The sequence below is a fragment of the Glutamicibacter sp. AGC84 genome, from assembly GCF_053543575.1.
The window spans coordinates 82,400-130,143 of sequence record NZ_JBLVOC010000016.1 but is presented as its reverse complement, the minus strand read 5'-3'; the positions used below and the strand labels follow the sequence as shown (position 1 = coordinate 130,143).

Sequence of the window (47,744 nt, the reverse complement as noted above, 5' to 3'; positions counted from 1 at the left end):
GAAGAATCGCGTTGGCCCCCCCAAGGCCTGTCCAAGGGCAGGAAAGAACAACCCTTCACCGCGCGGAGAATCGTCAGCGCTATCGGTAGTATCGCGCAATTGCAGATTGACTCGGTGAACGTCGTTCGCAGGGCCCATTACATGCCGATGTTCGCCCGGCTCGGCGCCTATGACACCAAGGTGCTGGACCAGCTTCTGGCCAAACCGCTCAGCCCTATCACCGAATATTGGGCCCATGAGGCCTCGGTGGTCAGCTCCGAACTCATTCAAGACCTGCGGGTATGGCAGCGCCGAACCTGGATCGATAAATCAGATGGGTTCTCCGCCGAACAGCATGACCTCTCGGATCGCGTCCTTGAATACCTGTCCAATAACCCAGGCTCCAGCGCCCGGCAAATCAGCCAGGCTTTGGATGTCGCCCCGGACGGGGAGAAAAAGCACTGGGGGTGGAATTGGAATGACACCAAGTTCGTCACCGAGTCCCTTTTCGCCCAAGCCAAGATCTTGACGCTGGGACGCAACTCCCAGTTTGAACGCCGTTACGCACTAGCCGCGGATGTGGTGGGCACGCAACAGGAACTCGATGCGGCGCAGCGGCACGAGGCCCTCGCCCGGCTGGTTGTCCGGGCCATGGATGCCCTTGGCATCGCCACCGCTCACTGCGTCGCAGAGTATTTCCGTCTTCCGGTGCGCGCGGCCAAAGAAGAGCTCGCCCAGCAAGCACGTGCAGGTCTCATCGAAGAAGTACAGGTTGCCGGCATTGCCGAGCCTTGCTATTTGCAGGCCGGCACCAAGATTCCGCGCAGGATCGATCCTGACCTGCGTTTGCTGTCACCTTTTGATTCGATGGTTTTCAACCGCCGCCGGCTGGAGAAGTTCTTCGGGTTCGAATACCGTATCGAAATCTACGTGCCGGCAAATCAGCGCCGCTACGGCTACTACGTTTTCCCGATGCTTTTCGGCGAAGAGTTCGTGGGCCGAGTGGACCTGAAAGCTGACCGGGCCAGGTCGGTGCTGCACGCAAAGCAGGTGCATTACGAGCCGGGTGTCGACGCCAGTGTCGAGGCTGGATTGCGAGCCGAGCTGGAGCGCATGGCGCGCTGGCTGGAACTTGAACGAGTGGAAATCGGGCTGTGAAGGGCCTGTTGATCAAATCGCTGTTCGCTATAAGAACAGCGCAAATGGGATTGAAATAGCCAGATGTGCTGTTTTCCTCACGTAGACTGAAGACGCCAGAAATTACTGTGCTTGAGATATTGGGAGCTACCACGTGGCATCATTGCTAGAACGTATTTTGCGTACCGGCGACAAGAAGATTCTGAAGACTCTTCGTAAGTACGCCGACACGATCAATACGTTGGAAGTCGAAATTCGCGAACTTTCGGACGAAGAGCTCAAGGGTGAAACCGACAAGTTCCGCGAACGTTTGGCTAACGGTGAGACGTTGGATGACTTGCTCCCAGAAGCTTTTGCGGTGGTCCGCGAAGCCTCGGACCGGGTCCTTGGCATGCGCCACTTCGACGTCCAGCTCATGGGCGGTGCTGCCCTGCATCTGGGAAACATCGCTGAAATGCGTACCGGTGAAGGCAAGACCCTGGTCGCTACCGCACCGGCTTACCTGAACGCGTTGACCGGTGACGGCGTGCACGTGGTGACAACCAACGACTTCCTCGCCCAGTACCAGTCGGATCTGATGGGTCGCGTCTTCCGCTTCCTCGGTCTGACCTGCGGCTGCATTCTCTCCAGCCAGAAGCCTGCCGAGCGGCGCAAGCAGTATGAAGCCGATATCACCTACGGCACGAACAACGAGTTCGGATTCGACTACCTGCGCGACAACATGGCGTGGAGCAAGGACGAGCTGGTCCAGCGCGGACACAACTTCGTCATCGTCGATGAGGTCGACTCGATCCTGATCGATGAGGCGCGTACCCCGCTGATCATTTCCGGACAGGCTTCGGGCGATGTGAACCGCTGGTACACCGAATTCTCCAAGATCGTCTCGCGACTGAAGCGCGAAGACGATTACGAGGTCGACGAAAAGAAGCGCACCATTGGCGTGCTGGAGTCGGGCATCGAAAAGGTCGAGGACTACCTGGGCATCGATAACCTCTACGAAGCGAACAACACCCCGCTGATCGGCTTCCTGAACAGCGCCATCAAGGCCAAGGAACTGTTCAAGAAGGACAAGGACTACGTCGTTGTCAACGGCGAAGTCATGATCGTTGACGAGCATACTGGCCGTGCACTGGCAGGCCGCCGCTACTCCGAGGGCATGCACCAGGCCATCGAAGCCAAGGAAAACGTTGAGATCAAGGCCGAGAACCAGACTCTGGCCACCGTGACCTTGCAGAACTACTTCCGCATGTACGCCAAGATCTCGGGCATGACCGGTACGGCGCAGACCGAGGCCGCGGAATTCATGGGTACCTACAAGCTGGGCGTGGTGGAGATTCCTACCAATAAGCCAGCAATCCGCATGGACCAGTCGGACTACATCTACAAGAATGAAGTCGCCAAGTTCAATGCTGTGGTTGAGGACATTGCCGAGCGCCATGCGACGGGCCAGCCGATCCTGGTGGGCACCACCAGCGTGGAAAAGAGCGAATACCTCTCCCGGCTGCTCTCCAAGAAGGGCATCCGCCACGAGGTGCTCAACGCCAAGCAGCACGCTCGCGAAGCTGCCGTGGTCGCGATGGCCGGCCGCAAGAACGCGGTGACCGTTTCTACCAACATGGCCGGCCGCGGTACCGACATCATGCTCGGCGGCAACGCTGAGTTCCTGGCCGTGGCCGAGATGGAGCGCCGTGGCCTGGATGCGGAGAACAACCCGGAAGAGTACAACACGGTCTGGGACGAAGTCTTCGACAAGGCGAAGGAAACCGTCGCCAACGAATCGAAGGAAGTTGCATCGCTCGGCGGCCTGTACGTGCTGGGCACCGAACGGCACGAATCACGCCGCATCGATAATCAGCTGCGTGGTCGCTCCGGCCGCCAGGGCGACCCGGGCGAATCGCGTTTCTACCTGTCGATGACCGATGACCTGATGCGCCGGTTCAACTCCGGGATGGCCGAGCGCATCATGAACAACCCGTCGATGCCAGATGACGTGGCGCTGGAATCCAAGATGGTTTCGCGCGCCATTGAGTCCGCCCAGGCACAGGTGGAAGGCGTCAACGCCGAGCAGCGCAAGAATGTGCTGAAATACGATGACGTGATGAACCGCCAGCGTGAAGCGATCTACGCTGACCGCCGTTCCATCCTTGAAGGCGACGACCTCGAAGAGAAGGTCGGCCACTTCCTGGAAGATGTCGTCAAGGCAATGGTCCTGGAAGCGACCCAGGTCGGCGATCCGGACGATTGGGAGCTCAAGTCGTTGTGGACCAACCTCAAGCAGCTGTACCCGATCGGCATCACCATCGATGAAGTTCTCGAAGAGGCCGGCGGAGTGGGGCACCTCTCCGCGCAGTTCCTGGAACGCGAAATCCTCTCGGATGCCCAGTACCAGTACGAAGAGCGGGAAAAGCTTGTTGGTTCTTCCACCATGCGCGATCTGGAGCGCCGTGTAGTGCTCTCGACCATCGGTCGCAAGTGGCAGGAGCACCTGTACGAGATGGATTACCTCAAGGAAGGAATCGGACTCCGTGCCATGGCCCAGCGCGACCCGCTAGTGGAATACCAGCGTGAAGGCTACACCATGTTCCAGACCATGATGGAGGGCATCCGCGAGGAAAGTATCGGAACCCTCTTCAACTTGGAGATCCCCACCGGAGCTGAAGCAGTTGCCGCGCCAGCGGTCGACGAATCGGCGAAGCCGAAGAACCTGCAGTTCACCGGCCCGGATGAAGATGGCGAAGCCAGCACCACTCGCGCCCAGGCAACGTCGAGCAAGAAGAAGAACAAGAAGGCCAAGCGCAGCTAGATTAGCTCCACATCGGTCACCTGCCACCGTCCGTGCCAGGGCTCAATTTTCAGAGCCACGGCACGGACGCGGTATTTAAAGCCCAAGATGACGGTGCATTCCCAAGAACCTGATATGCACCGGTCCAGGTGCAATGAGATGATCTGCCCGTGTGCCGTGCCCGGCAGCGGCTCGAGCGTGTAGCACTGGGTCTCCAGGAGGGCCCGGCGCCGGAGCTTGGCAATGCAAGAGGGCTCCATCACGAATGCCAGCTGATTCACGGTGCGGTACCCAGCCACGATTTCGAAGACCGCGCGGGCTACTGCATGCGAAATCTCAACGATGGCCCGGTGCTCGCTGCGGTAGACAGCAGAGCGATGGAAGATATTGTCCATTGCCCGACGCAGGTGAGCCGGAGCCTGGCATGGATCGGCAGCCGAGGTGGCGCCAGCCGGGTTCGGGTCTGGGAGGTTGGCTGCGTAGATATCCGGTTGATAGTAGCCGGTGTTGGCGCTACGGGGGCTGATGGCGATGGTGCTCATGATGACTCCTAGTTGGGCGTGGGGAAGTTCTTGAATGCGCTTAGCTGGCTGGTGGTAGTTCAAGTACCGTTCCAACTCGCAGCAGGTCCGGGTCGGTGCCGATGGACTTCTTGTTGCGTTGATAGATCTTTGGCCAATAGGCAGAAATTTCTTCCACGGTGGCCTGGGCACCTAGATGCTCTGCCGCTATGGTCCACAGATTCTGCCCTTCTGCGACGACAACTTCTGTGCGTTGCACCGAACGTTGGCCTGGATTCCTGGTCCCGGGGGATACCAGCGGGCTCAGGGGAACGCTCATGGATTCGGGGAACCATTGCGGGCTCGGTACGGAGTTTTGCTGCGGGCCTGCATAGCTGGCTAGTTCTTGGCTGGCGTTTTCCGCCGGGACGTGTGCCAGGGAAACCGCCAGCGGTTCACCCGCATAGGACGCAGCGACTGAAGAGAGGGCAATCGAGGTTCCAAGCATTGAGCCTAGAATTCTCCTGCTCAGTGCGGGGGCGATCCGTTCGAAGAACCGCGCTAGCTTCGGCTTGCGGTGGGTGAAGGCCCAGCGGATCATCTGGGCCAAGCCCACGCGCAGCAAGTACAGCGTAAGCAACGCCAGGAACGAAAGGCTGACGAGAAGCCTTATGTGGTCCGCTGTGGCGCGCCCATCGACTGGGGACCGGAAGTAATCAGATATCCACTGGATTCCCACATAGATAATGACCAATGACGCTGCGGAAAAGAGCAGCAGCACGAATATTTGCCGTTGGCGAGACATCCGAATCACTTCCTTGAATGAATTTTGATGTGATTTGATATTGTTTGATGTTCATAGTGGCACTTAGAGATCGTTTTGTGAATAGGGTTACGCAAAAATGTTTATTCTCGTACAGTGGGCGCATGCGGTGGGATTCTCTCTTCGACGACTTGGAAGCTCAGCTAGCAGAACAGAGCCGGGCGCAGCTGCGTGAAGAAATTGCCGAAAACATCAGGGTTGAACGGGCAACTGCCGAACTGCTGCCCACTCTGATGCGGTTCTACGGACACGAATTGAGCCTCCGGCTGGCCGGGGGAACCGAACTCCGCGCGAAACTCGGCCCTTGCGCGACCGATTACATCTGCCTGGAAACAGAGCAGGCCCAATGGGTGATCCGCAGTGGAGCGGTTGAATCCTTCGCCCTTCCGCCGGGGCGCGCACCTGCGGTGGAACGGCGGGCGCCGGGCCGCTCGGTGAAGTTCTCCACGGTTCTGCGGGGATTGCTCCGGGACCGCGCACGATGCCATGTTTTTGGCCGTGCGGGCAGCTCCATGGCTGAAGGAACGCTGACTCAGGTAGCCAAGGACTTTTTGATAATTCTGGTGCATCCTCGCGATGAATTCGCCAGAGCACAGCAGGCCTCAACGCAATTGCTGATTCCCCTGGATGCCATCGGATGGGTCGAAGCGATCACTCTTTCGTGATCCACAAGTGCACGCAAGGTCTTTCCAGCAGGACCAAGTTGTCGTAGGCTCACCATCCATAAGCACCTATGCTGGCGGAAGGTCAGAGCCTTGATCACAGAACAGATCGCCCAGGACGCGCGGACAACCTCGGCCTCGCGTGTGCGACGGCCGAGTTGGAAGGACCCACGCCTGGCTCTCGGTGCGGTGCTCGTAGTCGCTTCGGTCGCGGGAACCGTGTACCTGGTCGGCGAATTGCATCAGACGTCCACGGTGTATGTCGCCAGCACTAATATCACCCTCGGAGAAAAGCTGACCAGCGAGAACATGAAAACTCAAGAAGTCCAGCTTGGCGAAACTCTCGAGAACTACCTGCACACAGATGCGCAGCTCGGCCAGGACGCCCGAGCGAACACCTTTATCAGCGAAGGGCAGCTGATTCCAGTCACCTCGATAATACACAGTGAAGTGGGATCGCGCAGGCCGGTCAATGTCGATCTTCCGGCAGACCTTTCTTCGTCGATTACCCCCGGTAGCTTTGTTGACGTATGGATTGCCAAACGCGAAACCAGCGGCAGCACCTACGGAGTCCCGGAAAAGCTCTCCTCCATGGTCGAAGTCGCCGCACGCGTTGAAAGCGGTGGGGGACTGGTGGGAACCCAAGGCACCAACCTGGAACTGCTGGTGGAACCGAATCAGCTTGAACCGCTGCTTCAAGCGCTGGCCAACGAATCGAGAATTATCGTCGTCTACAACCCGGCCGGGACCGAACAATGAGTATTTCGGTCGTAGTGCTCGGCGACCAGGAGAAAATCGTCCGGCAAATCGAAGGGTACCGCGGGGAACTGATGGTCACCCGCGTCTGCTCCGGCATAGCCGAAGCCATTGCCGCTTGCGATACCGGAATGGCTGATGTGCTGATCGTTGCCGACGCCCAGCTGGTGCCGCCCATGGAACAACTTGATGCGTTGCTGATGCGCCAGACAGCGGTTGTCCTGTTCTTTGACCGGCCCGAAGACTGGAAGCCATTGCCTGATGTCCTTCATCTGCCTGCGGATTCCGGCATGGCCGAGCTGGAAGGACGCATCAGGGGCGTAGTTCAGTCATTGAATCGTTCTGGAACCGACGGAACGCTCGCGGTTCCCGAACCGGAGGACGACTCTACGGGCCGGAACGGAAGAATCGTCAGCTTCTGGAGCGCCCCTGGATCTCCCGGGCGCAGTACCGTCGCGCTGAATTATGCGGTGGAAACGGCGGCAGCAGGAAAAACCGTGGTGCTTCTGGACGCAGATACCTACGCCGCCAGCATCGCCATTCAATTGGGGCTCATGGACGAATCGGCATCCATCGCGCAGTTGTGCCGTGCCATCGACGCCGGCTCGTTGGATGTTGCCCGACTCAACGCTGCATGTTCCTTGGTCCAGGTCGGGGAGGCGACCATGCGCGTGGCGACCGGAATCCCGCGTGCTAGCCGGTGGCCCGAGGTCCGGGCCTCGGCGCTGCGGCGAGCGGCCATGCTGCTCAAAGTTCACTACGACCTGGTCGTATTGGATTTGGCTCCGTACATTGAATTGGACGAACAGCTCAGTTTCGATACCCAAGCACCACAGCGAAACGCTGTCACCGTCGAGATGCTCCAGTGCTCCGATGAGCTTTTCATGATCGTGCGTGCCGACAGCTTGGGAATTCCGCGTGCACTTCGCGCCATCGACGAATTGGAGGATGCACTGCCCGGGCTGAATCCGAAAATCGTCTTCAACCGCGTGGGAGCCAGCAGTACCGGGCGCAGCCCGAAGCGCAGGTTGATTGAAGCGTGGGACCGGTTTGGGCCGACGCACCAAATCGCAGGGTATCTGCCCGAGGACAGCGCCGCGTGCAACGCGGCAGTGCTGGGAGGAAGCCCATTGCTCGAAATCGCACCTCGGTGCCTATTGCGTATGGAAATACGGTCTTTGGCCGGCATAAATTCCACGGATTCACCCAAGAAATGGAATAGTCGTCGATTTCGCTCCGAAGCTTGAACCCCAGAGGTGAAAACCGAGTAATGTGGGTAAAACTAGAGATCCGCAAAGGCGCGGATTGATCGAACTTTGTTCTTGGAGGCGTTCTTTTGAACTCGTCGGAATCCAGCATGTCAGAATCATTCATGGATGAGACACTCACCTCGAAATTGGTGAGCGAGTACTATGGCCAAATTGCGACCGAAGACGTGGCGGCCTACCGGCCAGACGAACTCGAAGCTCGCGTGGCAGCACATCTGGAAATCGGGTATCAGCGTGATGCTGAAAACGCTAATGTCGCCATTACCCGCAACAACGGAATTTCAGTGGTCCACATCGTCACCGATGACATGCCATTCCTTGTTGATTCGGTAACTGCCGCACTAGTGCAGCTGAATTCACCAATTCAGCTGGTAGTGCATCCGACGTTCGTTGTCTCCCGCAAGACCGAGACCGGCGAAATTTCAAAGATCAGCCATGCTGGTCTGCAGCATGTTGCCAGCGGTGACACCGCTGCGCTCTCGGATTTGAGCACCCTGATTTCGGCCGGTGCAGAAACCCGCATCGAATCGTGGATTTCAGTCGAGCTCGCTCGCGAGCTCAGCGATGAGCAGGCCAAGGAATTTGTTGAGCGCCTCTATAGCGTTCTGGCAGATGTGCGTGTTGCAGTGAAGGACTGGCCGGCCATGCTGGACCGGGCCAAGGATATCGCGCAGAGCCTTCCGCAGACTCCGAAGGCTGAGGAAATCGCCGAGGTGCAGCAGGCATCGGAGCTGCTGGACTGGTTAGCTGACGGAAAGTTCACGTTCCTGGGCTACCGCGACTACTCGCTGGAAACCATCAACGGCGAAGACGTCCTGGTCGCCCGCCCAGGCAGCGGCTTGGGACTGATGCGCGATCTGGCGGACCAAGGTCCACAGCACCTGACCAAGCGCGGCCGCATCACCGCTCGCGACAAGCGTGCGCTGATCGTGACCAAGGCGAACTCCCGTTCCACCGTTCACCGTGGCGTGTACCTGGACTATGTCGGAGTCAAGAGCTTCGATGCCAATGGCGAAGTCAACGGCGAACGCCGTTTCATCGGCCTCTTCTCCTCCAGTGTTTACACCTCGAGCGTGAAGACCGTCCCGCTGGTACGCGAAAAGGTTGAAGCGGTGCTGAAGCGCACCGGCTTCGCGCCTGATTCCCACTCGGGCAAGGACATCACCACTATTCTGGAAAGCTACCCACGCGATGAGATGTTCCAAATCTCCGTCGACGAGTTGACCAAGATTGCCCTCGGTATCCTGCGCCTGCAGGAACGCCGCCGCACCTCGGTCTTCCTTCGCAAGGACGACTACGGCCGCTTCGTCACTGCCATGGTGTTCCTGCCACGTGATCGTTTCTCCACCGCAGTGCGCCTGCGGGTGGAGCAGGAGCTGCAGCGCAGCTTCAACGCAGAATCCGTTGAATATGAAGCGCAGCTGGGTGCGGGCGCGCTCGTTCGCTTGTTCTACCGACTGCGCCTGCAACGCCACGGACTGGCCCCCGTGGTTGACCGTAAGGCACTGGAGAATCGTATTGCCAAGGCCGTGCGCTCCTGGTCTGACGCCATCGTTGACACCGCCCGCGCGCGCCTGGAACTGGGCGATGCCAACACGCTGTCCAACGCTTGGGCCGAAGCTTTCCCGGCTTCCTACAAGGTGCAGTTCGAAATCGAAGATGCGCTGAAGGATATTGACCTGCTCACCGAGTTGAGCAGTCCAGAAGTCGATGGCCCGGTTGTCTCCTTCTACGATGACGAGAAGCAGGATGAGGATTCTGCTGTTTCCAAGCGCATGAAGATCTATGTGACCAAGCCGCTGCTGCTCTCGCGCATACTGCCAGTTCTGCAGCATCTGGGTCTGGAAGTCGTCGATGAACGCCCCTACGAGCTGAATCCAGAAGGAATCGGCGAACGCTACATCTACGACATGGGCCTGAAGATCGATGAGGAGATCAACTTCCAGGCCGTGGAAGCCAAGCTGGCTGAGGCCTACTGCGCAGTGGTCCGCAACCTCGCCGAATCCGACAGCCTTAACGCACTGGTGCTGCACGAGGGACTCACGTGGGAGGAAGTCTCGATGCTTCGTGCCTACGCCCACTACCTGCTGCAGCTCGGGGTTCCGAACTCCACTGGCTTCATCGCCAGCACCTTGGTTGGCAACCCGTCAGTCACCCACGCCATTGTGGAGCTGTTCCAGGCCACCTTCGACCCGCAGCTGAGCTCCGTGGCTTCGGAAGCTGCTCGGCAGAAGGCGCACGCAAAGGTCACCGAAGCGCTGGAATCCGTGCCAACGTTGGATGCCGACACCTTGCTGCGCCGTTTCGTGAAGGTGATCGAAGCGACCAAACGCACCAACTACTTCACCACCCACCAGGCACTGGCATTCAAGCTGGCCCCGGAAGAGATCGATTTCGCGCCATTCCCGCGTCCGAAGCACGAACTGTGGGTCTACTCGCCGCGTGTTGAGGGTACCCACTTCCGCTTCGGCGCCGTGGCCCGTGGTGGCCTGCGCTGGTCCGATCGCCGAGAAGATTTCCGTACGGAAGTTCTGGGTCTGGTCAAGGCCCAGATGGTCAAGAACTCCGTCATCGTGCCAACTGGTGCCAAGGGCGGTTTCTATGCAAAGCAGCTTCCCAATCCAGCTCTCGACCGCGGCGCATGGATGGAAGAAGGCAAGGGCGCGTACAAGGTCTTCATCCGCACCCTGCTGGAGCTGACCGACAACATGGTTACCGACGAAAACGGTGAGCACATCGAAGCCCCTGCCAACGTGGTTCGTCGCGATGGCGATGATTCCTACCTGGTGGTCGCTGCCGACAAGGGCACCGCGAGCTTCTCCGATATCGCCAACTCGATCTCGGCCGACAAGGGCCACTGGCTGGGCGATGCCTTTGCTTCGGGCGGCTCGGTGGGCTACGACCACAAGGGCATGGGCATCACCGCACGCGGCGCCTGGGAATCGGTGAAGCGCCACTTCTTCGAGCTGGGCATCGACACCCAGAAGGACGAATTCACCGCCGTCGGCGTGGGCGACATGTCCGGAGACGTGTTCGGCAACGGTTTGCGCCGTACCCCCACCGTGAAGCTGGTGGCGGCCTTCGACCACCGTGATATCTTCCTGGATCCGAACCCGGATCCCCAGGTCGCCTTTGACGAGCGCCAGCGCCTGTATGATCTGCCACGCTCCAGCTGGGCAGACTACAACAAGGAGCTGCTCTCGGCCGGAGGCGGCGTGTACTCGCGCAGCCTCAAGTCCGTGCCGGTTAGCGCCGAGGTCCGCGAGGTCCTGGGCTTGGACGCCGGCACCACCAAGCTGAGCCCTAACGAACTGCTCAAGGCCATCCTCTCAGCGCCAGTGGACCTGCTCTACAACGGCGGTATTGGTACCTACGTGAAGTCAGCGGCTGAAACCCACGGCCAGGTCGGCGACCGAGCCAACGACGCCATCCGCGTCGACGGCGCAGATCTGCGCGTGAAAGTTGTTGGCGAAGGCGGCAACTTGGGCATGACCCAGCTGGGCCGTATTGAGGCAGCCCGCAAGGGCGTCCTGCTGAACACCGATGCCATTGACAACTCTGCTGGCGTGGACACTTCTGACCGCGAAGTGAACATCAAGATCTTCGTGGACCGCCAGATCAAGGCGGGCAATCTCACCGAGGCTGAACGCACGGAGTTCCTGCTCTCGATGACCGATAACATCGGTGATCTGGTGCTGACGACCAACTTCGAACAGAACGTGTTGCTGCTCAATGAGAAGCATGCGGCACTGACCTGGACACCAGCGTACGAGCGCCTGATGCAGTGGCTGGAAGCCCATGCTGACTTGAACCGTGGCTTGGAGTTCTTGCCAAACGCGGATCAGCTGGAAGAGCGCCGCGCCGCTGGCGAGGCGATGACCACCCCAGAGCTCTCGGTGCTGGCCGCATACGCGAAGATCCAGCTGGCGAACGCGCTGACCGAATCCGATCTCGCCGATGATCCGTACTTCACCCGGACCCTGCGCCGCTACTTCCCAACCAAGTTGGTAGAGCGTTTCGGGGATCAGCTCGAAAGCCATCCGTTGCGCCGAGAAATCATCGCGACCGTGATCGCCAACGACATCGTGAACATGGGCGGCATCACCTACGTCTTCCGTGCCATGGAAGAAACCAGTGCCAGCGAAGTCCAGATTGCCAAGGTCTTCTGCGCGCTGCGTGAGATCTACGGGTTCGACCGCCAGTTCGATGCGATCAATGCACAGCCTGCCGGAACCGATCTGGAACACTGGGGCCGCCAGCACCACGACATGCGCCGCCTGCTGGACCGTGCCACCCGCTGGTTCATCAACCGCGTCGATCAGGAACTGCTGGTCACCGAAGCGGTCAAACGCTACGAAGCGACGGTTACCGAACTGCGTGAGGCCCTGCCAACCTTGGTTCGGGGCACTGACCTCCAGAGATTCCAGGAGTGGCGTGAAGAGGCCATGGACCAGGGGATCCCGGAGCGTCGTGCCAGCATGTGGGCGACTCAGTTCGAATCCTACGCGCTGCTGGACGTGGCAGAATATGTGCACCGCACCGGGACCGCTCCGGTCAAGGTCGCAGAAACCTACTACGTGCTCTACGACTTGTTCGATGTGGACAGCCTGCTGAACCGCATCACCAACCTTCCTCGCTCGGATCGTTGGCAGGCGCTGGCTCGTGCCGCAATGCGCGATGACCTGTACACCACGATCATCGACCTGACCGGCAACATCCTGGATGCCCACGGCGATATTGCTGACCCGGCAGAGCGTGTTGCTGCATGGGAAGAGGCAAACGCGGCTAACCTTGATCGTGCGAAGACTATGTTCGCGGAAGTGAACAGCCTGGAACGAGACGACATGGCTTCACTTTCCGTGGCACTTCGCCTCTTGCGTTCCATCGTCCGAAGGTAAATACCGCCAATGGCCCTCATCACCGAAGAATTACGTCAACGTGCTGCACTAGCGCCCGGTGATGAGGATTGGCTCCACCTCCTGGTGGGGGACTGGCAACTGGTCTCGGATCTAGCATTCGCAGACCTGGTGCTCTGGTTCCCCACCGGGGACGGTTCCTATACGGCTTTGGCACACGTGCGCCCTTCCACCTCGCATACCGCCTTCCATAGCGACTTCGTGGGAGAACGGATCCGCAAGGATCTGCGCATCATGGTGGACCGCGCTTGGGAAACCAAGCAAGTGCAACGCTCGGCCGAACAAGCCGGCAAAGATATCATCATGGGGTTGACCACGGTGCAGGCGATTCCGCTAGTGCGCCAGAACCAACCGGTTGCGGTCATCACTTCCCACTTCGATCCGAACCAGTCCCGCACACCCAGCAATCTGGAATTGGTCTACCGGCAAAGCGCTGATGACCTGTTGCAGATGGGTACCCAAGGGCTGTGGCCGGACTTCGCCAGCCCTACCGGCTCCCGCCGTGGCGCGCCGCGCGTCGGTGATGGTTTCATCCGGCTCAACGTTGATGGAGCCGTCGAATTCGCCAGCCCGAACGCTGTTTCAGCTTTCCGCCGATTAGGCGCAGCTGATGTCCTCCAGGGCCAGCCACTGGCTGATCTGACGATGGCACTGGTCAGCGACCGTCGTGTAGTCGACGAAACTCTTCCGCTGGTGCTCCAGGGCAAGATGCCATGGCGTACCGAGGTGGAACATCGCGGAGTCACCCTCTCCCTGCGTGCCATTCCGCTGCGCAACGAATCAAAGCGCTGGGGCGCACTGGTGCTGTGCCGCGATGTGTCCGAACTGCGCCGTCGCGAAAAAGAACTGGTCACCAAGGACGCTACGATCCGTGAAATCCATCATCGCGTGAAGAACAACTTGCAGACTGTCGCGGCGCTGTTGCGCATGCAATCGCGCAGGATGAGCTCAGAGGACGGCAAGCAGGGCCTGGAGCAGGCAATGCGACGAGTCTCCACTATCGCTTCGGTCCACGACTTCCTGTCCAAGGGCCTGAACGAAACCGTCAAATTTGATGATCTGATGGATCGCCAGTTCCGTCTGATCGTGGAAATCGCTTCTCCGGAGCAAAGGGTCTCCACGCGTCGTGAAGGCGAATTCGGCATGCTTGACGCTGATTTGGCGACACCGTTGTCACTGGTGATCAATGAGCTGGTGACTAATGCCGTGGAACATGGACTAGCGCATCGCAACGGTGAAGTCGCGCTGGTTGCCGAACGCTACAAGGGTGCCGATAGCAAGGATTGGCTACGGGTTGTCATTGAAGATGACGGCCACGGGTTGCCAGAAGAGCCACGCCGCGAGGGACTTGGGCTGCAAATTGTCCGCACTCTGGTTACCAGCGAACTATCGGGTGAAATCCGTTGGGTACAGAGCGAGAAGGGCGGGACCAAGGTGGTAATCGACATGCCATTGGATCTTGACCACCGTACAGGCTAGGAGCAGCCTGATCAGCTGCAACAAAAAAAGAGGCACTTCCAACACACCGTGTTGGAAGCGCCTCTCCTTTTGGCTATTTAGCGGTAATTCTTCATGTGAGCCTTGATGCTGGCTACATAATGCTTGGTGTCTTCGTACATGCCGTTGTTACGAACACCGGCCAGGCCCTGGTAGTACGATGCGATTGCGTTGTCCAGGTTGTCGGTGTTGTCCAAATTGTAGGCAATTACTGCGACACCAGCTACAACGTTATCCCGTGGGTTCAGGACGTTCAGGTCCTGGCCAATGACCGATGCGATCCAGTCACCGGTGCTTGGCAGTACCTGCATGGCGCCAACGGCGTTAGCAGGGGAGACCGCACGCATGTTGAAGCCAGACTCCTGGTACGCGTGAGCCAACGCCAGAGCCGGGTCAACGCCCATGCTCTTTGCAGTGGAACGGATCAGGTCCTGCATCTCGCCGCGGCTCGGGACGCTGATCGAGTCAAGGTAGTCCTTGTTCGAGTTAGCATCTCGCACAACGTGATCTGCGTAGGTACGACCAGCGAAGCTATTGCCGATCTTCTGCTTCTTGACCTGACCCGACGGTGCAACCGAGGAGCCCGAAACCTTCAGCTTGGCGCCGATCTTCAATGGCGTGCTCGAGCTGTACTCGGGGTTCAAGTCCAGCAAGGTGGCCAGCTTCATGTCGTGGCTGGTCGCGATGCCACTGAGAGTATCGCCGGACTTCACGGAGTAGGTCGACGTCTTGGCCTTGGCCTTGGGCGCAGCAGTGCTCTTCGGCGAGGAGCTCGAAGACGACGTGCCACCCGAGACCTTGATCTTGCTGCCTGGGAAGATCGGCTTGCTGGCAGAGATGTCATTGGTCTTCAACAGATCGGACAAGCTCATGCCGTGCTTGGCCGCAATGCCGCTGAGCGTGTCACCGGACTTGACGGTGTAGCTTGAAGAACCGGAGGAGGAGGACTTCTTCTGGGAGGACTTCGACGAAGAGCCAGAGGACGAAGAACCCTTGACCTTGATCTTGTCGCCAGGGAAGATCACCTTGCTGGCCGAGATATCGTTCTTGCTAAGGAGCGAAGACAAGCTCATATTGTGCTTGATGGCGATGCTTCCGAGGGTGTCACCGTTCTTCACAGTGTAGGTTGAAGAACCCGACGAAGAAGAAGTTTTCTTCGTCTGCGTCGTATTGCTGGAGCTCGACGCCGAACCCTTGACCTTCAGCTTATTGCCGGGGAAGATTACCTTGCTTGCAGAGATGTCATTCTTCTTCAACAGATCAGACAAGCTCATGTCGTGCTTGCTCGCAATGCCGCTGAGGGTGTCACCGTTCTTGACGGTGTAAGTGGCGGTACTTGAAGATGACGAGCTCGAAGACTTGCCCTTGGAGCTGTTCTTCAAAGCATGACCGGAGACCTTGAGTGTCTTGCCGGCGACGATTGAATCATTCTTAAGATTATTGAGCTTCTTCAGCTCTGACACGGTTGTGTCATATTCCCGAGCGATGCTCCATAGGGACGCACCTGCCGGGATCTTGATTTCGGAAACATCTCGTTTAGCTGGCAATCCCAGCGTAGATACTCGCGAAGCGATCAGGTGGGCCTTGATCTGGTCTTCAGCGACCTTGATGGTCTCCGGAGTTACCGACTTGGCAAAGCTTCCTGAGGTGTTGGGAACAGTCATCGGTGCTGCCTGCGCTGCGGGAGCTAAGGCGAGGCTGCCAATGACCGCAGCGGGAATGGCCGCGCCTGCTACAACGCCTAACGCATGCTTGGAAGCATGTTTGGATTCGTGGGGCATGGAGTCAATCCTCATTTATACGGTGAAAATAACGGGCTTTGCTCCGCAGGTAACAGAGGGGAAGTGGTTCCCCATGTTGACTGTGATGCAATTGTTATCAAAGTGATACAAGAAAATTTACACTACTCCTGTGACTCATGGGAACTGCTGAGGTGAGTTTCATCCAAATTTCTGCGCGGATCAGGAATTTGTGGGAACCTTAAGGGGTGAAGGAAACCGTAGATCTCGTCGGCCAGTGGCTGACCCTGCCCGATGTGGCTGAAGAATTAGATGTAGATATTCGCCGCGTGCACCGACTGCTGGATGAGCGTGCCATTGTTTCGTTGAGAATTGGCGCTCGCAATGTCCGTTCGATCCCTGCAGATTTTCTCCAAGACGGAGTAGTGGTGGAAAGCCTGAAGGGCACTCTTTCGGTACTCTTGGATGCCGGCTTCTCCGATGAGGAATCGGTTATTTGGCTGTTCACCGAGGATGAATCGCTGCCCGGCACTCCAATGAATGCTCTGCGCACCGGACGTAAAACTGAAATCCGTCGGCGGGCGCAGGCCATGGGCTGGTGATGGCCCGGACGAACTAGCCTCAGTAATAACAAAAGGTCTCAACCGTATTCCATATCGCATGGATGGTTGAGACCTTTCGTTATGTCTTAGTAACGAATCGCTATTTACTTCTCTTTGTCACTGCATCACTGAGCTGCTGCATTCCCGCTAAGGCGAGGGGCGTGACGTGCAATGCGTTCAGGGCGAGATCTGATTGGGTGGTCAACTCACTAATGCTCTGCTCGGTGGCCGCCAGGGCGCCGCTATCGCGCAGAATACCGCTTAGTCTCAACACTTCTTCTTCGCTGAGATCCACTGCGCCGAGGCGACTCTGAATGAAGTCCTGTTCGTCAGAAGTTGATAGCAAGAGGGCGTGGGCAATCAATTCCGTGCGCTTGCCTTCTTGCAAATCGCCGCCGGTCGGCTTCCCTGTGACTGCTGGATCGCCAAACACGCCCAGAACATCGTCACGTAGCTGGAATGCCTCACCCAGCGGAAGCGCGAATGCGGAGTAGCGCTCCATAAGAGCCTCGCTGGCGCCGGCCAACGCGCCGCCAAGCAAGAAAGGGTTTTCAGTGGAGTATTTGGCTGACTTGAAGCGCACGATAGTGCGAGCTCGCTTGACCGCTTCCTTCGGATCGTAGGCGGGGCCCGCAGACTCTTCTAGAACATCAAGATACTGCCCGGCCATCACCTGGGTGCGCATCTGATTGAAGATGGTACGCGCCCGAGCGTTGAGGGAAGCAATACCTGAGAAAACTTCCTCGCTCAACGACAGGCATAGGTCGCCGGTAAGGATTGCGCTGGCCATGCCGTAGCTCGTTGCGCTCCCCGCAAGCCCAAGTTCTCGGTGCTGGGCCTCGAAGCGCTTGTGAACGCTCGGCTGACCGCGTCGTGTATCGGAATTGTCGATGATGTCGTCATGAATCAGCGCGGCTCCTTGGAAGAGTTCCAAGGCCACCCCGAGTTGGACGATGTCGCGTTCATCGGGCCGACCACCTGCACCGAGGTAACCCCAGAAAGCGAACAGGGCGCGAAGCCGCTTGCCGCCACGGGTCAGTGACGTGATCGCATTGACGATTTCGACGGCGCTGCTAGTAATCTGACCAACTTCAACGCTTTTCGCAGCCAGGAATTCTTCCAATAACTGAGCAACGTCAGAAGTGTAGGTACGGCTCAAGCTCTGGGCTTCAGTGTTGAGGTCCGGCACAGAATCAGGCATCGACATGCAAAATCATTTCTACGGGTAAACAACTAGTGGTTAGCAACAACTCTACCGGTGATTCCCGCCCGGCGAAGAAGGCACCCAAAGTACGCGGGGTGGGAACGGAATCCGAATATACATTCGAGTAAGCTGGTGGTGCAACCGAACGAGGGGAGAGGAATTGAAATGGTGGATCGTGCAATCCTCCATGTCGATATGGACGCCTTCTTTGTTTCAGTGGAACTGCGGGACCGCCCTGACCTAGTAGGCAAGCCAGTTATTGTAGGCCACCGTTCAGGCCGGAGCGTGGTGCTCTCTGCGTCTTATGACTGCCGAGCTCGCGGGATCCATTCGGCCATGCCGATGAGCCAAGCCATCCCGCTGCTACCGCAAGCTACCGTGATCGAGCCGAGCCATCACAAGTACACGCAAGCCTCGGCCCAGATCATGGCGTACTTCCGCACATTGACGCCTCTGGTTGAGCAAGTCAGTGTCGACGAAGCGTTCCTAGACGTTACTGGAAGCATGCGCATGCTTGGCGGGCCAGTGCAGATCGCTCAGCAGATCCGCGAATATATACGCAAAGAAATGGGACTGCCGGCCAGCGTGGGCATTGCAAGGAATAAATTCGTTGCGAAACTCGCTTCGACGTACGCCAAGCCTGACGGCATGGCGGTAGTTGCGCCCGAGCGAACCGAAGAATTCCTGCACGAATTACCCGTGTCGAAAATGTGGGGCGTGGGAAAACGAACCGCTAGTCAGCTTCACTCCTTGGGGATTGAGACCGTGGGGCAACTCGCTGGCGAGCCAGAAGCAAGATTGATTAGCCGGTTGGGGGAACACGGCCGCGCCCTTTATTTGCTCTCGCGGGGGATCGATAACCGTCCGGTGGAGGTTAGCCGGGATGAGAAGAGCATTTCATCGGAACATACCTTTGCGGTGGATATCACCGATCCCCAGGTGCTTGAGGGCGAACTTTTGCGGCTGAGCCATAAGGTCGGTCAACGGCTGCGGCAGCACGGCAAATCAGCCAACGGTGTTGGGCTCAAGATCAAGTACAAGGACTTTTCTGGAATTACGCGTTCGAAGGCGCTCGCAGCTGCGACAGATTCTTCAACGAAAATTAGCGAGTCCGCGCTGGCCCTTCTGCGAAAATTGACCCCTATGCCGCAACCGGTCCGGCTGATCGGGGTGAAAGCTGAACGGTTGCAAGATTACGAGTTGGGTCTGCAATTTAGCTTGGACCCCCGCGAAGAGAAAGCCCGAGAAGCGGAACGCATCGCTGACCAGATCGGACAGAGATTCCCGCAGTCCATCGTGACCCCAGCACGTTTTCTGCGCCCCAAGGAATAAACACATTCTGTGTAGAACGTATGGATATCTGGACAGTGGGGAAGATCAACTAGCAGGGCGGGTGCAAAAGAGACTATCCTTGAATTAAGTTCGATCGAATCCAGGGAACTTTTCCCTTCGACCCGACGTTGAACTTGAAGACGGTGGACGACCGTCGAGATTGCCTTTGGAAGGAGAAGACGATGCCGCTATCGGAACACGAGCAGCGTTTGTTGGAGCAGTTGGAAAAGCAGCTGCATGAAGACCGTCGCTTCGCTTCGAGCATGAAAGGCCCATCGGGCACGGGACGTTTGTCGACCCGCAATATTGCTCTGGGTATCTTGCTGGTAATCGTCGGCCTAGCGGGACTCATCTTTGGAATCTCGCAGCACATCATCATCGTAGGCGTTCTCGGCTTTGCGGTGATGTTCGCGGGTGTACTGCTTGCCCTGACTAAATCGGCTACTGGAAAAATTGGTCCGTCCAACGGAACGGGATCAAAATCTGCAGCCAAGAACAATTCGCAGTTCCTTTCCGGCCTGGAAGAAAAATGGAACCAGCGAAAGCGTGATCAGTCCGATAGCTGATCTGCATTGATATTGAGGTGTGACCCCTAGGGTTGCACCTCTTTTCTGTTTAAGCCCCGCTTCTCACATCCCTACGGTCACCGTGCACCTCATGCCGGGGCGCATGGGTTTCGTTCAATTCGGGAAGTTGGATGTCCTGGATATTCGGTGCGCCTATCTGAAGGTCGCGCGACTTTGCAAGTGATCTTGAATTCTCTGCAGATTCCAAGGTTCACGTCCACCTCGCCGGTCAGGCAGGCCCCCACTTCCCTCCCCAGGTTCCTCCACTTCCCACCACCGCGCCTAAAAATAGCTATATTCCGCGGATTTTGCGTGTGGAATCTCTGAAAAATACTGGATCATGCAGCTGGACGATTCCCATCCCTCCACCTGAACATAGGCTGAGCATCCGCTAGATTCAGGTGTTTTTTAACTCCAGACCCTCGCGAAACCACTGAAATTGCATTGACAGTGGAGGGTTGTGGAGTAAAGTGGAGGCAAGTAGAGAAGAATGGGGCTTCTGGCCACTTCACGGGAAAGGTGGTGTGCATGTTCCTTGGAACTTACACACCGCGTCTTGATGAAAAAGGTCGGTTGATTCTTCCAGCTAAATATCGAGATGAGCTGTCCTATGGGCTGGTTCTCACTCGCGGCCAAGAGCGTTGCATATACGTTTTCAGCCAGCGGGAATTTGAGAAGCAGCACGAGCAGCTGGCGCAGGCATCCTTGACCTCCCGGCGAGCACGCGACTATGCGCGTGTGTTCCTCTCAGGGGCCTCGGATGAAGTTCCAGATAAGCAGGGGCGCGTAACGATTCCGCAAGTGCTGCGCACTTATGGAGGCCTTGATCGGGAGGTCACAGTTATCGGTGCGGGCAACCGTATTGAAATCTGGGATTCGACCGCATGGCAGCAGTACTTGGATGAACAAGAAGACGTGTTCTCCGATACTGACGAAGATTAGGGCTTTGTGCCCTACACCGACAAAACACCACGTTTGTTGAGATGAGATCTCCAGCCACCTTGGGGTAGAAAATCGTCTGGCTTCACTTCCCCGGAGCCAGAAGGTTGGATCGCCACTTGGTTGGAGGGGGATCTGATCTCAACAGCAGATCGAAAGCGAAAGGGGGCGCAGTGCCAAATCAGGATTCCCAGCGACCAGCATCCGAACGCCACGTTCCAGTACTTCTGGACCGATGCGTTAATTTGCTAGCTCCAGGTATTGAGCGAGCCAATGCTGAAGGCCGTCGGGCAATTGTGGTTGACTGCACCCTCGGGATGGGTGGGCACTCCGAAGCCATCCTCAAGCGGTTCGACAACTTGCACCTGATCGGTCTAGACCGTGACGAGCAGGCTCACGAACTTGCCGGTGCACGACTCGCCCCGTTCCAGGACCGCATCGACCTCGTGCACGCGGTGTATGACGAAATTGCGGATGTCGTGGAAGATCTTGGGTTCCCGGGGGTCGACGGCGTTCTGTTCGACCTTGGCGTTTCCTCGCTGCAGCTCGATGAGCGTGAACGGGGTTTCGCCTATTCGTATGATGCACCGCTGGATATGCGCATGGACACCTCTGTTGGCCCAACTGCCGAGGACCTGGTCAACGACTTGGAACGCGACGAACTGCTTCGAATTATTCGACAGTGGGGCGAAGAGAAGTTTGCTGGACGCATCTCGACGGCAATCGTCGAGGCACGCGCCAAGAGCCGCATCACTACCACTGCTGAACTAGTTGAAGTGATCCGCAGCGTTGTGCCCGCGGCGGCTGCTCGAAACCATGGACACCCGGCCAAGAGGACCTTCCAAGCATTGCGTATTGCAGTGAATGAGGAACTTGACGTCTTGGAACGTGCGATCCCGGCGGCAATGGGAGCTTTGAACGTCGGCGGAAGAGTCGTCGTGATGAGTTACCACTCCTTGGAAGACAAAATCACCAAGCGGCACTTCGTCCATGGATCTACCTCGTCGGCCCCTCCGGGATTCCCGGTGGAGCTGGACGAACACAAAGCTGAATACAAGGTGCTCACCAAGGGCACTGAGAAGCCAAGCGACCACGAAATAGCAGAAAATTCACGTGCAGCCTCAGCCCGCTTGCGAGCTGTGGAACGAGTGTTGAAGAGGAGCTAGCATGAGCCAACGAGCCCAGCGCCGCGTGCAGAAGACCGCAGCCGTGAACAACCAGCCTGTTGTCGACGGTAATACTGCGCGTGCAATGCGACCCGAGCCCGTCCCAGCTAGCAACCTGCCTAAAGGCGATTCGCGTCAGCGCGTAACTCTTTCGTTGGTTCCTAAGATGAACGAAACCAGCAAGCGCTCCATGTTCACCATGTCTGCGGTGCTCGTTGTCTTGGCATTCAGCGTGATTGTTACGCTGGTGCTGCTCAATACTTCTGTAGCTCAGCGGCAGTACGACATCGTGAACTTGCGTTCGCAAGAGCGTGCGCTTTCCCAAGAGAATCAGGCACTGCTGAAGGAGGCCCAGTCGTTGGCGGCGCCACAGGCACTGGCCGCCAAGGCAAAGGACCTCGGTTTGGTTTCGCCAGGTGCTCCAGGGCTGATCAGCCTGTCTGAGGGCAAGGTTGCCCAAGACGCTGAGAAGGCGGTCAAGGCAAAGAACAGCAAGCAGGAATACGGAACTATTCCGCTGCCGGGCGACAGCATCCGCAAGGGTGAAAGCAAAACTGAAGCCAACGCATCAAACACGCCGAAGACCACTGTGGGTAAAGCCTCAGCAGATTCACAGAAGGAGTCCGGTGCCACTGAAGGTTCCAAGGAACCAGAGGTGAAGCCGGAGAAAGCTGAACGTGAAGTTGCCAGTGATGGCCGCCCAGTGTTCAATGACGCTGAGCTTAACGGGGGCACGATCCCTGCACCAAGCATCAAATCCCCAGCAGAGTAGTTAGCCCTTTCTAAGCTAGATACAGGTGGCCTACGCTGCTGGAAAACCACGCTGAGGGAAAGTTAGGTTCTTTTGTGAGCTCGACGGCAATCGACACTGCGAAAAAGCGAATGCGCTTTGTGTTGCTCCTCTCCGTGGTTTTGCTGCTGGTGATCCTGGGCCGGCTGGTCTGGGTCCAGGGCATCAACTCGGCAACCATTGCCAACGCTGCACAGGAAAACCGCGAACGCGTTGAAAACATTGCGCCAAATCGAGGATCCATCGAAGACCGCAATGGCACCACCCTCGCCGTCTCAGTAGACCGCTATGATCTGGTCATCGACCAGCGCGAGCAGGGTGAGAACATTCGCCGTGCGAAGCGGGATGGAACCAATGGCCAGGAACGCATCACGTGGGACCAAGCCATTGACGAACTAGCCGATACCCTCGACCAGGACCGTGAGGAACTTGCCACGAAGGTTCGCCCGCAGGGCGAAGCCAAGCCCAAAGGGTACGTCATGCTCGCCAAGAGCGTGACCCCGGAAGTACGCAACGAAGTCCTCGAAATCGGTATTCCGCGACTTGCCTCATTGCTGCGCAGCGAACGCCAGTACCCGCAAGGCGTAATCGCAGGACCACTGCTGGGGTTCGTGCGCAACTCCGAAGACCAAACAGCCGTGGTGGGAGCCGAAGGCCTGGAACTGAGCCAGGAGGAACACCTGGCCGGTACGGCCGGCAGCCGCAAGTTCGAGATCAGCGCCGATGGCGTGCGCATTCCCGTCACCGAGGTCGAAGAAACCCCTGCAGTCGATGGCCAGGACGTCATCCTGACCATCGACTCCGACATCAACTACGTTGCCCAGCGTGCAGCAGAAAAGAAGCAAGCTCAGTTCAACGCTGAGTGGGTTTCCGTGGTCGTCATGAAAGCGGATACCGGCAAGATCCTCGCCATCGGCGACTCCGCTGAATTGGACCCGAATGATCCAGGCGCTACCAAGCCGGAGTTCCGCCGCTCCACCTCCATCACCCGTGCTTTCGAGCCAGGTTCCACCGGCAAGGCCGCGATCTTCGCGGCGGCCATCGACCAGGGCGGAGTGGATCCGCTGACCGAGATGCGTGTGCCGAATAAGAAGACGTTCACCAAGGAAACCATCAATGACTCGTTGGAACACCCAACGTACGACATGACGGTCTCGGGCATCTTCGCCCGTTCCTACAACACCGGCACCGTGATGGTCGGAAATACCATGAGCAAGCAGACCCGTTACGACTACATGCGTGCCTTCGGATTGGGTTCGCCCATCCGCGTCGGCTTGAACGGCGCTAGCGCTGGCCAATTGGCGCATCCCGATAATTGGGACCGCCGCCAGCAGTACACCACCATGTTCGGCCAGGGCTATTCGCAGACCGTGCTGCACACCGCTTCAATTTTCCAGTCCTTGGCCAACGGCGGCGTTCGCCTTTCGCCAAGCCTGATTGAGGGCTACCGCAACGAAGACGGTACCATCACCAAGATCCCCGCACCGGAAAAGAAGCGCGTGGTCAAGAAAAGCACCGCTGACGAAATGCTCAAGCTCATGGAATCGGTCGTTGACGACGGTACCGGCTACAAGGAGCGCATTCCCGGGTACCGCGTGGGCGGCAAGACCGGTACAGGCCAGGCGGCAAGCGCCAAGGGCTATGACGGATATACTTATTCCTTTGCAGGTGTCGCTCCCTTGGAAGATCCGCAGTTCGTCGTCGTGGCAACCATGTACAGGCCAAAGGGCAACTGGAAAGACTTCTCGGTAGCTGACACGTTTACCGATGTTATGAGCCATACTCTCAACACATTTAATGTGCCACCGAGCACGACAAAGTCAGAGGCGTATGACGTCTTTGTAGGTGAGGATCAGAAGAAATCTTGGTAGTCCAGAACCCCGACACTCCGCGTGAGCTAGAACGGTACCTACGCCCAGAGAGCATCGCCGGTCTTGGCTTCGACCAGCTCTGCGGCACAGCTGGCGCGGTGCGAACTGGAGCGCTGCTCAATGCCGCTCCGCAAATCCTCGGCGTCAGCCTCAACCCGCAGATCGTACAGAGCGGTGACGTCTTCCTGGGTATTTCCGGCGCCAAGCGCCACGGTGCCGAATTCGTGGAAACCGCCATCGGCAACGGTGCTGTCGCACTGATCACCGATACTGCAGGACTCGAATTCCTCAGCGATGACCTCTCGATCCCGGTGGCCGTCGTTGCAGATGTACGCAAATCCGCAGCCTTGATCGCGCAGAGCGTCTACGGAACCGACCAGCGCAGCCCGAAGCTGTTCGCTGTCACCGGCACCAACGGCAAGACCACCACAACCTTCATGATCCGCGCAATCCTGGATGCGCTGGGTGAAGAAACCGGCCTGATCGGCACGATTGAGATGTCCGCCCGCGGGCAGATCATCCCCAGCGTGCTGACCACCCCGGAGTCCACCCAGCTGCACGGCGTGCTCTCGCGCATGGCGCAGCAGGAAGTCACGTCGGTGGCCATGGAGGTATCCAGCCACTCGCTGAGCTATGGCCGCGTTGATGCCCTGCGCTTTGCCGTTTCCGGTTACACCAACCTGACCCAGGACCACTTGGACCTGCACGGCACGATGGACGAGTACTTCGAAACCAAGGCCGAACTATTCACCGCGGAACGCTCCGAGCGCGCAGTGGTCATGGTAGACGATGAATACGGCCAGCGCCTGGCCGAGCGCGCCCTGGTGCCTACCGAGACCCTGAGCCTCGACGGCGAACACCCTTCGGCGCACTGGAGGGTTGCCGAACTGGCGCACTGCGGATTGGGCCACAGTTTCACCCTGGTGCACCGGGATGGACGCCAGCTGCGGACCCGGACCCTGCTTCCAGGCATGTTCAACGTCGCCAACGGAGCACTGGCGGCCTTGATGGTGCTGGCCGGCGGTGCGGACCTCGAAGCCCTGCAGCAGGCCTTGGACTCCAAGGATCCGCTGTCGGTCGCCGTTCCAGGGCGGATGCAGGTCGTAGCCGAATCTCCGGTAGCCGTAGTCGATTTCGCCCATAATTCGGATGCACTGGCAAAGGCTTTGGATTCCATCCGTCCGGGGGAGCAGGGACGCCGGATCGTCGTCTTCGGCGCCACCGGAGAGCGCGATAAGACCAAGCGCCCGGATATGGGAGCGGTGGCAGCCCGCCACGCGGATATCGTCATTGTGACCGACGACGACCCGCACAGCGAAGACCCGGCTCCGATCCGCGCCCAGGTTGCCGCCGGAGCACAGCAAGTTCTCGATTCCGAGCGTCCGCAGGTGCAGCTTCACAACATCGCGCCACGCGCCAAAGCCGTAGAGTTCGCTGTGAGTTTGGCCGAAGCCAACGACGCGATTCTCGTGGCCGGGCGGGGACATGAAGTCAGCCAAGACGTCGCGGGAATTGACGTGGAACTGGATGATCGAGTGGAACTAGCGAAAGCACTGAATCTTCATGGATTTGTGACCAATTCCTAGAACGTACAAGTCCACTATCGCCACCGCTCAAGTGTAAAGTCCTTATTGCCATGATTGAACTGTCTCTGACCGACCTGCTGGAAATCACCGGCGGAAAAGCGACTGCTACAGCCGCCTCCGACACGGTGATCACTTCCGTGACCACTGACTCGCGCGAAGTCGTCCCGGGTGCCTTATTCGTCGCCAAGCCCGGAGAATTCTCCGACGGGCACGCCTTTATCGACCGTGCACGCGCCGCCGGCGCAGTGCTGGCCCTAGCCGAACGCATTACCCACGATGAAGACCGCAGGGAACACCCGGCGATCATCATTGAAGACGCGGTAGAAGCGATGGGCAAAATTGCCGCGCACATCGTTGCCCTTCTCAAGGAAAAGAACGACGCCAAGGTCGTGGGAATCACCGGTTCGGCCGGCAAGACCACCACCAAGGACCTGCTCGCCGGTATTCTGTCGCAAGTGGCGCCGACCGTGTCGCCAATCGGCTCATACAATGGCGAAGTCGGCGTCCCGCTAACGGTATTCAGCGCCACCGAAGAGACCAAGTACTTTGTCATCGAGATGGGGGCCACCGGCCTTGGCCACCTGACGTACCTGACAGATATGGTGCACCCGCAGGTCGGTGTCGTGTTGTGCGTCGGTACCGCCCACGCCGGCGAATTCGGCGGGGTGGAGAACATCGAGAAGGCCAAGGGCGAACTCGTTGAAGCCCTGCCAGCCGATGGCACGGCCATCTTGAATGCTGAAGACCCCCGCGTGGCACGCATGGACTTGCGTTCCGGGGGAGCCGTGCGCTTCTTCGGCACCGGAAAGAACAAGCCGGAAAACGCTGGGGTCTGGGCCACCGACGTTGTTGTGAATTCCCACGGGCAGCCAGAACTCACTCTTGAATTCCCTGGCGGCTACAGCAAGCGCATCACCTCGGGCCTCCTGGGACGCCATCACGTCTCGAATATCCTCGCCGCGGCCAACGCTGCACTGGCCCTGGATATCGCCCCGGAAGTGATCGCCGCAGGCCTGGAAGGCCGCGCTGCCGGCAGCCGCTGGCGCATGGAGCGCATCGAGCGCGCCGACGGCGTGAGCATCATCAACGACGCGTACAACGCGAACCCTGAATCAATGCGCGCTGCGCTGGTGACCCTGGCCGAATTGGGCCTGGGCGCCGACGGCGCACCGGGCCGACGCACCTGGGCAGTCCTGGGCGAAATGCTGGAACTGGGCGATGACAGCATCCACCAGCACGACCTGCTGGGCCGCATGGCAGTTCGCATGAACATCAAGAAACTTGTAGTGGTAGGCCGTGGCGCAAAGCCCGCCTACAACTCCGCTGTGCTCGAAGGCAGCTGGGGCGACGAGGCCTTCTACGTTGAAGACGTAGATGAGGCTCGCGCGCTGCTGCAAGAGCAGCTTCAGCCAGGCGACATCGCCTTGTTCAAGTCCTCTAACGGGGTCGGTCTACGCTTCCTCGGCGACGACATTGCAGCATTCGCGAAGGAAGGCGACAACGCATGATCGCATTGATTCTGGGGGCCGGCATTGCCCTCGTGCTGACCATGGTGGCCATGCCGCTGTACATCCGCCTGCTCACCAAGAAGCAATACGGCCAGGTCGTGCGCGACGATGGGCCGAACTCGCACGCCATCAAGTCCGGCACCCCGACCATGGGCGGAGTGGTCTTCGTCCTGGCCGTGTTCGTGGCGTACTTCGCCACCCATGGCATCCTTTCGCTCATGGGACGCACTTCTTCGGGAATTACCGCCAGCGGAATGCTGGTCCTGATGCTCTTCGGCGGCATGGGGCTGGTCGGATTCCTCGATGACTTCATCAAGATCTTCAAGAAGCGCTCATTGGGCTTGCGCGCCTGGCAGAAGATTGTCCTGCAGGCATTCTTCGGCATCAGCTTCGCCGTGCTGGCCTTGCAGTTCCCCAATGACCAGGGCCTGACTCCGGGCTCTACCGCGATCTCCTTCCTGCGCGACACCAACATCGACCTGGCCTTCGCAGGCCCGATGCTGGGCATGATCCTGTTCGTGCTCTGGGCGAACTTCATCGTTACCGGTGCTACCAACGGCGTGAACTTGACCGATGGCCTGGACGGACTGGCTACCGGTGCCTCGATCATGGTCTTCGGCGCCTACACCCTGATGGGAATCTGGCAGCAGAACCAGGCCTGCAGCAACATGGACTCGCTGGACGTCTGCTACTCGGTACGCGACCCGCAGGACCTGGCCCTGCTGGGGGCCACCCTCTCCGGTGCGCTGATCGCCTTCCTCTGGTTCAACGCCAAGCCGGCGAAGATCTTCATGGGCGACACCGGATCGCTGGCCATCGGCGGCGCCGTGGCTGCCTTCGCGATCCTCTCGCGCACCCAGCTGCTGCTGGTGGTAATTGCCGGCCTGTTCGTGATCATCTCCCTGTCGGTGATCATCCAGGTGGGCTACTTCAAGCTCTCGGGCGGCAAGCGCGTGTTCAAGATGGCGCCGCTGCAGCACCACTTCGAGCTTTCGGGCTGGTCCGAAGAAAACGTTGTTATCCGATTCTGGATCCTTGCCGGCCTGTTCGTGGCCGCGGGCCTGGGTCTCTTCTACTCTGAATGGGTTGTCGCACTGTGAGCGTAGACGCTGGCAAATCTCTTGACTCGCTAACCAGCTGGGATGCTGATTGGAAAGGCCTGCGCGTAGTCGTCGCCGGATTGGGACTCTCCGGATTCTCTGCGGCCGACACCCTCATCGAGCTGGGTGCCATCGTCACCGTCATCGACGGCCGCGATGACCAGCTGAACCAGCAACGCGCCGAGACGCTGAAGATCGTCGGGGCCCATGAGGTGCTGCTGGGCGACGGGAACGTCCAGGCCCTGCCGTTGGTCAATGGCAAGCCGGCCCAGCTGGTCATGGTTTCCCCAGGCTGGAATCCCCGTAATCCGGTCATCGCAGAGGCCGAGTCCAAGGGCATCGAGATCTGGAGCGATATCGAGCTGGCTTGGCGCGTGCAGAACCGTGCCGGCCACACAGCACCACAGTGGCTGGCGATTACCGGCACCAACGGCAAGACCACCACTGTGGGCATGACCGAGGCGATCCTGCGCGCCGATGGGCTGAAGGCCATCGCCGTCGGCAACGTCGGCACCCCGATCCTGGATGCCGTACGCGAACCGGTGGACTATGACGTATTCGCAGTCGAGCTCTCCAGCTTCCAGCTGCACTACACGCATAGCATTTCTCCGCTTGCCTCGGTGGTCTTGAACCTGGCCGAAGACCACGTGGACTGGCATGGCGGCTTCGGCAACTACAAGGCCGCCAAGGCCAAGATCTACGAACGCACCCAGGTAGCGGCGATCTTCAACGCCGCCGATGAGCGCACCATCACCATGGTGGAAAACGCTGAAGTCATCGAAGGCTGCCGTGCTATCGGCTTCACCACCGATACCCCAGCAGTATCGATGGTGGGTGTTGTCGAAGGCCTGCTGGTGGACCGCGCCTTCATCGAAGAGCGCAAGACCAGTGCCGTGGAACTGATCGCCCTGAAGGACATCGGCGAGATTGTTCCGCGCCACACCGCCGCGAACGCGGCTGCCGCGGCGGCGCTGACCCGCGCGTACGGAGTGAATGCAGAAGCTGTCGCTGCGGGTTTGGCGAACTTCGACTCCGGCGATCACCGGATCCAGGCCGTCGCCCGCAAGAACGACATCCTGTGGATCAATGATTCCAAGGCCACTAATCCGCATGCGGCCGATGCTTCGTTGGCCGCATTCACCCGTGTGGTCTGGATTGCCGGTGGCTTGTCCAAGGGCGTGGAATACGGCGACTTGATCGCCAAGCACGCGCAGCGCCTGGCCAAGGTCTTGCTCATCGGCACCGACACCGCAAGTTTGCGCCAAGCACTCGCTGCCCACGCGCCAGAGGTTGAAGTCATCGACATCACCGGGGCAGCGCAGGGCGGTGACGGTTCGGTTCCAAGCGGCGCCCAGGTCATGACGCGTGCGGTCTCCAAGGCTGCCGAAGTAGCCGAAGCAGGGGATACCGTGCTCATGGCTCCCGCCGCGGCCTCGATGGACCAATTCAGTTCCTACGCCCAGCGTGGCAACGCATTTATCGCTGCCGTCAGTGATCTGATGGATAAAACTGGCGAAGACCAGTAATCGAAAGCTGACCGAATAAACGACACCGAGGCAGGAGGCACCGATGGCGATGAAAATGAACAAGAAGCCAGCAGGTTCCAAAGCCGAATTCCCTTGGTACGTGAGATTCGGCAGGATGCTCGGAACCGTCGAGAACTCCAGCGGCCGCATGGCCTCCACGGACTACTGGCTGGTGCTCGTGGGCTCCATCGTGCTGGCCGTTTTCGGTGTGGTCATGGTCCAGTCATCGGCGTCGGTTGAAGCGATCGCGAAGGGCAGGGACGGTTTCACCGTGGCGCTGTCCCAGGGTGGCTTTGCCGCCTTGGGTATTCTCTGCATGCTGGTCATGCAGCGGATCAAGCCGGAAACGTTGAAGCGGCTGGCCTGGCCTTCCGTTATTGCGGCAGTGGTCCTGTTGTTCCTCGTGGCGTTCACGCCATTGGGCCATACGGTGCTCGGCAACCGAAACTGGATCCGCATCGGCGGCTTCGGCCTGCAGCCCAGCGAGTTCGCCAAACTGGCGTTGTCTGTTTTTGCCGCGTTCATGCTGGAAAAGAAGCAGCATCTGCTGCACGACATCAAGCATTTGGTCGTCCCAGTGGTTGCCCCGGTGGGGGTCTTCATTGTTGGCCTCATCGTGGTCGGCAAGGACGTAGGTACAGCGCTGGTCTTGTTGATGATCATTGCCTCGGCGATGTTCTTGGGCGGCATCCGGATGAAGTGGCTGGCGGCGTTTTCGGTGGTCGGTGTCCTGGGCCTGTCCGTGGCGATCTTCGCTTCCTCCAACCGCCGCCAGCGCATCCTCGCTTGGCTTGATACCGATTGCGGCCCGAGCAGCGACCTTTGCTACCAGGCCAGCATGGGCCTTCACGCCTTCGCCTCCGGCGGCTGGTTCGGTGTGGGCGCAGGCCAGTCCCGCATGAAGTGGTCCTATGTGCCTGAGGCGCAGAACGACTTCATCTTCTCCATCCTGGGTGAAGAGTTCGGCCTGATCGGCGTGCTGTTCGTCCTGGTCATGTTCATGCTGCTGGCCTTGGCGATGTATCGCATTGCAGCACGCGCCAAGGACTTGTACACCAAGGTGCTCATGGGTTGCCTGATGTCCTGGGTCATCGGCCAGACCTTCGTGAATCTGGGTACCGTCACCGGCGTACTTCCCGTGATCGGTGTTCCGCTGCCGTTCATTTCCTCCGGCGGCTCGGCGATGCTCGCCATCATGCTGGCAATGGGCTATGTCCTCTCCTCGGCCCGGGCACAAAAACTTGAATTCGAAGCAACGCTGGAAAAGAAACCGGCAAAGAGCAAGAAAACCAAATAGTGCGCCGCTAGCGGCCGCTATCAGAAGCAGAGGCCCATCGCTGAATCTGCGGTGGACGTTGATCCTGCCCATTGGCAGGACGAAGGAGTACAGCAACAGATGAGCGAAGCACTTCGTCTAGTCGTCGCCGGCGGCGGAACTGCCGGCCATATCTCGCCCATGCTGGCCATAGCTGATGCCGTGAAGGCCGAGCATCCCGAAGCAATGGTCACAGCACTGGGTTCTCCCGGTGGCCTGGAAACCAAGCTGGTGCCGGAAGCTGGCTACCCGCTCGAACTCATCCCCAAGGCCCCGATGCCACGCAGCATCAACATGGATCTGCTCAAGTTCCCTTTCCGTTTCATCAAGGCCATTAACAACGCCAAGAACGTTCTGCGCACCACCAAGGCCGAGGCCGTCCTGGGCGTCGGCGGTTATGTCTGCACCCCGGCATATCTTGCCGCGAAGCAGCTGAAGCTGCCGATCTTCGTGCATGAGGCCAACTCCGTTGCCGGCATGGCCAACAAGCTCGGGGCAAAGAACGCGGCATTCGTCGGAACCACTTTCGCCAACACCGGGCTGCCCGGTGAGATGCAGGTGGGCATGCCGATGCGCTCCAACGTTGCCACCATGGACAAAGCCGCGCTGCGAGGCGAAGCACGCGGGTACTTCGGTATCACCGGGCAGAAGCCGGTACTTCTGGTCACCGGTGGATCCTCCGGAGCGCAGAGCATCAATACCGCCATCGAGCAGTCCCTGGACGAGCTGAACGCAGCTGGCATCCACACTATCCACATCACCGGACGCGGAAAGCAGATTCTGGACGCCTCGGGCAATCTGCTGTCCCATGAAGGCTACAGCCAGACCGAATACGTGGACCGCATGGACTACGCCTACGCCGTCGCGGATTTGATGATCTGCCGCTCCGGCGCGGGCACCGTCTGCGAACTGGCCGTAGCTGGCACGGCCTCGGTACTGGTTCCGCTGCCCATCGGCAACGGCGAGCAAAAGCTCAACGCCCGTGAACTGGTCGCTGCTGGGGGAGCCGTCCTGGTTTCCGACGCGGAGTTCACAAAGTCCTATATCAGCGAAAATGTCATCAATCTGCTGACCGATCAGCATAAAATTGAAAAGATGTCTCAAGTCGCTGCCTCATTGGGGCAGCGCGACGCCGCGCAGATCATGGCGCGACGGATTATTGATGAAGTTTCAACCCGCCGCCGTGCGGGTCAGGAAGGCTAGAACCATGGCACTGCGAGCCGACGAACTGAACGCCGATCTGGGCAAGGTACACCTGATGGGTGTAGGCGGGGTTGGCGTATCAGCGGTTGCACGGCTGCTGCTCGACTACGGCCTGGCTGTCTCCGGAACCGATGCCAAGGATCTCCCGGTGCTCGATGGCTTGCGTGAGCGCGGCGCGCGAATCCACGTAGGCTACGACCCAGCGAACCTCGGCGACGCCGACACCGTGGTGATCTCCTCGATCATCAAGGCCGGAAACCCGGAATACGACGAAGCCCTGCGCCGCGGACTGCGAATCTTGCACCGCTCCGAAGGCCTGGAAGCTACCATGCGCGGCCACGAGAAGATCGTGGCCATCGCCGGTACTCACGGCAAGACCACCACTACTTCGCTGACCGCCCATATGCTCAAGACCATTGGCGCGCGTCCGAGCTTCGCCGTGGGAGCGAATATTCCAAGCCTGGGCACCAACGCCGAGCTCGGATCCGGATCCTACTTCGTGGCCGAAGCGGACGAATCCGACGCTTCCTTCCTCAACTACCGGCCGGATGCCATCATCGTGACCAACGTCGAAGCCGACCACCTGGATCACTACGGTACCGCTGAAGCAGTGCACCAGGCCTTCGTGGACTTCGCCAGGCTATTGCCGGCAGACGGCTTGCTGATCTGCTGTGCAGATGATGAGGGTTCCAACGATCTGGCGCACAAGATGCGCGCAGAGCGTCCGGAAATCCGCGTGCAGACCTACGGCTTCAGCGATCACGCCGACCGCCGCCTTTCCGATGCCCGCGCCACCGAAGACGGCCGCTTCACCGCAACCATCGAATGGGGCAGCGGACAAAGCCGCATCCTGGATCTGGCAGTGCCCGGCCAGCACAACCTGCTTAATGCTGCCGCCGCATTGTCTGTCGGCATTGATGCAGGTGTGGACGTTGACGAAGCGCTGCAGGCGCTCTCCAGTTTCTCCGGGGCAGCTCGCCGATTCGAATTCAAGGGTGAAGCCGCAGAGGTCCGTGTCTACGACGACTACGCGCACCACCCGACAGAGGTGCAGGCAGCGCTGACCGCCGGCCGTACGGGGGCCGGCACCGGCCGGCTGCACATTGTCTTCCAGCCGCACCTGTTCAGCCGTACCCAAGAGTTCTTCCGCCAATTCGCCCAGGCCTTGTCCCTGGCCGATTCGGTGGCCGTGCTGGATATCTACCCGGCACGTGAAGAACCTATCGATGGCGTGGACAGCGAACTGATCGCATCGCGCATCGAGGTTCCTGCCCAGGTACTTTCGCCGGCAGCCGCTGTAGCGCACGTGGTTGAGCAGTCCGAGCCGGGCGATGTCATCATGACCATTGGCGCCGGCGATGTCACAGCGCTAGGTCCAGACATCGTCAAGTCGCTGAGCTGACGAATTCCGTCCCGAGTCCGAGGCCATCGCAGTTGGTCCACTTCCGTCTACCAAGGTGATCCATGGGTGAAGCAGCAAAAGTCGTAGAACTTCCGGAGAGCCCGGAGAAAAAACGGCGCAAGATCCTGATTATTCTCGCGGCATGCATCGTCGTGCTCAGCCTCGCTGCGGTTTTGATCTTGAGCTTCTCACCGGTGATCGCTGCCAAGAAGATCGAAGTAACCGGCACCAAGCTGGTCAATTCCGAGAAGCTGGGGAAGTCCCTGGAACCATTGAAGGGCGTTCCGCTGCCGCGGATCTCTGAATCGAGGGTCCAGGAGCTGATCGGCGAGCAGCCGGCCATCGACGAAATCGTGGTCAAGGCCCAGATGCCCAACACCTTGGTCGTTGAGGTAATCGAAGCTGTGCCGGTGGCCATCTTGCTGGAGGGCAAGAAGCAGTACCTGGTCTCCGAGACCGGCAAGAAGCTTCGCACCGTCGGCAAGAATGACAAGGACAAGTTGCCCAAGATCAAGGCCACCGACGTCACTGCTGATCCGGAGCAGTTCAAGCTGCTGACCGGAATCTTGAGCACCGTTGACAAGAAAGTGCTCAAGGAAGTCTCAACGGCATCCTTGTCCAAGGCAGGGTTCGCCGAACTGGCGTTGCCGAAGAACCGTACTTTGATTTGGGGAGACGCCAAGAAAGCGGCCCTGAAAAATGAAGTGGCGACGATCTTCTTGAAAGAGCTTGAGAAAAAGCACGCGGCCAAGACGACCATCGACGTCACCAACCCAGAAAATCCCGTGGTCTATTAAGTCGCGGTGCTCTGGGCGCGGGAAGACCAATAAGCCAAGAAATTCTGGAAAGATAGTTTTGAGTAAGCGACACGCCTAGGCGGTCGTTGCAGAAAGACCACACGACTCATAGCGTTTCTAATAACGACAGCTTGACAGAATCTTAACCTTAAGGCTAAAGGTGAAGGTCTTTAGCTGGAGTCGTGAAATATGTAGCACATCTAACAAGGGAAGCGGGACGTGGCAGCTCCACAGAATTACCTCGCGGTCATTAAAGTCGTCGGAATCGGCGGTGGCGGTGTAAACGCAGTCAATCGAATGATCGAAGTCGGTCTCAAGGGCGTAGAGTTCATCGCCATTAACACCGATGCCCAGGCTCTGCTTATGAGTGATGCCGACGTCAAACTCGACGTAGGACGCGAACTGACTCGTGGCCTGGGCGCTGGCGCCAACCCTGATGTGGGACGCCAGGCAGCGGAAGATCATGTAGAAGAAATCGAAGACGTCCTGCGCGGCGCGGACATGGTCTTCGTGACCGCTGGCGAAGGCGGCGGTACTGGTACCGGCGGCGCGCCGGTCGTGGCCCGCATTGCCCGCTCGCTTGGCGCGCTGACCATCGGCGTGGTCACCCGTCCATTCACCTTCGAGGGTCGCCGCCGCGCTAACTCCGCCGAGTCGGGCATCGAAGCCCTGCGCGACGAAGTGGATACCCTCATTGTGATCCCGAACGATCGACTGCTGTCGATCTCGGATCGCAACGTATCGGTGCTCGATGCATTCCGCCAGGCAGACCAGGTTCTGCTCTCCGGCGTGCAGGGCATTACCGACCTGATCACCACCTCGGGCCTGATCAACCTCGACTTCGCCGACGTGAAGTCCGTTATGCAGGGCGCAGGCTCGGCATTGATGGGCATCGGTTCGGCGCGGGGCGAAGACCGTGCAGTGAAGGCAGCGGAGCTGGCTATTGCCTCGCCACTGCTCGAAGCTTCTATCGATGGCGCCCACGGCGTCCTGCTCTCCATCCAGGGCGGCTCCGACCTCGGCTTGTTCGAAATCAACGAAGCTGCACGCCTCGTGCAGGAAGTTGCCCACCCGGAAGCCAACATCATCTTCGGTGCCGTCATTGACGACGCCTTGGGCGACGAAGCACGTGTCACCGTGATTGCAGCCGGCTTCGACGAGCCAGATGTCACCAGCAAGCCAATGGCACCGGTCGCAGCAAAGCCAGCTGTCTCCGCGCGCCCGGCTGAGCAAGTGCCAGCGAGCATTCCAGAGACACCAGCACCTGCTGCAACCGAAGCTGCGAAGCCAGCCCAGGTTGCTCATGAGAAGCCAGCTGCCGCAGAGCAGGCTAGCTCCTTCCAGGACCTTCCAGATGTTGTCGACTCGGACCTGAACGGTTCGAACGACGACCTGGATGTCCCGGACTTCCTGAAGTAAAAACAGCAAGAAGCTGAGCAGTGCTACATTTCGCGTCGAACCTCGATCCGAGCATCCAACTGGCATTCACATCGCAGGCTGAGGGAAACCTCGCCCTGCACGTGAATGACGATCCCCGCCTTGTGGCGGAGAATCGAGCCAAATTGGAGGACTTGATCGGGGTTCGACGCTTCTCGCTTAACTTCATGAACCAGGTGCACTCCGCCGATGTATATGAGGTCACGCCGGTGCGGCGCACCTCGTGGCTAGAGCCGGCAGCGCCAACCTGCGATGGATTGCTGGACCCAACTGGCACCCAGCCCCTGGCAGTGATGGTCGCCGACTGCCTTCCGGTGCTCTTTGTCGGAAGAAACACGCGCAATGGGCAAACCCTGAGTGCCGCAACCCACGCCGGCAGGCGCGGGCTGCTCGACGGGATCCTGGCAAAAACGGTCGAGGGCCTGAAGGCTCATGGTGCCGACACAGTGGAAGCCGTGATCGGCCCTTCGATCTGCGGCCGATGCTATGAAGTTCCAGAAAGCATGGCCCAGGAATCCGAAGAGTTGCGCACCGGGATTCGCACCACGACTCGCTGGGGGACCCATGGGCTGGACCTTCCGGCCTCAGCCGAACAAGAACTGCGCGGCCTCGGGGTGGACGTGCGGCAATCCGGTGTCTGCACCTTGGAAGAGGAAAGCTACTATTCCTACCGGCGTTCAAGCCGTGCAGGACGACTTGCCGGACTCATCTGGACCGCCGCGTAGGCGTGCGCGACACACCGCCAAGAATTGATCGAATGAACGATGCCTGCATTATTTTGTGCGGTAGCGTCGGAGTAGCGGAAGCGTGCAATGGGGTTGCATGCATGGGATAAACGAGGAGAAACATCGTGGCTGACGGACTGCGTAAGGCAATGGTATATCTCGGCTTGGCGGACGCCGTCGAGCAGGAAGAGACCCAGACACAACACGCTGAGCCCAAAACCCAGGTTCGGGTAGTTGAGGACACAGCTCCAAAGCGACCTGCCGAAGCCCCACGCCCACAGCCTGTTGCAAGGCAGGCTGCGCCGCAAACTCAAGCTAGAGAACCAGAGACGGAATACCGTGCTCCGGTCACCCCTATTAAGCGTGCCCCTTCAGTACGGGATGAGGATTCCGAATTGCGTCAGATTACTACCGTCCACCCTCGTTCTTATAACGATGCCAAGATCATCGGTGAGAACTTCCGTGACGGCATCCCGGTGATTATGAATGTCACCGACATGGGTGAAACCGATGCCAAGCGCCTCGTCGACTTCTCGGCCGGTCTTGTTTTCGCCCTGCACGGCTCCATTGAGCGAGTCACGAACAAGGTCTTCTTGCTCTCACCAGCGACCGTTGAGGTCCTCGGTGAAGATCGCAAGCAGTCCGAAGCGCAAGCAACCTTCTTTAATCAGAGCTAAGACACCAGGAGCACAAGCACAAAATGGTGTTCGGGATCATCTATCTCGCCTTAGCCATCCTCCAGATTCTGCTCTTAATGAGAATTGTGTTGGATGTAACGGAAAGCTTTGCTCGCCACTGGCGACCCAAAGGCATCGCATTGATTGTCGCAAGTGCAATCGTGTCGATTACCGATCCTCCGCTGCGCTGGTTGCGCCGGAAGATCAAACCCCTGGATCTCGGCGGAATCCGTCTTGACCTGTCCTTTCTTGTGTTGTTCATCGTCGTAATCATTCTTAAAGCGGTGGTAGCCAACCTGGGCCTCAGGACAGGGATCTGATTAGGGCATTTCCGTGCTTCACGGGGATTGTCCTGAGCAGTCAAAAGCTGTAGATTCAAAGAATAAGAGACTCGCGCGTAAGCTCGATTTCGTAATAATTGTCCAAATCGTTATATCCTTTAGGAAATGGTGCTCCGACTTCACCGGTCGCGACACTGACAAAAACGGTAAGTGTTTCGCAAGGCAAGACAATGGTCGTGCGGAAATGATCCCAGTATTGAGGTGACCCAATGGCTCTGACGCCAGAAGACGTAGTCAATAAGCGGTTTCAGCCGACCAAGTTCCGTGAAGGCTACGACCAAGACGAGGTAGATGACTTCCTCGACGAAATCGTTGTGGAGCTGCGTCGCCTAACCGGTGAGAACGAGGCTCTACGCAGCCGCCTTGCCGAACTTGGCGAAGATGCGGGTTCGGTATCGAAGGAGCAGGCTGTTCCTGCACCTGTTTCGGCCGCTCCAGTTACTCCTGCTGCTCCAGCTGCTAAGCCAGCTGAAGAGAAGAAGGCAGAAGCTAAGCCTGCAGAGCCAGCGAAGGCAGAAACCCCAGCTGCAAAGCCAGCTGAGGAAAAGAAGGCAGAAGCTAAGCCAGCTGCCGCTGAGAAGGCACCTGCAGCTCCGGCCGCAGCAGCAGCGCCAGCTGCAACTCCTCGCTCCGAATCCGCAGAGTCGGCAGCCAACGTGCTGTCCATGGCTCAGCGTCTGCACGACGAGTACGTCGCTGCCGGTGTCGAGCAGCGCGACAAGATCATCTCCGAAGCGAAGACCGAAGCTAACACCTTGGTCACCACCGCTGAAGAGAAGAGCCGCAAGACCTTGTCGGCCTTGGAGCAGCAGAAGTCGGTTCTTGAGCGCAAGCTCGAGCAGTTGCGTGGCTTCGAACGCGATTACCGTGCTCGCCTGAAGACATACATCGAAGGACAGCTGCGTGACCTTGAGTCCCAGGGTTCGATCGATGCTGGTGCGGCAGGCAAGACCAGCTAGTCGCTGACAGTTCATAACTTGATCTAGCTATCAAGTAAGATCAACGGTGGTGAACGGATACATTCCGATCACCACCGTTGACGTTTAAGAGGAAATAATGGGTACCACTGTGGACGCAGTTCAATCCGGAAACGCGGGCGCGAAGGCGAAGAAATACGTTGGCCTTGGCCTCGTGATCGCTCTGATCGCGCTGGTACTGGACCAAACCGTCAAAATTGCCGTTGAACAGAACATGCGGCTTGGCCAATCGATTGAAGTGATTCCCGGATTCTTCAACATCCACTACATCCTGAACCCTGGTGCCGCCTTCTCCATCGGCGAAGACTTCACCATAGTCTTCGCGATCCTGCAATCGGCAGTCGCGGTCTACGTCATTTACCTGTTTTTCCGCAAGGTGCTGTCCAGAAGCTGGGCCATAGCCCTGGGCTGCCTGCTCGGCGGTGTCCTGGGCAATGTCGTGGACCGGCTGTTTCGTGAACCGGGCTTCGGATTCGGCCATGTGGTAGACATGTTTTCCGTCACCCACTTCGCTATCTTCAACGTCGCCGACTCGTTCATCGTCTGTTCCATGATCGCGGTGGCGTACATGCTCATCCGCGGGCGCAACCTCGATGGCAGCATTGGCGATCCTCCAAAGAAAGACAAGTCCAACAAGGACGAAGCAGAACCAAACGCATGATCTCGAACGAAACCACCATTCACGAACTGCTGGTTGACCCAGCCGATGCCGGTGCACGCCTTGACGCCTATATCTCCCGGTCCCTGCAGATTCCGCGCACCTTGGCTTCGAGCCTTTGCAAGGATTCGCAGATCCAGGTCAACGGACGAACCATTGCCAAATCTCTGAAGATCAAGGCGGGGGACCAGCTGGTAGTCACCATCCCGCCGCAGGCAGACCCATTAGAAATTAAGGTTGAGAAAGTGGAAGAGCTGAAGATTATCGCGGACGACGATGACTATGTGGTCATCGACAAGCCCGTGGGTGTCGCAGCCCATCCATCCCCGGGGTGGGGGGGCCCGACAGTTGTCGGCGCACTCATGGCCGAGGGCTACAACATCACCACTTCCGGTGCCGCCGAACGCCAAGGCATAGTGCACCGCTTGGACGTGGGCACCAGCGGCCTGATGGTCGTGGCGAAAACCGAACGCGCCTACACGGAATTGAAGCGCGCCTTCAAGGAACGCACCCCCAAGAAGATCTACCATGCGGTGGTGCAGGGCCTGCCTGACCCGCTGGAAGGCACCATCGACGCGCCGATCGGGCGCCACCCGGGCCACGACTGGAAGTTCGCTGTCCTGGATGGCGGGCGGGACTCGGTCACCCACTACAAGGTGATCGAGGCCTTCGGCCCCGCCTCGCTGGTCGAGGTGCAACTGGAAACCGGGCGCACCCACCAGATCCGCGTCCACTTCTCAGCCTTCGGGCACCCTTGTGCCGGAGACCAGACCTACGGAGCGGATCCCAAGCTGGGTGCCGCTCTGGGCCTGACCCGGCAGTGGCTGCATGCAAAACGTCTTGGATTCTCCCATCCGGTCTCCGGCCAGTGGATGGAATACGAAAGCGAATATCCTGCGGATCTGGCAGGCGCCGTCGAGCTGCTGCGCGAAGGCGGATACTGAGTTCCAAGGTGCTGTTGGCCACTGGCCGGCAGCACCTTGTGTCGTGCTAGCCACAGCACCGCGCCGGGGTGGGCCCAAGTCCGGGTTTGATCGCTAGACTGGTTGGGTGAGTGCTACACGTGACGGATTTGTCCATCTTCATACCCACACCGAATACTCCATGCTGGACGGTGCGGCGCGCCTAGGCGAACTCTTCGCCGAAGCTAACCGGCAGGGCATGGAAGCCATGGCGATTACCGACCATGGCTACCTGTTCGGTGCCTTCGATTTCTGGCGCCAAGCCACCGGAGCTGGCGTTAAGCCGATCATCGGCGTAGAAGCCTATGTCACCCCGGGCACCGCGCGCGACGACAAGACCCGCGTGAAATGGCGTACCGACGAATCGCAAAAGGGCGATGACGTTTCCGGTGGCGGCCTCTACAACCACATGACCCTGCTCTCGTACAACAACAAGGGCATGGACAACCTTTTCAAGGGTTCGTCCCGCGCCTCGCTGGACTCCGTGTTCGGCAAATACCCGCGCTGGGACCGCGAGCTGCTCAACGAGCACCACGAAGGCCTCATTGCCACGACCGGCTGCCCTTCGGGTGAAGTCCAGACCAAGCTTCGCCTGGGCCAGTACGATGCGGCGAAGGCGGCCGCGGCTGAACTGCAGGATTTATTCGGCAAGGAAAACTACTTCTGCGAGATCATGGACCACGGTCTGGAGATCGAACGCCGCATCACCAAGGACCTGCTGCGCCTGGCCAAGGAACTGGGCATTCCGCTGGTGGCTACCAACGACCTGCACTACACCCATGAATCCGATGCCAAGGCCCACGAGGCGCTGCTGGCCATCAACTCCGGCTCCACGCTCGACGAGCCCACCTATGACCAGGGCGGCAGCCGCTTCGCTTTTTCCGGCACCGGCTACTACCTGAAATCGGCGCGCGAAATGCGCGATTTGTTCAAGGAATTTCCCGAAGCCTGCGACAACACCCTGGCGATCGCCGACCGGGTCGAGGTCACCTTCGACACGAACGCCAACTACATGCCGAAATTCCCTTGCCCGCCGGGGGAGGACGAAACCAGCTGGCTGATCAAGGAAGTCGACAAGGGACTGCACTACCGCTACCCGAACGGCATCCCAGAAGCTTCGCGCAAGCAGGCAGACTACGAGCTGGACGTCATCATCAAGATGGGCTTCCCGGGATACTTCCTGGTGGTGGCCGACTTCATCAACTGGTCCAAGGACCACGGCATCCGTGTTGGCCCGGGGCGTGGTTCGGGTGCAGGCTCCATGGTCGCCTACGCCATGCGCATCACCGACCTCGATCCGCTGGTGCACGGCCTGATCTTCGAGCGTTTCCTGAACCCGGAACGTGTTTCCATGCCCGACTTCGATGTCGACTTCGATGATCGCCGCCGTTCCGAGGTCATCAAGTACGTGACTGAGAAGTACGGTGATGAGCGCGTATCGATGATCGTGACCTACGGTTCAATCAAGACCAAGCAGGCGCTGAAGGACTCATCGCGCGTGCTCGGCTACCCGTTCAGCATGGGCGAGACCCTGACCAAGGCGCTGCCGCCGGCGGTGATGGCCAAGGACATCCCGCTGAACGACATCGAGAACCCGCAATCCAAGCGCTATTCGGAGGCGGGGGACTTCCGCAACCTGGTGGCCAATGACCCGGAGGCGGCCCGCGTCTTCGAGACGGCCAAGGGCCTGGAAGGCCTGAAGCGCCAGTGGGGCGTGCACGCCGCCGGCGTGATCATGAGCTCGGACCCGATCATCGACGTCATCCCCATCATGCGGCGCATCCAGGATGGACAGGTCATTACCCAGTTCGACTACCCGACCTGTGAAGGCCTGGGGCTGATCAAGATGGACTTCCTGGGGTTGCGCAACCTCACCATCATTTCCGATGCCCTGGAGAACATCGAGTACAACACCGGCACCAAAATCGACCTCGAGACCCTGAGTATCGAGGACCCCGAGGCCTACAACCTGCTGGCCCGCGGCGACACCCTGGGCGTGTTCCAGCTCGATGGCGGTCCCATGCGCTCGCTGCTGAAGATGATGCGCCCCGATAACTTCGAAGACATCTCCGCAGTGATCGCGCTGTACCGTCCGGGCCCGATGGGCGCCAACTCCCACACCAACTACGCCCTGCGCAAGACCGGGTTGCAGGAAGTCACCCCAATCCACCCGGAGCTCGCTGAACCGCTGGCAGAGATCCTCGGCGGCACCTACGGCCTGATCGTGTATCAGGAGCAGGTTATGGCTATTGCGCAGAAGCTGGCCGGCTACTCGCTGGGCCAGGCCGATATCTTGCGCCGTGCCATGGGCAAGAAGAAGAAGTCGGAACTGGATAAGCAGTTCGCCGGCTTCAAGCAGGGCATGAACGACAACGGCTACTCGGACGCCGCCGTGCAGACCCTGTGGGACATCTTGCTGCCATTCTCCGACTACGCGTTCAACAAGGCCCACTCGGCCGCGTACGGCGTGGTCTCCTACTGGACCGCCTACCTCAAGGCGCACTACCCGGCCGAATACATGGCCGCGCTGCTGACCTCGGTGGGCGATGACAAGGACAAGCTGGCACTGTACCTGAACGAATGCCGCCACATCGGCATCACCGTGCTGCCGCCGGATGTCAACGAATCGGCGTTGAACTTCACCCCAGTGGGCAAGGATATCCGCTTCGGCATGGGCGCCATCCGCAACGTCGGCACCAATGCGGTGGCCGGCATGGTCGAGGCCCGCACGGAGAAGGGCAACTACAACGACTTCAACGATTTCCTGGGCAAGGTCCCGGCCGTGGTCTGCAACAAGCGAACCATTGAATCGCTGATCAAGGCCGGTGCCTTCGACTCCATGAAGCATCCACGCCGGGCGCTGGTGGCCATCCACGAAGAAGCCGTGGATTCGGTGATCCAGGTCAAGCGCAACGAGGCGGCCAACCAGTTCGACCTGTTCAGCGCCCTGGGCGCGGATGAGTCCTCGGAGTCGATGCACGTGGCGATCCCCGACATGCCCGATTGGGACAAAAAGGAAAAACTGGCCTACGAGCGCGACATGCTCGGCCTGTACGTTTCCGACCACCCGCTGCAGGGACTGGGCTCGGCCCTGGACCAGTACGCTGACATGCCGGTCACGCACGTGCTCTCGGATGACGGCCCGCAGGATGGCCACATCATTTCCATCGCCGGCATGATTTCCGGTCTGCAGCGGCGCATCGCCAAGAAGAGCGGCAACCCGTATGCGCGCTGCGAGATCGAAGACCTCTCCGGTTCGATGGAGGTCATGTTCTTCGGCCAGGCCTACCAGCCGATCGCCGAGATCCTGGCCGATGACCTGATCGTGGTCATCAAGGGGCGCGTGCAGCGCCGCGATGACGGCTCCATCACCCTGAACGCGCAGGAAATGATGATCCCGGAAATTTCCGAGGATGCCAACGGGGGACCGGTAGTCATCGGCATTCCGACACACAAGGCCACCGAGACCCTGGTGCAGAAGCTGGGTGATGTGCTGCGCACGCACAGTGGCAACACCGAGGTGCGGGTGAAGCTCACCGGCAGCCGCGGCACCTCGCTGCTGCGCCTGGGCATGAACTTCAGGGTAAACCCCAATCCTGCCTTGTTCGGCGATTTGAAGGTGCTGCTGGGCCCGCACTGCCTGGACGTATAGGTAATCGGATCACGGCTTGGATGACCGGGGAAGGTAACTAATGAACCTTCCCCGGTCATCGGCGTTAAACTAGGTAGGTGAGCACTATTCCAGAAACCGAATTCTCAGCACTCGCCACCCTTGATTGGCGCAACGAATCCCTGGGCTACGCACAGCTGAAAGCCAAGCTGCCGCGCCCGGAGATGAACTCCCAGACCGCTGCCGAAACCGTGCAGCAGATCATCGATGATGTCCGCGCCCATGGCATGGAAACACTCAAGGACCTGGCCCAGCGCTTTGACCACGTTGAGCTGGAGCATACCCGTGTGCCGCAGCATGAGCTGGACCGCGCCCTGGAAGAACTGGACCCGCAGGTTCGCCTGGCGCTGGAAGAATCCATTGACCGCGCCCGCGTATTCGCCAAGGCCCAGCGCCCGGACGACGCCGAAGTCCGCTACGCTACCGGGGCAACTGTCACCCAGCGCTGGGTCCCGGTGCGCCGCGTCGGCCTGTACGTGCCAGGTGGCCTGGCCGTCTACCCGTCCTCGGTCATCATGAACGCCGTACCTGCCCAGGCAGCCGGCGTCAGCTCGCTAGCCCTGGCCAGCCCGCCGCAGAAGGAATTCGCCGGACTGCCGCACCCCACCATCTTGGCTGCCGCCAAGCTGCTGGGCATCGACGAGGTGCACGCCATGGGCGGTGCCCAGGCTGTTGCCGCGTTCGCCTACGGGGTGGACATGCCGAACGATGAGCGTGGCGGGATCGAACCGGTTGACGTGATCTCCGGTCCAGGCAACGTGTTCGTGGCAACCGCCAAGCGCTTGGTCAAGGGCGTGGTAGGCATTGACGCTGAAGCTGGTCCTACGGAAATCGCGATTCTTGCCGACAAGGGAGCTAACCCGGGCTTCGTCGCTGCCGATATGATTTCGCAGGCAGAACACGATGCCAACGCCGCGGCCGTGCTGATTACCGATTCACCTGAACTAGCTGCTGGCGTGCGCAAGGAACTCATGGTGCAGGTTGCCGCCACCAAGCACTCCGCCCGTGTGACAGAGGCACTGTCAGGATCCCAATCGGCCGTCATCTTGGTCAAGGACCTGGAGCAGGGGATCGAGGTGTGCAACGCCTACGCCGCCGAGCACCTGGAAATCATGGTGGCCGAGGCGGAATCCACCGCGGCCCGCATCACCGCTGCTGGCGCCGTGTTTGTCGGCGCCTATGCCCCGGTTTCGCTGGGCGACTACTGCGCAGGATCCAACCACGTGCTGCCGACCAGTGGCACCGCGCTGCACGCCTCGGGGCTGAACGTGAATACCTTCTTGAAAGCCATCCAGGTGATCAACTACGACAAGGCCGCGCTGGGCGAAGTGGCCGCTCACGTGATTAATCTTGCCAATGCCGAGGACCTGCCAGCCCATGGAGACGCGGTCGCGGTGCGAAACGCGCAATAGACGCTAAACTGTTAGGTGACATGAGTTGATTCTTGCCACCATGGGTGAACCGAGAATGCTTCTTAGGCTACAGATGGAGGTGCCGTGAACTGCCCGTATTGCCGCAATGCGGATTCCCGAGTGGTCGATAGTCGAGTTGCCGACGACGGCGTCTCGATCCGCCGCCGACGCCAGTGCACGGCTTGTTCGCGCCGTTTCACCACCACCGAAACTGCCAGCCTCAACGTGCTCAAGCAGTCCGGTGCCGTAGAACCGTTCTCGCGCAACAAGGTCATTAACGGTGTTCGCAAGGCCTGCCAGGGCCGCCCGGTCACCGATCACGACCTTGCCGTCCTGGCCCAGGAAGTCGAAGAGGCAGTCCGGACCTCCGGGGCTGCTGAAATCCCGGCCCACCAGGTGGGCTTGGCCATCTTGGAGCCATTGTCGCGCCTCGACGAGGTCGCTTACTTGCGCTTTGCCAGTGTGTACCACAACTTCCAGTCGCTGACTGATTTCGAGACCGCCATTGCCCGGCTGCGCGATCGCCGTGGCAAGGTTCCGCAGGGAAACCAGCGTCCGCTCTCGGCCGACTAGCAGTTTTCGCATAGAGCAAACGCCAGTGCCCCAGACCTTTCGAGGTCGCGGGCACTGGCGTTTGGCGTAGGCGTCGCAGCGGCTATGGCAGGGTGAGAATTTCCGCGCCATCGTCGGTGACCAGCAGGGTGTGCTCGAACTGCGCGGTGCGCTTCTTGTCCTTGGTGGTCACGGTCCAGTCGTCTTCCCACATGTCCCATTCGACGGTGCCCAAGGTGAGCATCGGCTCGATGGTGAAAACCATGCCCGGCTCGATGGGAGTGTTGTAGGCCGGCGCCGCATCGTAATGCGGGATGATCAAGCCGGAATGGAAGGCCTCGCCGACGCCGTGGCCGGTGAAGTCGCGGACCACGCCGTAGCCGAACCGCTTGGCGTAGGTTTCAATGCTTCGGCCGATCACATTGATCTCACGCCCTGGCATCACGGCCTTGATGGCGCGCTTCAGCGAGTTTTCGGTGCGCTCGACCAGCAGGCGCGATTCTTCATCCACGTCACCGACCAGGAAGGTGGCGTTGTTATCTCCGTGAACGCCACCGATGAAGGCGGTGATATCGATATTGATGATGTCGCCATCTTGCAACACGGTGGTGTCCGGGATGCCGTGGCAGATGACCTCGTTCAACGAGGAGCACAGCGACTTGGGGAATCCGCGGTAGCCCAAGGTTGACGGGTAGGCGTTGTGATCCATGAGGAATTCGTGGCCAAGCCGATCGAGCTGGTCGGTGGTGGCTCCCGGCTGGCAAGCCTTGCCAACTTCCTGCAGTGCCTGAGCGGCAATCCTTGAAGCTATGCGAATGCGTTCGATGACTTCTGGGCTTTTGATTTCCGAAGCCGTGTTGCTGGCAGGTTCCTTCTTGCCAACGTATTCGGGGCGTTCAATGTGTTTCGGTACCGGAAGTTCCGGGGAGACCGTGCCGGCGGTGAGATTTCCAAGGGGTGCAGTTGAAGCAATAGCCATGCTTTTATTCTAGCTTCACGTATCTGCCGCTTCGCTAGGAGATAGCCGATAGAACAGGTGGTGTTGCACCTATTTTCCGCCGGTTGGGATACCGTGGAAGAAGCAGCAAGAATCGAGAATAGAGGAGTTTTCCATGAGCTCAGTTGGCACCCCGGGCGAGGGGCAGTACTGGTACAACGTCTCGACCAAGACCGTGGAGAATGGCCCGCAGTCTGATTGGTCGCAGTTGCTTGGCCCATATGACACGGTTGCTGAAGCCGAAGCGGCAATGGCGAAGGTCCAGGCACGCAATGAGGCGTGGGACGACGCAGAGGAAGACGACGAGTAGAAGTCAAGGGCACCGAGCCAGGCCGGTGCGGCGAATGGCAAAGCGGTGGGGGGCCACGAT

At 59.2% G+C, this 47,744-nt stretch carries 38 protein-coding genes; 33 read left to right on the top strand and 5 right to left on the bottom strand.

Annotated elements, in window-relative coordinates; all coding sequences use genetic code 11:
- Positions 1–1,137, top strand: a 1,137-nt coding sequence (locus tag ACNPN0_RS11565; protein WP_448938102.1) for a winged helix-turn-helix domain-containing protein, incomplete at its 5' end; no start/stop codon positions are given.
- 133 nt (positions 1,138–1,270) lie between these two features.
- Complete coding sequence (secA, locus tag ACNPN0_RS11560) at positions 1,271–3,919, top strand: preprotein translocase subunit SecA (RefSeq protein WP_448938101.1); 2,649 nt, start codon at positions 1,271–1,273, stop codon at positions 3,917–3,919.
- Here secA and ACNPN0_RS11555 read toward each other — a convergent pair.
- Positions 3,916–4,440 (bottom strand): Rv3235 family protein, encoded by a 525-nt coding sequence (locus tag ACNPN0_RS11555; RefSeq protein WP_332485966.1) that lies wholly within the window; start codon positions 4,438–4,440, stop codon positions 3,916–3,918. The two genes, secA and ACNPN0_RS11555, sit on opposite strands and share 4 nt — an antisense overlap.
- Before the next feature lie 40 nt (positions 4,441–4,480).
- Entirely contained in the window at positions 4,481–5,203 is a 723-nt protein-coding gene (locus ACNPN0_RS11550) for a hypothetical protein (RefSeq protein ID WP_448938100.1), read from the bottom strand.
- A 122-nt stretch (positions 5,204–5,325) separates the two neighbouring features.
- On the opposite strand from ACNPN0_RS11550, the gene ACNPN0_RS11545 reads away from it, so the two are divergent.
- From ACNPN0_RS11545 to ACNPN0_RS11525, 5 genes are all read left to right on the top strand, one after another.
- Complete coding sequence (locus ACNPN0_RS11545) at positions 5,326–5,886, top strand: hypothetical protein (RefSeq protein ID WP_448938099.1); 561 nt, start codon at positions 5,326–5,328, stop codon at positions 5,884–5,886.
- Positions 5,887–5,976: 90 nt separating this feature from the next.
- Entirely contained in the window at positions 5,977–6,642 is a 666-nt protein-coding gene (locus ACNPN0_RS11540; protein ID WP_332498142.1) for a hypothetical protein, read from the top strand.
- A complete protein-coding gene (locus tag ACNPN0_RS11535) occupies positions 6,639–7,886 on the top strand; it encodes an AAA family ATPase (protein ID WP_448938098.1) in 1,248 nt (415 codons plus the stop codon). The genes ACNPN0_RS11540 and ACNPN0_RS11535 overlap by 4 nt, the downstream gene beginning before the upstream one ends.
- A gap of 125 nt (positions 7,887–8,011) precedes the next feature.
- Entirely contained in the window at positions 8,012–12,805 is a 4,794-nt protein-coding gene (locus tag ACNPN0_RS11530) for an NAD-glutamate dehydrogenase (RefSeq protein ID WP_388022488.1), read from the top strand.
- 9 nt (positions 12,806–12,814) lie between these two features.
- A complete protein-coding gene (locus tag ACNPN0_RS11525; protein ID WP_105656813.1) occupies positions 12,815–14,302 on the top strand; it encodes a sensor histidine kinase in 1,488 nt (495 codons plus the stop codon).
- Positions 14,303–14,379: 77 nt separating this feature from the next.
- Here the strand turns inward: ACNPN0_RS11525 and ACNPN0_RS11520 are convergent, their stop codons facing one another.
- A complete protein-coding gene (locus ACNPN0_RS11520; protein ID WP_448938096.1) occupies positions 14,380–16,101 on the bottom strand; it encodes a LysM peptidoglycan-binding domain-containing protein in 1,722 nt (573 codons plus the stop codon).
- A 206-nt stretch (positions 16,102–16,307) separates the two neighbouring features.
- Between ACNPN0_RS11520 and ACNPN0_RS11515 the strand changes: the two genes are divergently transcribed.
- Entirely contained in the window at positions 16,308–16,661 is a 354-nt protein-coding gene (locus ACNPN0_RS11515; RefSeq protein ID WP_105656811.1) for an Rv2175c family DNA-binding protein, read from the top strand.
- Between the two features lie 100 nt (positions 16,662–16,761).
- Here the strand turns inward: ACNPN0_RS11515 and ACNPN0_RS11510 are convergent, their stop codons facing one another.
- The gene (locus ACNPN0_RS11510; RefSeq protein WP_105656810.1) at positions 16,762–17,868 is read right to left on the bottom strand and encodes a polyprenyl synthetase family protein; all 1,107 of its coding nucleotides are present in this window, start codon (positions 17,866–17,868) and stop codon (positions 16,762–16,764) included.
- 162 nt (positions 17,869–18,030) lie between these two features.
- On the opposite strand from ACNPN0_RS11510, the gene dinB reads away from it, so the two are divergent.
- From dinB to nrdR, 24 genes are all read left to right on the top strand, one after another.
- Positions 18,031–19,197, top strand: coding sequence for a DNA polymerase IV (dinB, locus tag ACNPN0_RS11505; RefSeq protein ID WP_133834285.1), 1,167 nt, complete (start codon positions 18,031–18,033; stop codon positions 19,195–19,197).
- A gap of 182 nt (positions 19,198–19,379) precedes the next feature.
- Positions 19,380–19,763: a DUF3040 domain-containing protein gene (locus ACNPN0_RS11500; RefSeq protein WP_105656808.1), complete on the top strand. Its 384-nt coding sequence runs from the start codon at positions 19,380–19,382 to the stop codon at positions 19,761–19,763.
- 528 nt (positions 19,764–20,291) lie between these two features.
- Positions 20,292–20,705, top strand: coding sequence for a division/cell wall cluster transcriptional repressor MraZ (gene mraZ / locus ACNPN0_RS11495; RefSeq protein WP_038990697.1), 414 nt, complete (start codon positions 20,292–20,294; stop codon positions 20,703–20,705).
- Positions 20,706–20,875: 170 nt separating this feature from the next.
- Positions 20,876–21,868, top strand: coding sequence for a 16S rRNA (cytosine(1402)-N(4))-methyltransferase RsmH (gene rsmH / locus ACNPN0_RS11490; RefSeq protein ID WP_181148802.1), 993 nt, complete (start codon positions 20,876–20,878; stop codon positions 21,866–21,868).
- Position 21,869: 1 nt separating this feature from the next.
- On the top strand, positions 21,870–22,640 hold the full coding sequence (locus tag ACNPN0_RS11485) for a hypothetical protein (RefSeq protein ID WP_105656806.1): 771 nt from the start codon (positions 21,870–21,872) through the stop codon (positions 22,638–22,640).
- Positions 22,641–22,714: 74 nt separating this feature from the next.
- Positions 22,715–24,529 (top strand): peptidoglycan D,D-transpeptidase FtsI family protein, encoded by a 1,815-nt coding sequence (locus ACNPN0_RS11480; RefSeq protein ID WP_400288280.1) that lies wholly within the window; start codon positions 22,715–22,717, stop codon positions 24,527–24,529.
- Entirely contained in the window at positions 24,523–26,115 is a 1,593-nt protein-coding gene (locus tag ACNPN0_RS11475; RefSeq protein WP_448938094.1) for a UDP-N-acetylmuramoyl-L-alanyl-D-glutamate--2,6-diaminopimelate ligase, read from the top strand. Before ACNPN0_RS11480 ends, ACNPN0_RS11475 begins: the two co-directional genes overlap by 7 nt.
- Positions 26,116–26,165: 50 nt before the next feature.
- The gene (locus tag ACNPN0_RS11470; protein ID WP_448938093.1) at positions 26,166–27,623 is read left to right on the top strand and encodes a UDP-N-acetylmuramoyl-tripeptide--D-alanyl-D-alanine ligase; all 1,458 of its coding nucleotides are present in this window, start codon (positions 26,166–26,168) and stop codon (positions 27,621–27,623) included.
- On the top strand, positions 27,620–28,723 hold the full coding sequence (mraY, locus tag ACNPN0_RS11465; RefSeq protein WP_105656803.1) for a phospho-N-acetylmuramoyl-pentapeptide-transferase: 1,104 nt from the start codon (positions 27,620–27,622) through the stop codon (positions 28,721–28,723). The genes ACNPN0_RS11470 and mraY overlap by 4 nt, the downstream gene beginning before the upstream one ends.
- On the top strand, positions 28,705–30,249 hold the full coding sequence (murD, locus tag ACNPN0_RS11460; RefSeq protein ID WP_400342196.1) for a UDP-N-acetylmuramoyl-L-alanine--D-glutamate ligase: 1,545 nt from the start codon (positions 28,705–28,707) through the stop codon (positions 30,247–30,249). Before mraY ends, murD begins: the two co-directional genes overlap by 19 nt.
- Positions 30,250–30,292: 43 nt before the next feature.
- The gene (gene ftsW / locus ACNPN0_RS11455) at positions 30,293–31,546 is read left to right on the top strand and encodes a putative lipid II flippase FtsW (protein WP_332485979.1); all 1,254 of its coding nucleotides are present in this window, start codon (positions 30,293–30,295) and stop codon (positions 31,544–31,546) included.
- A 99-nt stretch (positions 31,547–31,645) separates the two neighbouring features.
- Complete coding sequence (gene murG, locus ACNPN0_RS11450) at positions 31,646–32,767, top strand: undecaprenyldiphospho-muramoylpentapeptide beta-N-acetylglucosaminyltransferase (protein ID WP_400342197.1); 1,122 nt, start codon at positions 31,646–31,648, stop codon at positions 32,765–32,767.
- 4 nt (positions 32,768–32,771) lie between these two features.
- Positions 32,772–34,169: a UDP-N-acetylmuramate--L-alanine ligase gene (murC, locus tag ACNPN0_RS11445; RefSeq protein WP_448938910.1), complete on the top strand. Its 1,398-nt coding sequence runs from the start codon at positions 32,772–32,774 to the stop codon at positions 34,167–34,169.
- A gap of 62 nt (positions 34,170–34,231) precedes the next feature.
- On the top strand, positions 34,232–34,966 hold the full coding sequence (locus ACNPN0_RS11440) for a cell division protein FtsQ/DivIB (RefSeq protein WP_133834280.1): 735 nt from the start codon (positions 34,232–34,234) through the stop codon (positions 34,964–34,966).
- Positions 34,967–35,185: 219 nt separating this feature from the next.
- The gene (ftsZ, locus tag ACNPN0_RS11435) at positions 35,186–36,385 is read left to right on the top strand and encodes a cell division protein FtsZ (protein WP_105656797.1); all 1,200 of its coding nucleotides are present in this window, start codon (positions 35,186–35,188) and stop codon (positions 36,383–36,385) included.
- 20 nt (positions 36,386–36,405) lie between these two features.
- Positions 36,406–37,128: a polyphenol oxidase family protein gene (locus ACNPN0_RS11430; protein WP_400342199.1), complete on the top strand. Its 723-nt coding sequence runs from the start codon at positions 36,406–36,408 to the stop codon at positions 37,126–37,128.
- Between the two features lie 125 nt (positions 37,129–37,253).
- On the top strand, positions 37,254–37,805 hold the full coding sequence (locus tag ACNPN0_RS11425; protein ID WP_105656795.1) for a cell division protein SepF: 552 nt from the start codon (positions 37,254–37,256) through the stop codon (positions 37,803–37,805).
- 23 nt (positions 37,806–37,828) lie between these two features.
- On the top strand, positions 37,829–38,125 hold the full coding sequence (locus ACNPN0_RS11420) for a YggT family protein (RefSeq protein ID WP_105656794.1): 297 nt from the start codon (positions 37,829–37,831) through the stop codon (positions 38,123–38,125).
- A gap of 230 nt (positions 38,126–38,355) precedes the next feature.
- Entirely contained in the window at positions 38,356–39,105 is a 750-nt protein-coding gene (locus ACNPN0_RS11415) for a DivIVA domain-containing protein (protein ID WP_105656793.1), read from the top strand.
- A 97-nt stretch (positions 39,106–39,202) separates the two neighbouring features.
- The gene (lspA, locus tag ACNPN0_RS11410) at positions 39,203–39,784 is read left to right on the top strand and encodes a signal peptidase II (protein ID WP_332485981.1); all 582 of its coding nucleotides are present in this window, start codon (positions 39,203–39,205) and stop codon (positions 39,782–39,784) included.
- On the top strand, positions 39,781–40,725 hold the full coding sequence (locus ACNPN0_RS11405) for an RluA family pseudouridine synthase (RefSeq protein WP_448938909.1): 945 nt from the start codon (positions 39,781–39,783) through the stop codon (positions 40,723–40,725). The genes lspA and ACNPN0_RS11405 overlap by 4 nt, the downstream gene beginning before the upstream one ends.
- Positions 40,726–40,831: 106 nt before the next feature.
- Positions 40,832–44,395 carry a DNA polymerase III subunit alpha gene (gene dnaE, locus ACNPN0_RS11400; RefSeq protein WP_448938092.1) on the top strand — a complete coding sequence of 1,188 codons (3,564 nt, stop codon included), beginning with the start codon at positions 40,832–40,834 and terminating at the stop codon, positions 44,393–44,395.
- Positions 44,396–44,472: 77 nt separating this feature from the next.
- The gene (hisD, locus tag ACNPN0_RS11395; protein WP_105656789.1) at positions 44,473–45,825 is read left to right on the top strand and encodes a histidinol dehydrogenase; all 1,353 of its coding nucleotides are present in this window, start codon (positions 44,473–44,475) and stop codon (positions 45,823–45,825) included.
- Between the two features lie 84 nt (positions 45,826–45,909).
- On the top strand, positions 45,910–46,398 hold the full coding sequence (nrdR, locus tag ACNPN0_RS11390) for a transcriptional regulator NrdR (RefSeq protein WP_105656788.1): 489 nt from the start codon (positions 45,910–45,912) through the stop codon (positions 46,396–46,398).
- 82 nt (positions 46,399–46,480) lie between these two features.
- Here the strand turns inward: nrdR and map are convergent, their stop codons facing one another.
- The gene (gene map, locus ACNPN0_RS11385; RefSeq protein WP_105656787.1) at positions 46,481–47,356 is read right to left on the bottom strand and encodes a type I methionyl aminopeptidase; all 876 of its coding nucleotides are present in this window, start codon (positions 47,354–47,356) and stop codon (positions 46,481–46,483) included.
- A gap of 133 nt (positions 47,357–47,489) precedes the next feature.
- Between map and ACNPN0_RS11380 the strand changes: the two genes are divergently transcribed.
- A complete protein-coding gene (locus tag ACNPN0_RS11380) occupies positions 47,490–47,684 on the top strand; it encodes a hypothetical protein (protein WP_105656786.1) in 195 nt (64 codons plus the stop codon).
- Positions 47,685–47,744: the final 60 nt, after the last annotated feature.

What these genes read in the sequence shown, in the direction of transcription:
- ACNPN0_RS11555 (WP_332485966.1), bottom strand. Translation starts at nt 4,440, where the DNA reads ATGAGCACCATCGCCATCAGCCCCCGTAGCGCCAACACCGGCTACTAT.
- ACNPN0_RS11550 (WP_448938100.1), bottom strand. Translation starts at nt 5,203, where the DNA reads ATGTCTCGCCAACGGCAAATATTCGTGCTGCTGCTCTTTTCCGCAGCG.
- ACNPN0_RS11545 (WP_448938099.1), top strand. Translation starts at nt 5,326, where the DNA reads ATGCGGTGGGATTCTCTCTTCGACGACTTGGAAGCTCAGCTAGCAGAA.
- ACNPN0_RS11535 (WP_448938098.1), top strand. Translation starts at nt 6,639, where the DNA reads ATGAGTATTTCGGTCGTAGTGCTCGGCGACCAGGAGAAAATCGTCCGG.
- ACNPN0_RS11530 (WP_388022488.1), top strand. Translation starts at nt 8,012, where the DNA reads ATGGATGAGACACTCACCTCGAAATTGGTGAGCGAGTACTATGGCCAA.
- ACNPN0_RS11525 (WP_105656813.1), top strand. Translation starts at nt 12,815, where the DNA reads ATGGCCCTCATCACCGAAGAATTACGTCAACGTGCTGCACTAGCGCCC.
- ACNPN0_RS11520 (WP_448938096.1), bottom strand. Translation starts at nt 16,101, where the DNA reads ATGCCCCACGAATCCAAACATGCTTCCAAGCATGCGTTAGGCGTTGTA.
- ACNPN0_RS11510 (WP_105656810.1), bottom strand. Translation starts at nt 17,868, where the DNA reads ATGTCGATGCCTGATTCTGTGCCGGACCTCAACACTGAAGCCCAGAGC.
- dinB (WP_133834285.1), top strand. Translation starts at nt 18,031, where the DNA reads ATGGTGGATCGTGCAATCCTCCATGTCGATATGGACGCCTTCTTTGTT.
- ACNPN0_RS11500 (WP_105656808.1), top strand. Translation starts at nt 19,380, where the DNA reads ATGCCGCTATCGGAACACGAGCAGCGTTTGTTGGAGCAGTTGGAAAAG.
- mraZ (WP_038990697.1), top strand. Translation starts at nt 20,292, where the DNA reads ATGTTCCTTGGAACTTACACACCGCGTCTTGATGAAAAAGGTCGGTTG.
- ACNPN0_RS11485 (WP_105656806.1), top strand. Translation starts at nt 21,870, where the DNA reads ATGAGCCAACGAGCCCAGCGCCGCGTGCAGAAGACCGCAGCCGTGAAC.
- ACNPN0_RS11470 (WP_448938093.1), top strand. Translation starts at nt 26,166, where the DNA reads ATGATTGAACTGTCTCTGACCGACCTGCTGGAAATCACCGGCGGAAAA.
- mraY (WP_105656803.1), top strand. Translation starts at nt 27,620, where the DNA reads ATGATCGCATTGATTCTGGGGGCCGGCATTGCCCTCGTGCTGACCATG.
- murD (WP_400342196.1), top strand. Translation starts at nt 28,705, where the DNA reads ATGGGTTGTCGCACTGTGAGCGTAGACGCTGGCAAATCTCTTGACTCG.
- ftsW (WP_332485979.1), top strand. Translation starts at nt 30,293, where the DNA reads ATGGCGATGAAAATGAACAAGAAGCCAGCAGGTTCCAAAGCCGAATTC.
- murG (WP_400342197.1), top strand. Translation starts at nt 31,646, where the DNA reads ATGAGCGAAGCACTTCGTCTAGTCGTCGCCGGCGGCGGAACTGCCGGC.
- murC (WP_448938910.1), top strand. Translation starts at nt 32,772, where the DNA reads ATGGCACTGCGAGCCGACGAACTGAACGCCGATCTGGGCAAGGTACAC.
- ACNPN0_RS11440 (WP_133834280.1), top strand. Translation starts at nt 34,232, where the DNA reads ATGGGTGAAGCAGCAAAAGTCGTAGAACTTCCGGAGAGCCCGGAGAAA.
- ACNPN0_RS11420 (WP_105656794.1), top strand. Translation starts at nt 37,829, where the DNA reads ATGGTGTTCGGGATCATCTATCTCGCCTTAGCCATCCTCCAGATTCTG.
- ACNPN0_RS11415 (WP_105656793.1), top strand. Translation starts at nt 38,356, where the DNA reads ATGGCTCTGACGCCAGAAGACGTAGTCAATAAGCGGTTTCAGCCGACC.
- lspA (WP_332485981.1), top strand. Translation starts at nt 39,203, where the DNA reads ATGGGTACCACTGTGGACGCAGTTCAATCCGGAAACGCGGGCGCGAAG.
- ACNPN0_RS11405 (WP_448938909.1), top strand. Translation starts at nt 39,781, where the DNA reads ATGATCTCGAACGAAACCACCATTCACGAACTGCTGGTTGACCCAGCC.
- map (WP_105656787.1), bottom strand. Translation starts at nt 47,356, where the DNA reads ATGGCTATTGCTTCAACTGCACCCCTTGGAAATCTCACCGCCGGCACG.
- ACNPN0_RS11380 (WP_105656786.1), top strand. Translation starts at nt 47,490, where the DNA reads ATGAGCTCAGTTGGCACCCCGGGCGAGGGGCAGTACTGGTACAACGTC.